This window comes from Denitratisoma sp. DHT3 (genome assembly GCF_007833355.1).
Taxonomy (GTDB): domain Bacteria; phylum Pseudomonadota; class Gammaproteobacteria; order Burkholderiales; family Rhodocyclaceae; genus Denitratisoma.
The window spans coordinates 2,952,455-3,007,429 of the sequence record NZ_CP020914.1 but is presented as its reverse complement, the minus strand read 5'-3'; the positions used below and the strand labels follow the sequence as shown (position 1 = coordinate 3,007,429).

Sequence of the window (54,975 nt, the reverse complement as noted above, 5' to 3'; positions counted from 1 at the left end):
GAAAGTGGAAACCCAGGTGGAAGTCGGCAAGGGTTGATGGCCGGACTGCTGCGGCTTTTCCTCGCCCTGCTGCTGGCCGCCCTGCTGGGGCCGGCCGCGGCGCGGGAAATCCGCGCGATCGCGTACCAGGACTTGCCGCCCGAGGCGCGCCAGACGCTGCGCCTGATCGACGAGGACGGCCCCTTCCCCTACCGCCGCGACGGCATCGTCTTCGGCAACCGTGAGCGGCGCCTGCCCGCGGCGCCGCGCGACTATTACCGGGAGTACACCGTGCCCACTCCTGGCAGCCGCGACCGCGGCGCGCGGCGCATCGTCGCCGGCGGCGATGGCGAGCGTTACTACAGCCCCGATCACTATCGCCATTTCCTGAGCATCCGCCCATGAGCCACACAGATCTGCGGGAACTGCTGCGGCAAGTCGCCCACGCCGGGGTCTATCACCTCCCCGCCGACGGCCGCGCGGCCCTGGTCGAGGCGGCGAAAGCCGACGGCTACGTGGTGTTCCCGGTGGACCTGGCCGCCGTCGCGGACAAGGACGGACTGCTGACGGCGATCGGCCGGGCCATGGCGTTCCCCGAGTGGTTCGGTCGCAATCTGGACGCGCTGCTGGACTGCCTGGCCGACCTGGGCTGGCAGCCGGGCGAGGGCTATCTGGTACTGCTGGATCACTGCGACGGCATCCACGGCCGCGCCGAGGCGGATTTCGTCGCCACCCTCCAGGTCTTCGCCGACGCCGCCGCCGAATGGCGCGAACAGGGCGTCGCCTTCTGGTGCTTCGTCGACCTGCGCGCCGACGGCCTGGCCTGGCTACCGCCAATCCCACGATGACCATGAGCTTCAAGCGCCCGGTGTCGGTGCTGGTGGTGATCCATACCCCGGCCTTGGAGGTGCTGCTGCTGGAACGCGCCAACCATCCGGATTTCTGGCAGTCGGTCACCGGCAGCCAGGAGGGCGACGAAACCCTGGCCGCCACCGCCCTGCGCGAAGTGCGCGAGGAAACCGGCATCGCAGCGCAGGCCATGGACCTGCGCGACTGGCGCATCAGCAACCGCTATGAAATCTTTCTCCAGTGGCGCCATCGCTACGCGCCGGGCGTCAGCCACAACCAGGAGCACGTGTTCAGCCTGTGCCTGCCCAACGCCATCCCGGTCGCCGTGGCGCCCGACGAGCACCGGGATCAGCGCTGGCTGCCCTGGCGCGAGGCGGCGGCGGCCTGCTTCTCCTGGAGCAACCGCGACGCGATCCTGATGTTGCCCGAGATGCTGCCCGTCCTCACCGCCTGCGGCGCAGACGTATAATTCATTCATTCCCCCGCAGTTTTTCGATTCCCCATGACCAAGAAAGTGTTCATCCGTACCTTCGGGTGCCAGATGAACGAATACGATTCCGACAAGATGGCGGACGTGCTCGCCGCCGGCGAAGGCACGGTCAAGACCGACGACCCCGAAGAAGCCGACATCATCCTGTTCAACACCTGCTCGGTGCGCGAGAAGGCGCAGGAGAAGGTGTTCCACGACCTGGGCCGGGTCCGTCACCTGAAACAGAAGAATCCCGGGCTGCTGATCGGCGTCGGCGGCTGCGTGGCGAGCCAGGAAGGTGACGCCATCGTCAAGCGGGCGCCGTATGTCGACCTGGTGTTCGGTCCGCAGACCCTGCACCGCCTGCCCCAACTGATCGCCGCACGGCGCGAGAGCGGCAAGTCGCAGGTGGACATCTCCTTCCCCGAGATCGAGAAGTTCGACCATCTGCCCGCCGCCAAGGTCGAGGGCACGGCGGCCTTCGTCTCCATCATGGAAGGCTGCTCCAAGTTCTGCACCTTCTGCATCGTGCCCTACACCCGCGGCGAGGAAGTCTCCCGGCCGATGGAGGACATCCTGACCGAAGTGGCCGGCCTGGCGCAGCAGGGCGTCAAGGAAGTGACCCTCCTGGGACAGAACGTGAATGCCTACCGCGGCACGATGGAAGGCGGCGACGAGACCGCCGACCTGGCCTTCCTGATCGAGACCATCGCCGAGATGCCCGGCATCGAGCGCATCCGCTACACCACCTCCCATCCCCGCGAGATGAGCCAGCGCCTGATCGACGTCTACGGCCGGGTGCCGAAGCTGGTCTCCCACCTGCACCTGCCGGTGCAGTCCGGCTCGGACCGCGTGCTGGCGGCGATGAAGCGCGGCTACACGGTGCTGGAGTACAAGTCCATCGTCAGGAAGCTGCGGGCGGCGCGGCCGGACATTTCACTCTCGTCCGACTTCATCGTCGGTTTCCCCGGCGAGACGGAAGAGGATTTCGAGAAGACCATGAAGCTGATCGAGGACGTCGGCTTCGACAACAGCTTCTTTTTCATCTACAGCCCCCGCCCCGGCACGCCGGCGGCGGAGATGGCCGACGAGACGCCGGAAGAGGTCAAGACCCGGCGCCTGATCCGCGTCCAGCAGCACATCGAGGCCAAGGCGCTGGAGATCTCCCGTGCCATGGTGGGCACGGTGCAGCGGGTGCTGGTGGAAGGCCACGCGAAGAAGGATGCCAGCGAACTCGCCGCCCGCACCGACAACAACCGGGTGGTGAACTTCCCCGGCCACCCACGACTGATCGGCCAGTTCATCGAACTCACCATCACCGCCGCGCTGCCGCACAGCCTGCGCGGCGAGCTTCGGATCCGGGAATCGTGACCGCGCCGCGCAACAGGACTGTCGACGTGACGCTGCAGCCGGTGGACAACGCCCGGCTGGCCAATCTGTGCGGTCCGCTCGATGAGAACCTGCGCCAGATCGCCACGGCCTTCGACGTCACCATCGCCCGCCGCGGCGAAGTCTGCCGCATCGGCGGCGAGCCCGCCCAGGCGCGGCTGGCGGCCCAGGCCCTGGAGCATTTCTACGAGCTCTGCGGCGAGCCGATCGGCATCGAGGACATCCAACTGGGCCTGGTGGAAATCGCCAACCGCGGCCGGCCGCCGCTGCCGCCGGCGGGCCTGATCACCCGCCGCAACGATCTGCACGGCCGCACCCCCCACCAGGTCGAGTACCTGCGCCAGATCCAGGAACACGACATCACCTTCGGCATCGGCCCGGCCGGTACCGGCAAGACCTACCTGGCGGTGGCCTGCGCGGTGGATGCCTTCGAACGCGACCTGGTGCAGCGCATCGTGCTCACCCGCCCCGCCGTGGAAGCCGGCGAACGCCTGGGCTTTCTGCCCGGCGACTTGGCGCAGAAGGTCGATCCCTACCTGCGCCCGCTCTACGACGCGCTCTACGACCTGATGGGCTTCGACAAGGTGGGACGCCTGTTCGAGAAGGGCCATATCGAGATCGCCCCGCTGGCCTACATGCGCGGGCGCACCCTGAACCACGCCTTCATCATCCTCGACGAGGCGCAGAACACCACGCCGGAACAGATGAAGATGTTCCTCACCCGCATCGGCATCGGCGCCAAGGCCGTGATCACCGGCGACGTGACCCAGGTGGACCTGCCGCGCGGCCACAAGTCCGGCCTGGCGGAGGCGCGCCGCATCCTCAAGGACGTGCGCGGCTTGGCCTTCACCGACTTCGACGCTTCCGACGTGGTGCGCCATCCGCTGGTGGCGCGGATCGTCGCCGCGTACGAGAAGAACATCATGGAGGAAAAGCGCCGCGCGCAGGCCGAGGGGCATGGGACCGGCGGTGAAAAATAGCGCCGGCGCCGCACGCCCCGCCCTTTCCCTCGCCGTGCAGTACGCCTGCGCCGACGACACCCTGTCCGCTCTCCCCGCCCTGCCCTCGCGTCCGCGCATCCGGCGCTGGGCGCAGGCCGCCTGCGAAGGCCCGGCACAAGTCACCGTGCGCTTCGTCGATGCCGGGGAGGGCCGCCAACTGAATCACGATTTTCGCGGCAAGGACTACGCGACCAACGTGCTGTCCTTTCCCTACGAGGCCGACCCGGTCACGATCGGCGACCTGGTGGTGTGCCTGCCCGTGGTGCTGAAGGAAGCCGAAGCGCAGGGCAAGGCCGCCGACGCCCACTTCGCCCACCTGATCGTGCATGGTATGCTGCATTTACAGGGTTACGACCACGAAGCCGGCGATGCGGAAGCGGAATTGATGGAACGGCGCGAACGCGAGATTCTGGCCCGGCTGGGTTACCCCGATCCTTATGTTTAACTGCTCTTGTCATGGACCCTTCCAGTAGCCGCCCGCGACTGATCGAGCGGCTTTCGGCCCTGCTGCTGCGGGAGCCGGAAGACCGCGAACAACTTCTGGAACTGCTGCACCGCGCCTTCGAGCGCAGCCTGGTCGATGCCGACGCCCTGTCGATGATGGAGGGCGCGCTGGCGGTTTCCGAGGCCACGGTACGCGACATCATGGTGCCCCGCTCCCAGATGGACGTGGTGGACGTCAGCGACGCTCCCGTCGCCATCGCCAACTTCATCATCGAAACCAGCCATTCCCGCTTTCCCGTCATCGGTGCCAACAAGGACGACGTGGTGGGCATCCTGCTGGCCAAGGACCTGCTGCGCTACTTCGCCGGCAAGGAGTTCGACCTCAAAAGCGCGCTGCGGCCGGCGGTGTTCATTCCCGAATCGAAACGCCTCAACGTGCTGCTGCGGGAATTCCGCGTCAACCACAACCACATGGCGATCGTCGTCGACGAATACGGCGGCGTGGCGGGCCTGGTCACCATCGAGGACGTGCTGGAACAGATCGTCGGCGACATCGAGGACGAATACGACTTCGACGAGACCGCCGACAACATCGTGCTGGACAACGCCGGCCGCTACCGGGTCAAGGCGATCACCGAAATCGCCGACTTCAACCGCGCCTTCGGCACCACATTCTCCGACGCCGACTGCGACACCGTCGCCGGCCTGATCATCAAGCAACTGGGCCGTCTGCCCAAGCGCAACGAGGTGGTGCAGCTCGACGGCCTCAAGCTGCAAGTGCTGCGCGCCGACAGCCGGCGCGTGCATACCCTGCTGGTGGATGCCCAGCGCGACCTGGCACTGGCATTGTCGAGCAGCGGCGCGACGTGAAGCGCGCCGCACTGACGCCCGGTACCTCTCATTCAATATCTTCCGAAGGGGCCTGAGCCAATTTACTTGGCTTTGAAAAACTCGGATTGCTGGCGGGCGATATCGAGAATGAATTTCCGCTGCGACTCCGACAGGCCCACCAGCACATCATTCAGTTGCGTTACCTGATCCTTGGGATGTGACGAAGCCGCTCCAACGAGGAACGCAAGCGGCACATCGAGAATATCGGCAATCTCCTCCAGTCGCTGTAGCGAGGGCAGATGCGTCCCGCATTCCATACGACTGACGGTGTTCACCTCGACACCCAGCCGGCCGGCAAGATCCTCCTGGGTCCATTGCAGTTGCTGTCGCAGCGCCCGAATCCGCCCGCCCAACATCACAGCCAAAGAAGATTCGCGTTTCTTCGATCTACCCATCGTCAGCGTCCGCTAAAGACAGGGATAGTCGAGTTTCATCATATTTTGTGGAATGATGTTATTTGTATTGCCTATACAAATAAAATATATAAAATTACTTTCCGGCTGTTACAAATGACATTGAATTCAAAGGGAGCGCACATGATCCGACAGTTGACTCACCTTGTGGCACTCGTCGCCATCGCCTTTGCCACCACCGCTTTTGCCGGCAACAACGCCGCGCCCCTGGGCGTCGAAATCGGGGCTGCCACCCTGGATCAAGTTCAGCAGAGCATCGGCAAGCGTACCCGTCTCATTAACAGCGGCATCAACGCCTACTCCGAGGGCCCCATGCTCAAGGGCGATGGTGAAGGACTGGACATCGACGGTCTGTCCAGCATCACCTTCATCTTCGACAAGACCAATCGCCTGGCAGGCGTGCTGATGACCCTGCCCAAGGGCGGCATGGGGTCGGAAAACGTCAAACGCATGGTCGGCATGTTGGGCGAGAAATACAAGACCGTGAAACGGAACATTCCCTTCGTCGGCGACGCCTTCGCCCGCTTCAAACAGGGAACATCCACCATTGACGTGGATGCCCCCCACATGAGCTTCACCATGGAAGTGCGCTATCTCTCCGATGATCTCCTGGCGGCCTTCAATAGCCGCAGCCGGCAAGAGAACGCCGAGAAGCAGAGAAAACAGCAAAGTCAGTTCTGATCCACTGCGACAACCGAGAAAGAGTATTCATGCGATTGATCAAATCCATTGCAAAGCCGATGACATTCGATACATCCGGTTCCGTCCAATGCATTCTGATGCTTTTGGGTATTTCGCTAATAGCGCCGGCTTATGCGCTCCAGGGAAAAGAATGGGACGCACTGAAGCCGGAATTCGTGAAAACCTGCAAGAAGTCTGCCGCAGCCAATATACCGAGCCCCGCGAAGCTTAAGGAATTCTGTTCATGCTATGCCAAAGAAGTGGTGGCAGGTTTTACTGAAGAAGATGTGGTGGTCATCATGACGGATAAAGGCGATGCTACCCATGCAGAGCAAGTGGTAAGTCAGGCAAATGCCGATTGCACGATGCGTCAGGGCAAGAAGAGTTCAACTGAGCAGGATACCGATCGCCTACTTTAGTGGTTACCTCGACTATCTCAACGTAAGCAACATCGAGGCCGGCATATCGCCTCCGCCCATGTTGACCATCGCGATTGCCTTGGCTGGTTATGCGGTCTACTTCACCGTCAATTGGAAGCTTCTACAACAGAAGGGGCAGACGATTGGCAAGAAGGTCATGGGCATCCGGATTGCCAATCTGGATGGCAGCAAGCCAAACTTGAAGTCCCTACTGCTTAAGCGTTACCTGCCACTCGCTTCTCTTCCATATATTCCATATGCAGGCATGGCTCTGATGTATGCAGACACGTTCTGGATTTTTGGCAAGCGGCGCAGATGTCTGCATGACATTATCGCTGGAACGCAAGTTGTAAGGGCTTAATTGCCATCTTCAGAATGGGATTTGACTCGCCAGCCGACACAGCTGAAGGCCTCCCCACATCGCCATACTGGTTATACGGTAAGGTGGCACTTCAAGTTACCAGCCGGATTTTCGTTTACGCGATAGTCCTGGCTGGCACAGCCCATTTGATCTATCCGGTTTGGGTATGGATAGGTGGTTCAGCCAGACCCAACTTTGAGACCTGGCTATCGCCATTCCGAATATTGCTTGGAGTTGGGCAACTACTGTCGGCATGGTATTCGCTACGGGTCATCCAGCAATGGGAGGCCCGCTGGAAACTCAACCCCGGGAAACCTGAATCAATTCCGACACCCAATCAATTTTTCAGTCCCCAGGCCTCTTTATGGCAGCCGACTGCCGATATGAAAGCATCAGGTGAGGGCCGCTTCTGTGGAAGAGTTTCGACTTGGTTAGCGGCCAAACAATATGGTTTTGTCCAAGGAGACGACGGCAACGACTACTTGCTTCGAGCCAGCGACCTACTTTCGCGGAGTCGTTCGGCCACTATTCAGCCGGGCGATCAAATTGAATTCGACTCGGTGGCGACACCCAGGGGTTATCGTGCAAAACGTGCAACCGTCTGCGTGGCTTCATCTGATTGGCTTTATGAGTTGCCGGTAGAGGTCATGACTTCCAAGTATGACAACATCCGTGGATGGGAAATCCTGGAAGAGACGAACTGGACCGTGTGCGGCCATGAGTCCCGCAATTTGGATACAGCAAAAGCCGCCGCACTCGGTCTCGCCGTAACGTTGGGTGCGAATGCCATTCTGGAACTCACTTACCAGAAGGCGACTCGCAGTGAATCCTCCGACAGCGGCAAGGGCACCCATTACTACACCGTGCATTTCTTTTCTGGCCGGCTGGCAACCGTTGGCAGACGCAGCTCGTCCGGATGGTATTCCCATGCTTCACTTCTTGGACTCAATCGCCGAATCGCAGATTACGCTGCCAGGTTGCACGACTACGAGATGCGAGCAAAACCCATTGAACGAGCACAACTCACCATCATTTCTGTCGCTACTCTCTATGTGATGTTCCTGACACCGAGCTGGGGCTGGCGTATCTGCGAGGGTTTACTGGCAGCCTTGTTCTTTTCGTCGATCAAACCTTCTACCCTTGCCTTCTGGCAGAGTCAGGTCAGTGGGCTGGCAAACCAGCGTTGAATTTTCCGGCGCTAGAATCCGGCGTCATCCATCGCTGCGGCGGAATCGCCGCCACCCGCAAGAATGAAACCACATCTGCACTGGCCCCTCGCCGCCGCCCTGGGCGCCGCCACGGTGGCGGGCTTCGCCCCGCTGGAGCTGTTTCCGCTGCCGCTGTTCACCCTGGCGGGCCTGTTCGCGCTCTGGCGCCGCGCCGGCTCCGCCCGGTCCGCCGCACTGCTCGGGCTGGCCTGGGGGCTGGGGTTCTTCCTCGTCGGGGTGTCCTGGGTCTATGTCAGCCTGCATGACGTGGGCGGCATGGCCGCGCCGCTGGCGGCGGTCGCCACCCTGCTCTTTTGTGCGGTGCTGGCCCTGTTCCCGGCCCTGGTCGGCTACGGCTACGGGCGCCTGCGCACTCGGCAGCCCCTTCCCGACGCCCTGCTGCTGACCGGCCTGTGGACGCTCGGCGAATGGCTGCGGGGCTGGATATTCACCGGCTTCCCCTGGCTGGCCCTGGGCTATTCGCAGACGCCGCCCAGCCCCCTGGCCGGCTTCGCACCCATCCTCGGGGTCTATGGCGTCGGCGCCATCGTGGCCCTGATGGCGGCGCTGGCCGCGCCCGGCCTCGACCGCGCGGCCGCGCAGCCGCCGCACCGGCTGACCCTGCCGCTGATGCTGGCGCTGATCGTCGGCGGCGCCGCGCTGCGCCTGGTGCCCTGGAGCCATCCGGTGGGTGCGCCACTGGACGTGGCGCTGCTCCAGGGCAACGTGCCGCAGAGCATCAAGTGGAACCCGGAACAGCTGCCGCTGTCGCTGGAGCGCTACCGGCGCCTGGCCGCGGCGCATCCGGCGCAACTCACGGTGCTGCCGGAAACCGCGATTCCCCTGTTCCTCGACCAGATTCCGCTGGACTACCTGACGGCGCTGGCGGGCAAGGGCGAGCTGCTGCTGGGCACGGCGCTGCGCCAGGCCGGCGGCGGCTACGTGAATGGCGCCGTGGCGCTGACGCCGGGAGGCGGCTTGCAGACCTACGCCAAGCGCCATCTGGTGCCCTTCGGCGAATACGTGCCGCCCGGCTTCGCCTGGTTCTTCGGCCTGGTGCGGATACCGCTTTCCGACTTCAGCGCCGGCCCGCCCCGGCAGCCACCGCTGACCATCGGCGGCCAGCGGGTGGCGCCGAACATCTGCTACGAGGATCTGTTCGGCGAGGAAATCCTGCGCGCCCTGCCGGCCGCCACGCTGCTGATCAATCTCTCCAACACCGCCTGGTTCGGCGACTCGCTGACCCAGCCCCAGCACTTGCAGATCTCCCGCCTGCGCGCCCTGGAGACCGCACGGCCGATGCTGCGCGCCACCAACACCGGGATGACCGCCGCCATCGCCCCCGACGGCCGGGTCACCGCCGTACTGCCCGCCTTCCGCACCGACGCCCTGGTGGTGTCGGTCCAGGGTCACGCCGGCATCACGCCCTACATGCGCCACGGCAACAAGGCGGCCGTCGGCTTGGCGCTGCTGGCCTGCGTGCCGGCCTGGCGCGTGCGCCGCCGGCAGGGGCGCGCCACGCCGGCCACACGGACGGCATGACTCGCCTCCGGTCTCGGGCTTGCCCGTTCGTTCAGGTCACGGCCCAGCGCCGCAAAAGGTTGTGATACACCCCCGTCAATTTCAACAGATGGGGATCGTCATGCCGGCCGGCCGCGGTCAGCCCCTGGATCGCCTGGTCCAGATCGAACAACAGGGTCCTGGCGCCTTCGTCCTGCACCAGGCTCTGAATCCAGAAAAACGCGGCGAATCTCGCCCCCCGCGTGACCGGGGATACCCGATGCAAGCTGCTTGAGGGATACAACACCATGTTGCCCGCCGCCAGCTTGACGGACTGGATGCCGAATGGTCCTTCGATCTCCAGTTCTCCGCCCTCGTATTCGTCAGGCTCGGCAAGGAAAAGCGTCGCCGACAAATCGCTCCTGACCGTCACGGACGTGCCGGGAACCTGCATGATCGCACTATCGACATGGGTTCCGTAGTGGCCGCCGTTCCGGTAGCAATTGAATTTCGGCGGATAAACCTTGCTCGGCAGCGCCGCCGATACGAACAGGCCATGGGCGCTCAGCCGCCGCAGGATGAAATCGCCCAGCTCCGCCGCCGGTTCGGCGCCATCTTCCAGTTGGAGATTCCGTTTCACGGATACCGCCAGGGTTCCCGCGGTATTCGCGCCATCCTGCCATTGGGCGGCTTCGAGAAGCGCTCTGAAGCGCCGCACTTCCTCTTTGTCGAGCACCTTGTCGATTGATATCAGCATGTCGTTCGCCTCTCGTCCAATAGATGGGATTTCCAGGTCACATGCGCACGTCCGATCTCTGCCAAAGTCGCGCAGCCGGCCATGGCCATGCAGGCCTCCAGTTCCTCACGCAGCAGTTTCATCAGATGGGCGACGCCCAAAGCACCGGCAACCGCCAGCGCATAGACCTGCAGGCGGCCGATCAGCACAGCATCCGCCCCCAAGGCCAAGGCTTTGAAGACATCGGTGCCCGACCGGATTCCACCGTCCAAGAGCACCGGAAGCGCCTCCCCCACCGCGGCCCTGATTGCCGGGAGCGCGTACAGGCTCGCAGGCGCGCCATCCAGCCCCCTGCCGCCATGATTGGAGACGATCAGGCCGGCAACCCCCATGTCCTGAAACATCCGCGCATCCTCTGGATGCAGCACCCCCTTCACCAGCACCGGCAAGGTCGTTTGGGCCATGAGCCAGCGGAGATCCGCTTCGATCGGCGCCTCGCGCATCATGCCCTGGAAGATGCGGCTATCGGTCTCCGCGAGCGTTATCCGCGGCGGTTCGGGATAACCGTCCAGATTGACGGGGCGAACGTTTTCCGGCAGGGTGAATCCGGCGCCCACGGCACGGCGGCTGGGGCCTTGAATCGAGGTATCCAGCGTGACCACCAGTGCGCCGTAACCGGTACGCTCGGCGCGCCGCACCAGATCCTCGGTCGTTTCCCGCCGAGGTTGGAAATAAAGCTGGAACCAGCGCTCTCGCCCCGCATGGCGGGCCACTTCCTCCAGGGGGCAGGAAGCCAGGGTGCTCAGCACCATGCAGGTATCGCTGGCCTCGGCAGCCGCCGCAGTCAAGCATTCCCCCTGGGGGCGGACAAGCCCCTGGAATGCGACGGGAGCGAGAAGCATCGGATGCTGCCAGGTTCGCTGCAGGATTTGCAGCCGCGTATGACCGGCAGTGACATTCCGCAGCAGGCGCGGGAGGATCAACAATTCGGCGAAGGCATCCGTATTGGCGCGCAGGGTCGTTTCCCTGGCGCTGCCACCTGCGATGTACGCGTAATCGGCTTCCGCGATGCAGCGCCGTGCCAGATTTTCGTAATCCTCGGCACATTGGATTTCCTGCGGAATCCGCTCCGTCTGCCCCATTCGCTCCCCTCTTGGTATTCCCATCCCGCCCACACCCGGCCGCCACGCCAGAGCGTGCCGGCCGGGTGTGGATGATGTGTCAAAAATCGTAGTTCAGGGTCAGGCGCACATTGCGGGCATCACCCAGGTAGGTGAAGAAGCCGGCCGTGTAGGTCGCCAGGTAGTACTTCTGATTGGTTACGTTGTTGACGTTGAGGCGGGCCCGCCACTGGGCGTTGATGCGGTAGGTGGCGAACAGGTCATAGACCGTATAGCCGGGCACCTTGAAGTTGCCGGCCACCGACTCGGGGCTGCCGGAATACTTCTCTCCGGTGTAGGTGACGCCGCCGCCGAAGCCGATGGCCGGGGTCGCTTGGTAGTTGAGCAGGGCCGTGGCCGAGCGCTTGGGGAAGTTGGCCAGACGCTTGCCCACATTGGCGGACACCTGGGACTCGAGGAACTGGGAGCTCATGATGGTCAGGCCCGCCTGGGTGCTGAGCTTGTCGGTCAGTTGTCCCACCAGGGAGAGCTCGTAGCCCTCGACGCGATACTTGCCGGTGTTGATGCTGCCGGTGGTCGCGTAGTTGTTGCTGGTGGTGTTCTCCATCACGTCCTTCTTGGTGACCTGGAAGGCCGCCGCGGTGGCCAGAAGCTTGCCGTCGAAGAGGTTCCACTTGGTCCCCACTTCGAGGTTCTCGGACAGCTCCGGCTTGCTGCGGGCGAACATGGCCAGGCGGTCGGCGGCCGTGCCGCCGCTGGGCACGCAGACGCCGCCATAGCCGCAGTTGGCGCCGACGTCGGACTCGCCGCCATTGAAGTCGCTGGCGGTGCTGTAGGTGGCATAGACGTTGGCGTAGGGCAGGAACTTGTAGGTCACACCCAGATGGCCGTTCCAGAGGCCATCCTTCAGCTTGTAGTCGGTGGCCGTACCGCCGCTGACCACGGTGTTGTCGTAGTCGAAACGGTCATAGCGCAGGCCGCCGAACAGGGTCCACTTGTCATTGAGGTCCACCGTGTCCATGGCCGCCAGGGAGAGGGTCTTGACCTTCCAGTCGATGTCCCAGGCGCCCTTGGAGATCCGGCGGTTCATCAGGTTGCGGATGTTGCCCACGGTAGCGCCGCTGCCGTTGATCACGCACCAGGCGTTGTTGCTGGCGCCGTTACCGGTAATGCAGTTCTGGCCGCTGTTGGCGACGCTGTAGTTGCCGTTGAGCACCTTGTGATCGGCGTACTCGAGACTGAAGATGAACTGGTGCTTGAGGCCGGCGATGTCCTGGTCGAGGTAAACGTTGGTCTGGTTGGCGAAGTAGTCCACATCCTGCCAGCCCTGGTGGGAACTCAGGGTGATGGTGGACTTGCCGGCGTTGGGGTCGGCGGCGCCGAAGGTGCTCCCCCGCGCGCCGGTGGTGACGTAGCCGTTGTTGCTCTGGCCGTAGCGGGTCAGGTTGCTGATGCGCAGATTGGGCCGGGCCTGGTAGTTCAGACGCAGGGTGTAGGTGTCCGTCCTGGACTCGAGGAAATCCTGGCCCTGCAGATAGACGGGGATGTTCTTCACCGGAGCGCCGTTGGCGAAATAGGTGCCCAGGTCGGGCTTGTCCTTGGCGTCCAGGTGATAGTAGTCGGCCGTCAGCCAGAACTTGTCGGTCGGCGTGTAGTTGAAGGACAGGGCCGCGCCGTCGCGCTTGCGGTTGGCGGGGCCGCGGTCGGGAACGTCCTGGGAGGCGCTGAGCAGATTCACCCGCAGGGCCATCTCATCGTTGAGCGCACGGTTGGCGTCCACGGTGAAGCGCTGATAGGAATCGGTGCCGATGCCCGCCGAGAATTTGGTGAAATCGGTGTCGGTGGTTGCCTGCTTGGTGATCGAGTTGATCGCCCCGCCGGTGGCCCCGCGGCCGGCGAAGGTGGCGCTGGGGCCCTTGGTGATTTCGATCTGGTCCACCACGAAGCTTTCGCGAAGCGTCATGCCAGGATCACGCAGGCCGTCCACGAACACGTCGCTCCTGGCCTCCTGGCCGCGGATGATGTAGCGGTCGCCGAAGGCGTTGCCGTTTTCACCCGTGCCCAAGGTGATGCCGGGTTGGGCGCGAAGGATGTCGCGCAGGTCGCTGCGGCCTGAATCCTGGAGCTGGGTCTGGGTCAGGACCGTGATGGTCTGAGGAGTCTCGGCCAGGGGACGCAGATGGCGCTCGTCGCCCGAAAGCTTGGCCTTGTAGGGCACGCCCGGCTCGGCGTTGGGGTTGGGGTCGATGGCCTTGCCGGTGACCTTCACCGTACCCAGCCGGGTCTCCCCGCTCTCCGCGTGGGCGCCATGGGGAATGAATAGCGCGGTTGTCAATCCGAAAGCCAGGCCGGCGCCCGTCATGGCGAATTTGGGCGCAGTGGGGTTGGCGACAGGTGCCGGCGTCCTGAAACTTCCAGGTTTTCTTTCCATGTTTTTTTTCATCGAGGGTTTTCTCCGTAGGGGGGACATCATTTTTTATTTTTCGTGCCGCCAGAATGAGCCAGTCATCCGGTCAGCGAGAAATCAATGGGCACGACAACCCAGGCGGCCATTTGCAAGTCACCCCGTCGTGCCGGGACGAAGCGCCATAGACGCACGGCTTCGATGGCTGCCTGATCAAGCCGTCCATAGCCGCTGCTGCGGCTGAGTTCGATCTGGGCTACGCTGCCATCCGCATTGACATGCACCCGCAGCAGCGCCGTTCCTTGCTCCTTGAGCCGCCTGGAGAGGTTCGGATAGATCGGCGTCGGGTTGTTCAGATAGGCGGCATCGAATCGGGGCTGTGTCGTCGTCGGCAGCGGTTCGGCGGACGAGTTCTTACTGCTCGCCACCGGGGTCGGAACCGCGGCCTGTTGCGGCACACTCACCGCCTGCTCGGGCACCGGCTCTGCGACAGGCTGCGTCACCTGGACTTTCGAAACCTCGGGCGCGGGGCGCACCTTCTCGGCGGCCCTGACAGTCTCCTGCAATGACTGGGCGACGATCTGCACCATCATCGGCGCCGCGTCATCCACCGAGGTGGGCACAAACCGCTGTCCCAACAGCAAAGACAGGGCCAGCGCCGCATGCACCGCAACCATCACGAGCATCCCGGCCGACCGGGATCGGGCGGGACGCCGAGTCTCCTCCGTTCGCCATTGATGGAGCCCTTCCGTAGTGACCATGACCTTTCATGCAAAGTGATTGCAAAATTCGCGCTTATTATAATGATAATTATTATCAACAATCAACAAGGCCCTCGGAATTTGCGCTCCAAGGCTGAGGACGCAAAACGCTTGTCACAATCGCAGAAACTCGCAACCCGGACTCGGGCCGACGGCTTCAGGCCGCTCTCCCCGCCCCCTCCCTGCCTGCCCGCCATCGCCACCATCCGCGTCGAATCGCGCAGCACCGGTTCGCCACCCTGATCGTGGCCTGAGCGCCGCGCCCGGCCTGGGTCGTGAGCTTCGCCTTCCATCAGGCGGCAACGCGGCGCCGAGCAATCCCGCCGCTTGTGCTTGAATAGGGCTCGCACTCATCGAAAGCCCGACCATGCACATCCTGACCCATATCGACGCCGGCGTCGGCATCATCGAATTCAATCGACCCGAACGGCGCAACGCCATCAACGGCCCGATGTACGCCGCCATGGCCGAATTCCTGGAGGCAGCGGCAGCCGATCCGGCGGTACGGGTGGTGATGTTCACCGGTCAGCCCGGCGTGTTCTGTGCCGGCAACGACCTGGAGGAATTCCTCGGCGCGCCGGCCGATGGCGCGCCGCCGCCGCCGGTCGCGCGCTTCCTCGATCTGCTGCAGAACTACGGCAAGCCGCTGGTCGCGGCGGTGACAGGCAGCGCCGTCGGCATCGGCGCCACCTTGCAGCTGCATTGCGACCTGGTCTACGTGGCCGAGGACGCGCTGCTCTCGATGCCCTTCACCCGCCTCGGCCTGGTGCCGGAACTGGCCTCCAGCCTGCTGCTGCCGCAGCGCGTCGGCCGCGCCCGGGCCGCTCAGGTCCTGTTGCTGGGCGAAAACTACAGCGGCCGCCAGGCGGCGGAATGGGGCCTGGCCAACGAGGCCCTGCCCGTGGCCGAGGTGCGAGAAAAGGCATTCGATGCCGCGCGCCGTCTGGCCGCCCTGCCGCCCGGGGCGGTGCGCGACACCCGTGACCTGATGCGCCGCGCCCAAGCGGCGGCGATCCAGGACGCGTTGGCGGCCGAGGCCGAAGTCTTCATGCGCCGCCTGGGCGGCCCCGAGGTCACCGAGGCCGTGACCGCCTTTTTCGAAAAGCGCGCGCCGGATTTCTCGCGCTTTTCCTGAAATCCGGCAGCGCGGCCGGCGCCGCGGACGCAGCGTAGAATTGATAATTCTGGATCCGTCGAAGGAGATCGATCATGCGTTTCCTCGCCAAGATGTTCGGCCCCAAGTCGAAATACGATTCCAGCCTGCCCTACACCTACGAGGCGCGGGTGCCCCTGTTCGACGACGGCGGCGAATACAAGTCCTATTTCTCCGACACCATCTGCGGCCTGCTCGCGCACTTGCATCGCCAGGGCATCCGGCCCGACGGCGTGAGCCTGCTGGAAATCTATCGGGAGACGGACACCCCGATCGACGCTCGCCTGCTCGTCAGCCCCACCGGCGAGTGGCTGTTCAAGCCGGACTTGTGCCACGCCCTGGCATCCCACTACCCGGGCCACATCCACGACAGCGACTGTTCCTTCAGCGACCGCATCCCCCACCCGGCCGGCCCTTGAGGAATCCCGCGCGACGGTGCTCCGCGGGATGCCGGCGGCCCCCGGCGGCCGCATCCCAAAGTCTGTAAAATCGCGCCTTTCGCCAATTTCCGCGCACGGCCATGTCCGCAAAACCCACCTTCCAGGAGGTCATCCTCCGCCTGCAGAATTTCTGGGACCAGCAAGGCTGCGTCCTGCTTCAGCCCTACGACATCGAGGTCGGTGCCGGCACCTTCCACACCGCCACCTTCCTGCGCGCGATCGGCCCCGAGCCCTGGCGCGCAGCCTACGTGCAGCCTTCGCGCCGGCCCAAGGACGGCCGCTACGGCGAGAACCCCAACCGGCTCCAGCACTACTACCAGTACCAGGTGGTGCTGAAACCCAATCCGCCCAACATCCAGGACCTCTACCTGGATTCGCTGCGCGCGCTGGGCATCGACACCGCCCAGCACGACATCCGCTTCGTCGAGGACGACTGGGAAAGCCCGACCCTGGGCGCCTGGGGCCTGGGCTGGGAAGTGTGGCTGGACGGCATGGAGGTCACCCAGTTCACCTACTTCCAGGAAGTGGGCTCGCTGCCCTGCAAGCCGGTGCTGGGCGAGATCACCTACGGCATCGAGCGCCTGGCGATGTACCTGCAAGGCGTGGAGAACGTCTATGACCTGGTGTGGGCGCCCGGCGTCACCTACGGCGACGTCTATCACCAGAACGAGGTGGAGCAATCCACCTACAACTTCGAGCACTCCGACGTGGATTGGCTGTTCGCCCAGTTCGCCAAGTACGAATCCGAAGCCAAGCGCCTGATGGGCCTGAACCTGCCCCTGCCCGGCTTCGAGATGGTGATGAAGGCTTCCCACACCTTCAACCTGCTGGATGCCCGCGGCGCCATCTCCGTCACCGAGCGCGCCGCCTACATCGGCCGCGTCCGCGCCCTGGCCCGGGAAGTGGCCCAGGCCTACTACGATTCGCGGGAACGTCTCGGCTTCCCCATGTGCGCCCAGGGGAAGTGACATGAAACAGACACTATTGATCGAACTCCTCACCGAGGAACTGCCGCCCAAGTCGCTGGCCCGCCTGGCCCAGGCCTTCCATGAGCAGGTGCAGAAATCCCTGATCGAGGCCGGCTTCGTCGAGGCCGGTAACGAGGGGCGCGAGAGTCGCTGGTTCGCCACGCCGCGCCGTCTGGCGCTTCAATTTTCCGACGTGCTGGCGACGCAACCCGACCGCGTGATCGAGAAGAAGGGCCCGGCCGTGGCTTCCGGCGTCGACGCCGCAGGCAAGCCCACCAAGGCGCTGGAAGGCTTCATGCGCTCGGCCGGCGTCGAGTTCGCCCAACTGGAGAAGCAGAACGACGGCAAGGCCGAGTATTTCGTCGCCCGCATCGCCAGGACCGGCGAGGCGCTGTCGCTGCATCTGGCGGGCTTCGTCGAGGCCGCGCTGAAGAAGCTGCCGGTGGCCAAGCTGATGCGCTGGGGCGATTCCGAAGTGCAGTTCGTGCGTCCGGTGCACGGCCTGGTGATGCTCCATGGCTCGGCCGTCGTCGCCGGCGAGGTGCTGGGTCTGGCGAGCGGCCGCGCCACCCGCGGCCACCGCTTCATGGGCAACGGCGGCGCGATCGAGATCGGCGACGCCGACGAATACGCCCAGACCCTGCTCGACCAGGGCAAGGTGGTGGCCTGCTACCAACAACGACGCGACATGATCCGCGCGCAGCTCGACCAGGCCGCCGCGGGCCGCGACCTGACGTGGCTGCGGGACGAGGCCCTGCTCGACGAAGTCACCGCCCTGGTGGAGCACCCGACGGTGTACGAAGCCGGCTTCGAGGCGGAATTCCTCGCCGTGCCGCAGGAATGCCTGATCCTGACCATGCAGGCCAACCAGAAGTACTTCCCCCTGATGGATGCCGCCGGCAAGCTCACCAACCGCTTCCTGGTGGTCTCCAACATGGCGGTGGCCGACCCGACCAACATCGTCGAGGGCAACGCCCGCGTGGTGCGACCGCGCCTGGCCGACGCCAAGTTCTTCTTTGAAACCGACCGCAAGACGCCGCTCGCCAACCGCGTCGCCAAGCTCGCCAAGGTGGTCTATCACAACAAGCTGGGCAGCCAGGGCGAACGGGTGGAGCGGCTGGTGAAGCTCTCCGGCGCGATCGCCCGCCGCCTCAACGTGGATGCCGCCCAGGCCGAGCGCGCCGCGCTGCTGGCGAAGGCCGACCTGGTCAGCGACATGGTGGGCGAGTTCCCCGAACTGCAAGGCATCATGGGTCGCTACTACGCCGCCCACGACGGCGAAGCCCCGGCCGTGGCCGACGCCATCGAAGCCCACTACAAGCCGCGCTTCAACGGCGACAGCCTGCCGGCCGGCAACGTCGCCGCCGCCGTGGCCCTGGCCGACAAGCTCGACGCGCTGGTGGCCTTCTTCGGCATCGGCCAGATCCCCACCGGCGACAAGGATCCCTTCGGCCTGCGGCGCGCCGCCCTGGGCGTGCTGCGCATCCTGATGGAATCGCCGCTGCCGCTGGATCTGGCGTCGCTGATCAGCGATGCCGCCGCCACCTTCCCCGTCGGCCGCCTGGCGACCGGCTTCGAGGCCCAGCTGCTGGACTTCATGCTGGAGCGCCTGCGCAATCTGCTGAAGGACACCGGCCACGAGCAGCGGCTGGTGGATGCGGTGCTGGCACTGATGCCGACCCGCATCGACGCGGTACCGGCCAAGCTCGCCGCGGTGAAGGCCTTCGTCGCCCTGCCGGAGGCGGAGGCCCTGGCCGCCGCCAACAAGCGCATCGTGAACATCCTGAAGAAGGCCGAGGGCTCGGCCCGCGAAGTGGATGTCGCCCTGTTCCAGGAAAGCGCCGAGAAGGCGCTGTTCACGCAGGTGACGGCGATCGCGCCGCAGGTGCATTCGCAGGTGGCCAACGCCGACTACACCGGTGCGCTGACCGCCCTGGCCGGCCTGCGCGGCGCGGTGGACACGTTCTTCGACGACGTGATGGTCAATGCCGATGAACCGCTGCTGCGCGCCAATCGTCTGGCGCTGCTGCATCAGTTGGCCGGGCTGATGAACCAGGTGGCCGACATTTCGCGCCTCTAGCAGCGGAGCCGCCGCGATGCCGGCAGGAGGGGAGTAAAAGCCGCGCTTCTCTCCTCCTCGCCGTCCGCCGCTCTCCCTCACCATTGATCGACAACCCAGGCTCGTCCGCATCGCCACCCTCGCCATGAAACTCGTCATCCTCGACCGCGACGGCGTCATCAACCACGACTCCGATCAGTTCATCAAGTCGCCCGAAGAATGGCGGCCCATCGCTGGCAGCCTGGCGGCGATCGCCCGGCTCAACCAGTGGGGCTACCGGGTGGTGGTCGCCACCAACCAGTCCGGCGTCGGCCGCGGGCTGTTCGAAATGGACACCCTGAACGCGATCCACGAAAAGATGGTGCGGGCGGTGGCCCAGGTGGGGGGGCGGATCGACGCCATTTTCTTCTGCCCGCACACCAACGTCGACCAATGCGCCTGCCGCAAGCCCAAGCCCGGGATGCTGGAGGAAATCGCCACCCGCTACAGCACCGACCTCACCGGCGTGCCGGCCATCGGTGACTCCCTGCGCGACCTGCAGGCCGCGGCCAGCGTCGGCGCGCAGCCGATGCTGGTGCTCACCGGCAAAGGCCAGAAGACCCGGCTCGACCCGGCGCTGCCGCCCGACACCCTGGTCTTCCCCGATCTCGCCGCCGCCGTCGCGCACATCACCGCCGCATGATGGCCGCCCTGCGCTCCGCTCTGTTCATGGCCGCCCTGGCGCTGCTGACGCCGCCGGTCACGCTGCTGCTGCTGCTCTGCTTCTGGCTGCCGCATCACGCCCGGCTGCGCCTGGCGCAGCCCTGGGTACGCAGCGTCACCTGGCTGATCGACCACTTGCTGGGCATCCGCTGCGTGGTGCGGGGCCGGGAAAACATTCCCGCCGGCGCCGCCGTGGTGCTCGTCAAGCATCAGTCGGCCTGGGAAACCATCGTGTTGCAGACCATCTTCCGCGACCTGATCTTCGTCTGGAAACAGGAGATCAAGTGGCTGCCCTTCTTCGGCTGGGCGCTGGCCCTGACGCCGATGATCAGCATCGACCGCAACGCCGGCCGCGATGCCCTGCGCCAGCTCAAGGAACGCGGCACCGAGCGCATCCGCCAGGGCTATTCGGTCGCCATCTTCCCCGAGGGCACCCGCATGGCGCCCGGCCAGAAGGGGCGCTACCAGGCCGGCGGCGCCTTCCTCGCCCGCGAGGCCGAGGCGCCCGTGGTGCCCGTGGCCCTCAATTCCGGCGAATCCTGGGGCAAGAACGCCTTCCTCAAGCAGCCCGGCACGGTCACCGTCAGCATCGGCCCGGCCTTCGACAGCCGCGGTCTTTCCACCAGCGAGATCAACAGCCGGGCGGAAGCCTGGATCGAAGGCGAAATGCGCCACATCAGCCCCCACCTGTACCGCCATGAAAACCCGTAATCCACAGTTCGCGCTGCGGCTCGAGGCGCCGGCTCCCGACCCCGACGCGGCGTGGCACGAAGGCGCCCGCCTGGCCTATCTGGGGGAGCACATCACGCTCGAATTGGCCACCGACCGCAAGCAGGCGCGGCTGGAAGGCGCGGTGCTGCATCTGCCACTGCCGCCGGAAGCCACCGCGCGGCAGGTGCGCGACAGCGCCGAAGCCTGGCTGCGCGCCGAGGCCAAGCGCATCCTGAATGCCGCCGTCGCCCGCCAATCCGCCGAGCAAGGCCGCCCCCTGCCGCGTTTGCAGCTATCGTTCGCCGCGCGCGGCAACTGGGCGCAAGCCGACCGGAAGGGGCTGCGTTGCCACTGGCGCCTGATCGAGCAGACGCCGCAAGTCATCGAACAGGTGATTGCGCGCGCCGTCGCCCAACTGCCGCAGCCCGCCGCCACCCAGGATCTATTCGCCGCCGCGTGAACCTTCCCGAGCAACTCCCGCTGTTCCAGCAGCTCCCCCCAGCCACGCCCGTTCCCCGACTACGGCACGTGCTGCTGTGCGGGCGGGTCGTCGCCTACGAGCTGCGCCAGGGCAAGCGGCGGCGTCTTGCCATGCACATCGACGAGCGCGGCCTGCGGGTGGGGTCGCCCCGCGCCGTGCCGCTGGCGGAAATCGAGGAATTCATCCGCAGCCACGGCGAATGGGTGATCGCCAAGCTCGACGAATTCTCCAGCCGCCGGGTGCTGCGCCAACTGGCGATCCGCGACGGACAGCGCCTGCCGCTGCTCGGCGGGGAAGTGGACGTGCGGGTGACGAGCGGCGCCAACCGTTTCCATTGGCGCGACGCCCTGCTGGAACTCGCGGCCCGCGACGGCGGCGATCTGGACGAACTGGCGCGGCGCGCCCTCAAGACCCGGGCACTGGCGGTGTTCGGCGAGCGCCTGGCCCATTACGCCGAACGGATGGGTCACGCGCCGCCGCCCCTGAGCCTGAGCTCGGCCCGCGGGCGCTGGGGCAGTTGCAGCCTGGTGAGCGGCATTCGCCTCAACTGGCGCCTGATTCACCTGCCGCTGGAACTGGTGGATTATGTGGTGGTGCATGAACTGGCCCATCTGCGGGAGATGAACCACAGTCCCCGCTTCTGGGCCGAAGTGGCCCGCGGCTGCCCCGACTGGCGCGCGCTGAGGGCCGAGCTCAAACTGCGCGGAGCGGAGATCCCGATCATCTGAGCGCCCCCGAAATCGCCGCTTCGCGCCGACCGCCCCTCAAGGGGCAGGAAAATCCGGAGCGGCCCTTCTTGCAAGGAGCAGCGACATGAGAGTGCTACACACCATGATCCGCGTCGGCGACCTGGAACGTTCGATCGCCTTCTACACCGAAGTGCTGGGCATGCGGCTGCTGCGCCGCCACGATTACCCAGACGGAAAATTCACCTTGGCCTTCGTCGGCTACGGCAGCGAGGCCGCCGGCGCGGTGATCGAACTGACCTACAACTACGGCGTGGACGCGTACGAGCTGGGCAATGCCTTCGGCCACATCGCGATCGCGGTGCCCGACGCCGCCGCGGCCTGCGCGGCGATTCGCCGGCGCGGCGGCAAGGTGGCGCGCGAGGCCGGACCGATGCGGCACGGCAGCACCGTCATCGCCTTCGTCGAGGATCCCGACGGCTACAGGATCGAATTGATCGAGGAAAAACCATGAGCAAGATCCTGCGCCGCCGCATCCTGATCGTCGGCGGCGACCGCTCGGTGCGCGCCGACGTGGAAGACAACCAGCACCGTTTCGGCATCATCGTGCGCCATGACGGCCACCGGGTGGTGGCGGTGGAGGCCGACACCACCCATGTCCGCAGCCCGTGGGCGCAGTGTCCGGGCGCGACCGGCAACCTGCCGCGCCTGGTGGGAATGGCCCTGGCCCCCCACCCCCAGGCCGCCTACCGGCACACCGCCAGCGCCGAGCAATGCACCCACATGTTCGACCTGGCGAACCTGGCCATCGCCCATGCCGCGCGGGGCACCGCGCAGCGCCTCTACGACATGGAAGTCCACATCGACAATTTCCGCGCCGAAGTGGGGCCGCGCGGCCCCGTCCTTTCCGGACGGCGCCGGCTGCTGCTGCATCGCGACGGCGAACTGGCGCTGGACTGGCCCCTGGAGGGCGATGAAATCACCGCGGGGCCTCACGCCGGGCAGAACGTGCGCAGCATGATGCGCTGGGTGGATGCCTCGATCAGCGACCTGGACGAAATCGAGGCGATCACCGTCGCCCGCCGCACCCTGATCGTGTCCCTCTCCCTGCTGTTCGACATGGACAACCTCCCCACGGGGATCAACGAGAGGCTGCAGGCCCGCACCGGCGCCTGTTACGCCTATCAGCCCGCGCTGATTCCCACCCTCACCCGGGCGCAGGGCAACACGCGGGATTTTTCCGATCGCCCCGAGGGCCTGCTGGCGGATCGGAATCCTGCACGCTGAGTGTCTGACACCCTCGCCTGCCAATGAATAAACAACGAGAAAGAGGGAGGCAAGGCGTTTGATCAGCCATCATCCTTGACAAAAACATGCTTTGTTACGATGATCGTCCGCACTGCGAAAGACGCGCGGCGCCGCTTTCAAAACCGATGCATCGACAAGATCGGTAGAGCGCACATCCGAGATCGATCAATACGACAACGACATCGCGGAGGGGAGGCTGAAATGGGTTTGTTGCTGACGACCGATGCAATTGCCGTCGATGACCGCGTCGATTGGTGGCAGGAACGCACAGCCGAAATCTTCGGTGCCGAATACGCGATCACACCCGACCGGCATCAGGCGTTCAGCCTTGACATGGAAGCCGAAACGGCACACGGAGTACCGCTGGTTCTTCTGAAGGGCAGCGGCAGCGCCCACCTCGCCACGCGAAGGGAAGGAGCGGACGGCGCCTGCAATATCGCCGTACACCTTCAGATACAGGGCCACTACACCGCATACAGCGAGGACAGAGAAACCCATGTCAAGCCTGGCGATCTTTTCATACATCGCATCGGCCCACCCAGCACCATACAATTCCATGAGAATTACCAGGAGGTCTGCGTCATTCTGCCGGAGTCGATGCTCGATCCGAGTCGCAGGGACAGAACTCCGTTTTCCGATGTCGCCATTCCCGCCACCTCGGGAACCGCCGCCGTGCTGGCGGATTATCTGCGGTCATTGGCGGCCCATGCCGCGGTTCTCAACGAACCGGATTCCGCAGCGGATCTGTCGTCGTTCACGACCAGCCTGCTGAATGCAACCCTGCGATCATCGAGTGGCGCTTCGACACCGCCCCCATCCGGGCTGCGCTCGTACCATCTGAGCAGCATCAAGCGCTTTGCCATTACGCATCTGAACCTTCCCTCGCTCAACGTCGATTTCATCGCCGCTGGCGTCAATCTGTCGGCTCGTTACATCCATCGTCTGTTCGAGGACGAGCCACAGTCCCTGATGCGTTGGGTGATGAAAGAGCGTCTCGAACGGGCTTACAACCAGCTCAGGCAGGCGGATTGTCGTCTGTCGATCTGCAAGATCGCTTATGCGTGGGGGTTCAGCGATCATGCCCATTTTTCACGCAGCTTTCAGAAATACTTCGGCATCTCCCCCCGTGAGGCGCGCATGGGTGAACCCAGGACGCCATGAATCACCGATGAGGAATGATGACGTGTGCACTTTTGCGCAAAAGATCATTCGTAAAAAAACAAGACCTCGCTAGCAGAAGAACGTTAACCTTCCCTTAAGCAATCGCTCCTTGCAGCGATTCAAATCAACAAGGCGTGGCATGAAAGCCTGCTTAGGAGGATAGGTCACATGAGAAAGATTTCCATCGTCACGGCAATAGCGTGTCTGCCGTTTCTTCCCCTGACATCCCAGGCGCAGAATGCCGATGCAGCGAAGGCATTGCTGAAAAAGAACGATTGTTTCAAATGTCATGCGCTCGACAAAAAGAAGGATGGTCCGTCCTACAAGGAAGTGGCAAGCAAGCGCAAAGGTGATCCCGACGCCATGGAAAAGCTTACCAAGCACATGACCACAGCTCCCAAGGTCAAGATCGACGGCAAGGAAGAGGAACACAAGCAGATCAAGGCCACCAGCGAGGAAATCAAGAATCTGATCAACTGGATTCTTTCGCTCTGACCCCGTGCACATTGGGCATGGCGCTGAATGGGGAGCGGGGGCATGCTGAAAAAACTATCGGATAGATTGCGAAGCTGGTGCGGCAGGCCGTGGGGTCCGTTACTGCTCCTTGCGGGCGGCATTGCCGTCGGCCTGGGCATCGTGGCAACGGGCAGCACCATACTGCTGCTGACCAGTACGGAGGAGTTCTGTGCCAGTTCCTGTCATGAAATGACCTACAACCGGGACGAGTACAAAGGCACAATCCATGACGTCAATCGAAGCGGGGTACGCGCCACCTGTGTCGATTGCCATGTTCCGCGCACCGGCATTCCACTGTATTTCCGCAAGATCAATGCGGCACGCGATCTGTGGGGGCATTTCGTCTCACACTCGATCGACACCAAGGAGAAATTCGAGGCCAAGCGCTACGAAATGGCGGTTCGTGTATGGACCTACATGAAGCAGAGCGATTCGCGGGAATGCAAAGCCTGTCACAACCTGGATAAAGCAGAAACCAGTGAAAAGGCGAAAGTGAGGCACGCACGCGCCAAGACCGAAAAAATGGCCTGCATCGATTGCCATTACGCGATCGCCCATAACGAGCCGGAGGGCGGCCCGGGGCCGCAGGAATTGGACATCAAGAACAAGTAGCCGAAACATGCCGAACGGCCCATGTCGTCCGGCATGTTATTGGATGAAGTCGCTTGACTCATTCGTTGGAAAGCGTTGATTTTGACTGATAGCGCATATCAAGGGGGACCTATGGCTAACTTGCGGCATTCAGTGGTGGCTTGGCTTCTTGGGATATCCCTGGGACTCGGCATCACTTTCGGCGCACAGGCGACGGAAGAAAAAAAACCGGCGGCCGACGTGATTTTCAAGGGCGATGCGAAATGCACCGGCTGTCACGATGAAAATGACAACGCGCCCGTGTTTGCGATCGGCAAGACCAAGCATGGCGTCAGGGCCGACGGCCGCAACATCGGCTGTGTCGGCTGCCATGGTGAAAGCCGCCTGCACTCTGAAAATCCGCAGGGGTTGAAAGATCGGCCAAAGGTTGACCGCGGTTTCAAGAAAGGGTCGACCACCCCCATCGACGTACAGAACGAGGCGTGCCTCAGTTGCCATCAAGGCGGAAACCGGATGCACTGGGCGGGTAGCCAACATGCCGGCGGCGATCTCGCATGCACCTCCTGCCACCAGGTGCACACCCAGCATGACAAGGTGCGCGACAAGAGAACCCAGGGGGAAGTCTGCTACTCCTGCCACAAAGAGCAGCGTGCGCAGTCGTTCCGCGCCTCGCACCATCCGATCAAGGAAGGCAAGGTCGGCTGTTCCGACTGCCACAACCCGCACGGGTCGTCCGGACCGAAGCTGCTGGCAAAAAATACCGTTGTCGAAACCTGCTACACCTGCCACGCCGAAAAACGTGGCCCCTTCCTGTGGGAGCACCCGCCCGCAAGCGACAACTGCCTCAATTGCCACACACCGCACGGATCGAATCATGCGTCCCTGCTGAAGACCAAACCGCCTTATCTGTGTCAGCAGTGTCATGACTTCACCCAGCACCCGGGAACCGCCTACAGCGGACGCGGCCTGTCCGTCGCCTCGGGGGGCGTTGCACCCGCCCAGCAGCAACTGCTGCGCGCCTGCCTCAACTGCCACACGCAGGTTCATGGCACCAATCATCCGTCCGGCTCGCGCTACACCCGTTAATCGCAGGGAGACCCGACATGACACGCAAAATCGATACTCGATTCACACCCAATGTCCTGGCCGTATCCATCGCGTTCATCGGTTTCAATTGCTGCGGCGACGCATGGGCTGACGATGATGCCGACGACGTTCGCAGGATGCTCCGCCCGGAAAGTGAGGTCGAACTGGGCGTCCGCCACGTCACCGCAACCGGCAACGACAAATTTGGCGATTTCATCGACGCCGATACCGGCAACCAGGTGATTGCCAACGTCCGCGTCGTCCAGCGCGGCGAGAACGATGCCTCATACTTCACGATCGATGGACGAAACCTTGGGCTGGACTCCCGCAGCCTGAAAATCGAAGGCGGCCAGCAAGGCAATTTCGGCGTTCGCCTTGAGTACGACCAACTACCCAAGCTGTTTTCTGACAGTTATCAGACGCCCTTCGTGAATCCCGGCGACACGCGTCTGGTTTTGCCTGCCGGTTGGGTCGCCAGCAACGCCACGACGGGCATGACCGCACTGGCCACCGGAATGCGGTCCTACGACGTTGAAACCCTGCGCAAATCGCTGGCCCTGGGTTTGACGAAATCACTGTCCGGCAATTGGGACATCGCCGTCAACTTCAAGCGTGACACCAAGGAAGGAGACCGCTTCATCGGGGCCGTCATTGGCAATTCGGGCGGCAACCCCCGCGCCGTGATTCTTCCCGAACCGGTCGACTACACCACCGACCAGTTCGAGGCCACCGCACGCTACACCACGGCCAAGCTGCAACTGCAATTCGGCTACTACGGTTCCTTTTTCAAAAATGCCAATACGGCACTTTCCTGGCAAAACCCCTACGCCAACATCGCAGGTACGGCATGGGGGAACCCTGCCGTCGGCTATCCATTGGGTTTTGGCCAGATCGGACTGCCGCCGGACAACCAGTTTCATCAGTTCAATGCCTCCGGGGGCTACAACTACTCGAAGGACACCCGGATTTCCGGCAGTTTCAGCTTTGGCCGCATGACCCAGGATGAAAGCTTCCTGCCCTACTCGATCAACTCGGGCTTGCTGGTCACCACGGCGATGCCGCGCAGTTCGCTCGATGGGAAGATCAACACCACCCACGCCGACTTCAAGATCACATCCCGGCTGACACCGAAGTTGCACTTCACCGGCAGCTATCGTTACGACGACCGTGACAACAAGACGCCGCAGTCAGAGTACTGGTATATCGGTGGGGATTCGCAGAATCAGGTTTCCACGGTTCCAGCCATTGCGGACAGGGCGAGGGTTCGCACCAACCTTCCGGGCAGCAGCACCAAACAGCAGATCAAGGCCGATTTCGACTACCGGCTGACGATGCACACCAAGCTGAAGTTCGGCTATGAATACGACTGGGTGAAAAAAACGTTCGAAGCCATCAGCTCAGAACGCGAGCACACTTTCAACGCCAGCGTCGATCATCGGTTCAACGATATGGCCGCGGGCGGCCTGGCCTATGTCTGGTCCGATCGAACGACCTCCGCCTACAACGCCGGCGCGCCTTTCCTGGCGAGCTACAGCGATCCGGCCTACATCGCCAGCATTCTGCCGATCAATGCCGCGGACAATGGCTTGTGGGACAACGTGCCGACCCAGAAGAAATTCTTCCTGGCGCCCAGAAAGCGTGACACGTTGCGGGCCTTTGCCAATCTTTCCCCCATCGATCGCCTGGATCTTCAATTCAGCATCGATCATAAGAATGACGACTATTACAAGTCCGAACTGGGCTTGCGCAACGCCACTGGCTGGGCGGCGAATTTCGACGCCAGCCTTGCCGCGACCGATGCGCTCACCGCCCACATGTTTGCGTCCTGGGAGAAATACGAAAGCAATCAACGCTCAGCGCAACTGGGCGCGGTCAAAGCCAACTATCTCAATCCAGGCTGGCACTGGACGACCGATATCCAGGACAACACCTTCACGATGGGTGCCGGTTTGCGTTACAAGCCTGAAGGCCCCTTCGAATTCGGTGGCGACGTGACCCATTCCGACTCGACCGGCAGAATCCGGGTCGCCGTGGGTTCGCTCATTGCAGCCACGGCACCGGCCCTGCCAATGCCCGACATCACATCGAAACTCAATCGACTCGACCTGTTCGGTCGCTACTGGGTGAAAAAGGACCTATCCATCAATCTGAAGTACGTTTATGAACGCTACACGTCCAACGACTGGGCCTATGACGATGTTTCAGCGGCCACCTTGGCCAACGTCATCGGCACCAACCAGGCAAGCCCGGACTACAAAATGCACATGCTCGGCATTTCGCTGTCCTATCGTTTCTTTTGAACAGGAAATGAACCGCTAGCGCCGCCTCCGCATCGACAGCCGGAGTTTTGGCGACCGTTTCAATCGGCTGTTTCACGCTGACCATCTCGGGGCGACAGGTCTGAAAGACTGTCGCCAATTTTTTGCCGCCGTCGCTGCCGTTCGGCGGTAGAGTTGCCGATTTGGTCGACTAGCCGTCTTCATGCGTGAACTCATACGACTGGCCTGGCCGGTTTTCGTCGCCCAGGTGGCGGTGATGGCCAACGGCCTGATCGACACCCTGATGGCCGGTCGTCTCTCCGCCACGGACCTGGCCGCCGTGGGCGTCGGCTCCGCCATTTACGCCTCGCTGTTCATTTCCATCACCGGCATCCTGCTGGCGCTGTCGCCCACCGTCGCCCATCTGCAGGGCGCCCGCCAGTACGGCGAGATCGGCGAACAGGTGCGCCAGGCCGGCTGGCTGGCCGCCGCCCTGGCGCTGCTGACCGTGCTGCTGCTGGCCTTTCCCGATCCGCTGCTGGCCATTGCCCGGCTCTCCCCGGAAGTGGCCCTCAAGGTGCGCGCCTATCTGGACGCGATGGCCTGGGGGGCGCCGGCCATCCTGGTGTTCCGGGTGTTCTACGGTTTTTCCGCCGGCATCGGCCGGCCGCGCCCGGTGATGGTGCTGAACCTGCTCGGCCTCGCCCTGAAGGTGCCGCTGAACTGGCTGTTCATGAGCGGGCTGTTCGGTCTGCCGGCCCTCGGCGCGGCGGGCTGCGGCGTGGCCTCCAGCCTGATCGCCTGGACCCTGGCCGTGCTGGCCTGGGTCTGGTGCCGGCGGCAGGAGGACTACCGGCGCTACGCCCTGTTCGCCCGCTGGAGCTGGCCCGAGCGCACCCGGCTGGCGGCGCTGGCGCGGCTGGGCCTGCCGATCGGCGCGACCTTTCTGGTGGATGTCACCGCGTTCACCTTCATGGCCCTGTTCATCGCCCGCTTCGGCGCCGTGGCGTCGGCCGCCCACCAGATCGCCGCCAGCCTGGCCGCCTTGTTCTTCATGATGCCCACGGCGATCGGCCACGCCGCCGGGGTGCTGGTGGGGCAGGCGCTGGGGCGGAACCAGGCGGCCGCGGCGCGGCGGGCCGGGTTGACGGGGTTCCGCCTCGGCTTCGGCTGCGCCCTGGTGCTGGCAAGCCTGCTGGCCCTGGGCAGCGGATCGATTGCCGCGCTCTACACCCGCGACGGCGCCGTGCGGGCGCTGGCCAGCCAGTTGCTGCTGCTGGTGGCGCTGTATCACCTGGCCGACGCCATCCAGGCGGTGGCGGTCTATCTGCTGCGCAGCTACCGCAAGGCGCTGGTGCCGATGACGATCTACGCCCTGGCCCTGTGGGGCGTCGGTCTCGGCGGCGGCGTCATGCTGGGCCTGGATGGCATCGGCGGCATGATCGGCCTGGGCTGGGGCCCCGCCGGCTTCTGGTGGGCGGCGATCGGCGGGCTTTGGCTGGCGGGCCTGGCGGTGGCCGCCTATTGGTGGCGCATTGCCCGGAATGCTCAGAACGCCGTCGCGCCCAGCGCCACCAGTCCGTAGCGCAGTCCCTTGCCCAGGGCCATCCACGCCGCGCAAGGCAGGGCCGCCAGACGCAACCAGCCGGCGGCGACGCACAGGGCGTCACCCACCACGGGCGCCCAGGCCATGACCAGGGCCAGCGGGCCCCAGCGCCGCAGCCAGGACAAGTGGCGGCTGGAAAACCGCTCCAGCGCGCGCTCCGGCAAACGCCGCGCCAGCCACCAGGTGCTCATGCCGCCCAGGGTGTTGCCCAGGGTCGCCAGCGCCAACGCCGCACCCAGTGTTTCCGGCCGCAGGCGCAGCCAGGCGTAGAGGGCCAGTTCCGAGCCGCCCGGCAACAGCGTGGCGGCCAGGAAGCTGGCGACGAACAATCCGCCCAGGCCGGTGTCGGGACCGGAAAACGACGCCACCCATTCCGCCGGGCTCACGGGTTCGCGCCGCCCGGAGTCTCGGCCGGGTGCGCCGGGGCATGCGGCGCGACGGAAGCTTCGACGGCGCGGATCTTCGCCGCCAGTTGCTGGCGGCGTTCCGGTTCGAGGCGCTCGATATTGTGCGCCCAGGGATGGGTCCGGTATTTCTTCTGCACGTAGGCCCAGCCCAGAGGACCGTAGGCGTCGACGTCCGCCTTGAGTCTGGGCTCGGACTCCACCACGGCCCGGAATTGCTCCCAGGGCAAGGATTGCAATTGCCGCTCCAGCGCCTGGGGCGAAGCGTCCAGCGCGCGCTCCGCCCCCGGCGCGGCGGCCGTGGCCGCATGGGCATCCGGAACGGCCGCCGTCTCCGGCAGGGCGCCGGCCTGGGTGCCGGTCGCGGGGAGCGCGAGCGCCAGCCAGCACAGCAGGGAAGACAAGAAGGAAGGGGGAACGAAAGTTTTCATGATGGCGGGCGAATGGTGAATCGGGTAAATCGGGTAAATCGAGCGCTAGGCCAATGCGCTCCTATGCTACATTTTCCCCACTTTCCTGCCCGTTTTCCCCCATGTATCCCGATTATCTCGAACGCATCCTGAACGCCCGCGTCTATGACGTCGCCGTCGAATCGCCGCTGGAGCCGGCGGCCAATCTTTCGGCGCGAACGCAGAACCGCATCCTGCTGAAACGCGAAGACATGCAGCCGGTGTTCTCCTTCAAGCTGCGCGGCGCCTACAACAAGATGGCGCACCTGACGCCGGCCCAGCGCAAGCGCGGCGTGATCTGCGCCTCGGCCGGCAACCACGCCCAGGGCGTCGCGCTGGCCGGACAGCGCATGAACTGCCGGGCGGTGATCGTGATGCCCACCACCACGCCGCAGATCAAGGTGGACGCGGTGCGCAAGCGGGGCGGCGAGGTGGTGCTGGCCGGCGAGTCCTTCGACGAAGCCTTCACCCACGCCAAGGTGCTGGAGAAGAAGGCGGGGCTGACTTTCGTCCACCCCTACGACGACCCCGAGGTGATCGCCGGCCAGGGCACGGTCGGCATGGAAATCCTGCGTCAGCATCCGGAGCCGATCGACGCGGTGTTCGTGCCGATCGGCGGCGGCGGGCTGGCCGCCGGCATCGCCGCCTACGTCAAGCGCCTGCGGCCGCAGACCAAGGTGATCGGCGTGGAAACGGTCGACGCCGACGCCATGGCGCGCTCGATCAGGGCCGGGCGGCGGATACGGCTGGACCAGGTGGGCCTGTTCGCCGACGGCACGGCGGTGAAGTTCGTCGGCGAGGAAACGTTCCGCCTCTGCCGCGAATTGCTCGACGGCATCGTCCTGGTGGATACCGACGCCATCTGCGCGGCGATCAAGGACGTGTTCGAGGACACCCGCTCCATCCTGGAGCCGGCCGGCGCGCTGGCCATCGCCGGCGCCAAGGTCTACGCGAAGAAGAACCGGCTCAAGGGCAAGACCCTGGTGGCGATCGCCTCCGGCGCCAACACCAACTTCGACCGCCTGCGCTTCGTCGCCGAACGCGCCGAGGTGGGCGAGCAGCGCGAAGCCGTGCTGGCGGTGACCATCCCGGAACAGCCCGGCAGCTTCAAGCGCTTTTGCAGCCTGATCGGCCGCCATGCCATCACCGAATTCAACTACCGCTATTCCAGCGCCACGGCGGCCCATGTCTTCGTCGGCGTGCAGGTGGCGAGCCGCGCCGAGTCCCTGAAGCTGGTGGACAGCCTGCGCCGCCACAAGCTGCCGGCCCTCGACCTGACCGACGACGAGATGGCCAAGCTGCACGTGCGGCACATGGTGGGCGGCCACGCCCCGGCCCTCGACGACGAACTGCTCTACCGCTTCGAATTCCCCGAACGGCCCGGGGCGCTGCTGAATTTCCTCGACCACATGAGCCGGGGCTGGAACATTTCCCTGTTCCACTACCGCAACCACGGCGCCGACTACGGCCGGGTGCTGGTGGGCATGCAGGTGCCGCGCGCCGAGATGAAGGAGTTCAAGGGCTTTCTCAAGACTCTGGGTTATCAGTACTGGGACGAGAGCCGCAATCCGGCCTACAAACTGTTTCTGGGCTGATCTTTCATGGCTCGCCCCCCTTCGCCCCCTCCGGGGGGTTCGATACGGCTCGCCGCGCTCGGATGTTTGGGGGGAGCTTCGTGGCGGCACCGATGCGTTGCGGCTTCGCCGCGTGCCGCTTTCCCTTGGGACGGCCCGGCGGAAAAGCCCTGTCGAAAGCGGCCAGACGCAATAAACTCCGTAGGAGCGGGCACGCCGTGTCGCCGTGATTTTGGGATACTTCGCGGCGGCGCCGAGGGGTTGCGGCGGAAAAGCGACTGACACACGTTGAGGAGATCGCCATGTCGTTCTACGAGAACCGAATCTTGCCGCGCCTGATCGACTGGGGTTGCAACCAGGGCGTGATTCGCGAGCGGCGTGCCGCCGTCGTGCCCCGCGCGCACGGCCGGGTGCTGGAGATCGGCGTGGGCTCCGGCCACAATCTGCCCTTCTACGATCGCGGACGGATCGAACACCTGACCGGCATCGATCCGGGCGCGGCCCTGCTCAAGCTGGCCCGGCAGCGAGTGAACGATCTGCCCTTCGCCGTGGAGCTGATCCAGACCGGCGCCGAGGATCTGCCCCTGCCGGACGCCAGCGTGGACACCGTGGTGGTGACCTTCGCCCTGTGCACCATCCCCGACGTGGACGCCGCGCTGGCGCAGATGCGGCGCGTCCTCAAGCCCGACGGCCGGCTGCTGTTCGCGGAACACGGGCGCTCGCCGGACCGCTCGGTGCAGCGCTGGCAGGATCGCATCGACCCGCTCTGGCACCGCGTTTTCGGCGGCTGCCATCTGAACCGGGACATACCGCAACTGCTTCAGGCGAGCGGTTTTCGCATCGGCGAGAGCAGTGCCGGCTACGCCGAGCGCACGCCACGCATCGCCGGCTATATGCGCACCGGCATGGCCTTCCCGGTTTGATTGCGCCATTACGCCAGCAATTGTTTCCTAGAAGGAAACAATAAAGCATCTTCATTGAATGCTGAAAATGTAGCATCAGACAGTGACTGGGTCTTCATTCACAACCTGTATTTTTGCGCTCCGATTGTATTCACTCAGGAAACAATAACGTAGCTACCATGAAGTGACTCCGATGCGTCGTCTGACCACCAAAACCTGGCTATTGGCGCTCGGCGCCGCCCTCCTGGCCTGCGTCGCCAGCGAATCGCTGTATCGCAGCAAGATCGTGGCCGGCGCCGAGTCCTTCTACACCGACGTCTGGCATCGCCTCGCCGGCCAGCGCCGCGAGGCCCGGCACGTGGCCCTGGTGATGATCGACGATCCGACGCTGGCGGCCCTGCCCGACGAGCCGCTGGCCTTCTGGACGCCGCATTTCGCCCGCGCGCTGGCAACGTTGCAGGCGGTCGGCGCCAGGACCCTCGTGCTCGACTTTCTGTTCAGCGGCAGCCCCGAGCGCTGGATCGGAAAACTGGGGCTGGCCCCCGATGAGGCCACCCGCAGCTACGACCGGCCTTTCCGGCGCCAGCTCAACCAGGGCAACGTCCTGCTGGCCGCATTCCGCATCGGCGACGGCAGCAAGGAAGGCGACTACGTGCTGCCCAGCCCGGACTATCTGCTCTCCCTGCCGGATTACGCGCTCAGCCCTCATGTCGGCCTGACCAATCTGGAGGCCGACAGCGACGGCGTGGTGCGGCGCTTCGCCATGACGGGGACGCCCCACCGGATCGCCGGGCTGCCCCATCTCACCCTGGCGCTGCTGGCGGCGATCCGCCATACCGGCCAGAATCCGGACGCCGATCGCTGGCGCTTCGGCGGCCGCGACATCGCGGCGGACGGCGCCTGGCCCATCGCCTTTGCCGGCCCCCCCGGCAGCATTGCCGCGCTCTCCTTCCAGCGGCTGCTGGCCCCCGGCGCGGAACGCGACCCGGCCGTGCGCGCCCTGGCCGGCAAGGTCGTGGTCGTCGGCGCCGGCTATGCCGGCATGAACGACGTGCATCCGACGCCCTACTCGACCACGCTGAGCCAGGCCAATGCGCTGATGTCGGGGCCGGAGATCCAGGCGTCCGCGGTCGAGACCCTGCTCGGCGGGCATTTCATCGACCCCTTGCCTTCCGCGCTGCGTCTGCTGGCGTTCGCCGCCACCTTCGGCCTGCTCGCCTTCTGGGGCATGCGCCTGCCGATGACCCGGACCCTGGCATTGGGCGCCGCGCTGGCCCTGGGTCTGGCCGCGATCGCCTACTGGCTTCACGGCCGGATGCTGCTGTTTCCGCTGGCGCATCTCCACATCGGCATCGGCATCGTGCTGGGCGCCCTGTTCCTGCTGCGCCTGACGCGCGAGGAACGCGAGCGCTCCTACCTGAACGCCCTGTTCGGGCGCTACGTGTCGCCGCAGGTGCTGACGGCCTTGCTGGCGTCTCCCGATCTGCCGGAACTGGGCGGCCAGGCGACACGGGTCACCGTGCTGTTCTCCGACATCCGCAACTTCACCACGATGTCGGAAAAGCTGAGCCCGAAGGAAGTGGTGGAGATGCTCAACACCTACTTCGAACGGGCCTGCGCGGTCCTGCTGAAGGAAGGCGCCACCATCGACAAGTTCATCGGCGACGCCATCATGGCCGAATTCGGCGCCCCCCTGCGCCAGGACGACCACGCGGCGCGGGCGCTGCGGGCCGCCGTGGCGCTGCACCAGGTGGCCGTGGACTTCCGCCACTGGATGGAGCGCCGTTTCGCCGGCCGCGATCTGCCTCCATTCGAGATCGGCATCGGCATCCACACCGGAGACGCCGTGGTCGGCAACATCGGCGCCAGCAGCCGCATGGAATACACGGCGATCGGCGACACCGTCAATACCGCGTCGCGCCTGGAAGGCATGACCAAGGAAGTCGGCGCGCCGATCCTCGCCAGCCAGGCGACGGTGGATGCGGCGGGCGGAATCGCGCGGGTGGGTGCGCGCCATTCGCTGCAAGTGAAAGGCCGCGCCCAGACGGTCGCGGCCTGCGCGATCCAGGGATTGGCCTGAAAGACGAACTTTTCCGCCGGACCGCAAACCACGGCGGGCACGGCGAAAATCCTTCTCGTCGCGCAGGAGCGGGCCATGCCCGCCCCCCTCACCCCGGCCCCGACGAAGCTTTTCCGCCGCGCCGCCGCAAGGAAAAGCGGCACGCGGCGAAGCCGCAACGCATCGGTGCCCCCACAGCGCTCCCCCAAACACCCGAGCGCAGCGAGCCATATCGCCCCCCCCGGAGGGGGCGAAGGGGGGCGAGCGTTCTATCAGCGCACCGACGCCAGCATGACGGCGCCGCCGTCCTGGAAGGACACCTTGTAGCTGTTTTCCTTGTAGGTCTTGTTGTTGGCGATCAGGGCCGTCTTCACCGTGTAGTTCTTGCCCTTGGCATTCGCCGGCTTGGTGAACTTGGAGTTGGTCTGGTAGCGGCCGGCGCCGTCGACCGCCGTCAGCTTCTCGATCTTCTCCTCCACCAGCTTGTTGTTCTCGTCGTAGATCGCATATTTCTGCTGGACTTCCGGCACCTTGTCGCCATAGCCGATCAGGTCGGTGCTGGACGTGATCTGCACCTCCTGATCGCCCTTGGCATCCGGCTTGGCCTGGGTGACCTTGCTGGAGAAGGCAACCGGCGTGATCTCCTTCTTGGGGATCGCCACCTTCTGTTTCTGGTACTCGGCGTTGACCTGCTTGGCGTCCGCCACCTTCTTGGATTCGAAATACCAGCCCACCAGGAAACCGACCGCGGCGCCGACCACCGCCCCCTTGGCGCAATCGCTGCCCGACGCGCTGGCCAGCGCGCAGCCGGCCACGGCGCCGATCAGGGCGCCCTTGGCGCGATCGTCCATCTTGATCGAGCCATCCGGGTTGGTTACACAGGCGGAAACCAGCAGGGCGGCCGCAACGGCGGCGGCGATGGGGCGTTGCACGAGCTTGGCGTTCATATTCATCTCCCTTTGCGAGTGGTTAACGTGAAATTGCGAATTGAAACGGCAAGCCAAACATACGAGCGCAGCGAGCCGATACCATCACCTCCCCCGGAGAGGGGGAGGCTGGGAGGGGGCGGGCCTTTCCTGTCCTGCGCGTATTCATGTTCAGGGGCAGAAAATTTGTTTCCATGAGCGCTATTTGATGACAATGGCGATGGGTTCGTCGATCCCGTGGTCGCTGATGAAGGGCCGTTGCTGATTCTCGGACAGTTCCTTGACCCGCCGCGTGACATAGCGTTTGAGCAGCGTGGGATAGACGAGGTTGTCCTTCTTGTCGACGGCTTCGCCGCGCAAACCTTCGATCAGTGCCTTGGTGAAAAAACCGTTTTCGTCATCCTCGCCGGACTTCTCCTTGCCGGTGGAGGAGGCGAAGATGATCACGCCGCGTTCGTCGTCGATCTTGTTGATGATGTCGGTGGCGCTGGACGCCTGGTTGGTGAGCGCCCCCGCGTAGCAGGTGTCGAGGAAGAACATCGCGCGGCCGGGCAGGCTCTGCAAGGTGTTGACGATCTGGTCGCCCGGCAGCCATTCCGCCACCTTGCTGGCCATGCCGCCCGGCTTGAAGGGGATGTAGTAGTAGGACTTGTCCTGGGCGATGCCGTGGCCGGAAAGGAACAGGACACCGGCATCCTTTTCCTTCATGTTGGACTTGAGCCAGTTCATGCCTTCGAGGATGTTTTCGCGGGTCGCGGTCTCGTCGGTGAGCAGCTTGAATTCGAGGCGGTTGTAGATTCTGCGGACGCCGGCCGGGGGATTGGCGATCCGCGCCATCTGCGCCTTGAAGGCGTTCGCATCCTTGACCGGGCTCACCAGCTCGTTGGGGCCGGGATACTTGTTGACCGCCACCACCAGCATGTACAGGGTGTCGTAGTCGGCCTTGTCGCGCGCCACGGGCAGCGGCGGCGCCGTGCTGCGCGTCACCTTGATGCTGACCGGGTCGGACTTGGCGTTGCGGTTCTCGGCGATCAGCAGGATTTCGGCGTCCTTGCCGGGAGGCACCCGCACCTGGACCTCCTGCACGGGCGCCTCCCCCTGCACGGCACGCTGCGCCACGGGCTTGATGCTGCGGTCCAGGCGGCCATTGACGCGCACCTTGACATCCTTGAGCGGCGCCTCCTGCGGCGTGCGCACGGCGTAGCGCACCGTCACCACGTCGCCGCTGGTCTCCACCTGGCTGTCGGAATGCAGTTCGATGACCGGCGGCACGATTTCGACGATTTTCGCCGGCGCCGCGGCCGCCGGCTCGGGCGCCCTGCGGTCCTTGCCTTCGCTGCGGGATTTGATCGGCGCCGACGGCGCAACCGGCGGCTCGGCGTTCATCGCGGCGACGGCGGCGAGTTCCAGCCGCGTCTGCCGCTCCGCTTCCGCCTCGTCGGCCAGGGCGAGGATCTTCTGGATCGTGCCGGGTTGATAGAAGCGTTCGCGGAAGCGCCCGACCGAGAAGAAGTCGGCGCGCTGGTTGGGGGCGCGGTTCAGATGCCAGCCCACCAGGTTTTCCCCGCCGATCGAGGTGTCGTAATAGCCTTTGGGCGACCAGACGATCCAACGCTCCTGGTCCGCGTGGACGAACAGCGCCAGTTGCTCCTGGCCGTCGCTCAGGCGATACCAGCGCACGGTTCCATCGCCCAGGCCCGCCACCACCCAGCGATTGTCGGCGCTGATGTTGACGGCCCAGGCCGCGGCGGGCGTGCGCCGTTCCCAGAGCGGATTGCCGCCGCCATCGTAGGCGCGCAGGTTCCAGTCGGTGCCGAGGACGAAACGGCTGTCGGCCGCCAGCGCCGCGCTGCGCGACATTTCGTTGGGACGCAAGGCCAGGACGCGGCCGTCGAGTCTGGGCGCGGCGGAGTTCTTCCAGTCCGTCGGGCCGCCGCCGCGTTTGGGCAGCCGTGGCGGCAACAGGTCCGCCGGCGCGGGACGCGACTTGAGGCTGCCCTGCTCCAGATCGAACACCAGGGGCTGTGCGTTGGCCGTCATCGGGAAAACCAGCGCATGGCCGTCGGCGGCGATGCGGAAGTTCTCCCCCAGATCGCGGAAATCCGCGGTCTGCGCGCGGACGCCGAGCCGCGACAGGCCATTCGCGTCGAAGGCGGCCCAGGACGGCTCGGCGCTGGCGGCCATCACTCCGCTGCCCAGCGTCGCCAGACCGGTGACGGTGTTGGCGAAGCTGCCGATCTCGCGGCCGCGCCCGCGGCCGGCGTCGGCGAAGGCATAGAGCGGAAACCGGCCGCCGCTGCTGGCGCTGCCGGCGGCGTAGAGCACCTGGCCGTCGGCGGACCAGGCCACCCGCCCCAGGTTGCCGCCGCCACGGACCTCGGCGCTGTACAGCAGGTCCAGGCTGGTCGCGTCCAGCACGTCGACGCGCGGCGCATTCTGGTAGCCCACCGCGATCAGGTTGCCGGCGGGGGAAAACGCCACGGCATAAGGCCGGCCGCCCGGCGCCGCGCGGCGGGCCTGCCGTTCCAGCCCGCCCTTGCCGATCGCGTAGAGACGCAACGCGCCATCCAGGCTGGCGGTCAGCAGCCGCCCGTCCCGCGAGAAATCGGCGCCGAAGATGGCCTCGTTGTATTCGGGGTCCGCGCCGACGAAACCCAGATTGCGGCGAAATACGCGCAGCCCTTCCTGGCGCAGTCCGATCGCCAGCAGTTGGCTGTCCGGCGACCAGGCGATCTGGGTCAGGGGCGCTTCCAGGCCCGACAGGGTGCTCTTGGGCGGCAGGTTGCCGGTCGCCCGGTCGAACAGATACAGGGCATGCGCGTTACGGCCGTCGAGATTGGCATTCCCCCCCAGGGCGACCTGGCGGCCATCGGGTGAAATGGCGGCGGCGTAGAGGGCGCCGGCGGCTTCCGCGCCGATCGGCGGCCGCAATATCGCCAGCGGGCGGCCCGTGGCGGCCTCCCAAATGCGCGCCGTCTTGTCCTCCGACGCGGTGACGATCCAGCGCCCCGCCGCATCGGCGCCGATCTTGGTGATCAGTGCCTGGTGGGCGCCGGTCTCGATGCGCAGCACCGGCTCCCCCGCCGTTCCGGACGACGATGGCGTCGACGGCGGTTTGGGCGCGGCAACGGCTGCCGCGCCGAGGCCCAACAGAAGAGAGACGAAAATGCAGCCGAGCCAGTGACCGGGACGACCGGGGCGCTGCATGCCTGCCATGAGCATCTCCAGGGATCGGGTCAGGGAGTCAATGGAAATCGCAGGGAAAGGATTCAGCGCACATAAATCTCGACCCGCCGGTTGCGCGCCTCCGGCACCTCGTCATCGGTCGCCACCAGCGGCTCGCGCTCCCCGCGTCCGCTGGCCACGACGTTCTCGGCATCCAGTCCCTGGCTGATCAGGTCGCCACGAATTTTTTCCGCGCGCCTCAGCGCGAGGCGGTCGTTTTCCGCGACCGCCCCGACCCGGTCGGTATGGCCGACGACCTGGACGTCGGGCGCCGGGCGGCGCTTGATTTCACTGAAAATCTGGGCGATCTGCTGCTCCGAGTCGGCGGTCAGCCTGTCGCTCCCCTCGATGAAATACAGGCGGAAGCGCGCCGGTTGCAGCGGCTGCGCGTCGATCGCGGCGGAAAATTTCTCCGCCACCTCCTGCGGCGTGACCCGGCCGGCCCGGATGCTGCCGCCCCGCACGTCGGCGGCGGCGTATGCGTCGCTCAGCCTGACGGCTTCGCCGCCGTCCCTGCTCTTCACGCTCAGGGCACCCGTCTTGCCCGTAGCGCCAGGCAGTACCGCCACCGTTTCGCGATGGGCGCATCCGGCCGCCACACATGCCATCAAGGCGATCAGTGACCATTTCATGTTACTTCTCCACGCTAACCAGATAGGACTGCGCATCGCCCCGGATTTCGGTCTTCGGCGTGTTGATCCGCATGGCATCGGGGGTCTGGCGCGCGATGTTGCCGGATTGGACGGAGACCGTGCCACGTTTGACGAAGGCATCGAAAGCCCCCATATAGGTCGCCGGATCGTAGGAGAACCGCTGCAGCGACACTTCGGAATCCGGACCGAGGGACAGCATCGAGTTGTCGAGGAACATCACTCCGACCGAACCGTTGCCGGCGGTCGACACGATGTCGTCCTGCTTGAGGCGCACCCCCACCAATCCCGGATATGACTGGCCGCCGCGCACGACATGGACGATGCCACGGGAAACCTTGATCTGCGCCACCCAGGGCGACGGCGCTTCGGCATGCGTGAGTCCCGGCAGGAAAAGCAGCAGGGCGGCGAACGGCAGGAGCTGTGGCAATCTCATCTCGACTCATCCCAAGACGCGTTTCTGGGAACCATGAAACCATGGAACCAGGGGGCGCGGAACGGTAAACGGCAAAACCCCCGGAGGCGAACCTCCGGGGGAAAGGGGCACGAGGCCGATTATTTGCCGCCGATCTGACCGGCTTCGTTGGCGGCGGTGTTGTTCTTGCCGACGGCCACGGCAGCCGTGTTCTTCTGGCTGGCGTTGATCTTGGTGTTGCCCTGGATCTGGGTGCCGCCCTTGATCGCGCCGGCAGTGTTCTTGGCCACGTTGCCCTCGCCCACGGCGACGGCGGCGGTGTTCTCCTGCTTGGCCTTGATTTCGGTGTTGCCCTGGATCTGCACGCCCTGGGCGTTGGGCGAGGACATGGCGCCGCGCGGACCGGCCTGGGAAGCCTGGCCGAAAGCGGTGGAGGCGAACGCGGAAACCAGTGCGAGAACGAGAAGACGATTCATGATGATGGACTCCCTAATGGATGGATGATGTCGTTGCTTACTTGCCGCCGATCACGCCGGCTTCGTTGGCGGCGGTGTTGTTCTTGCCGACGGCCACGGCAGCCGTGTTCTTCTGGCTGGCGTTGATCTTGGTGTTGCCCTGGATCTGGGTGCCGCCCTTGATCGCGCCGGCGGTGTTCTTGGCCACGTTGCCTTCGCCCACGGCGACGGCGGCGGTGTTCTCCTGCTTGGCCTTGATCTCGGTGTTGCCCTGGATCTGCACGCCCTGGGGATTGCTGGAACGCTGGGCCTGCTGCGCAAAAGCCGGGGCAGCGATGATGGCGGAAGCGGCGAGAAGAGCGATAACGCGCATGGTCAATCTCCTTAAGTAACAGTGATGTGAAATGTCAGCCGTCAGCCGGTGACAACCTTGAACACCACGCGTCGATTCTTGGGATCGCGCGGATCGAGGTTCTTGAGCGGGTCGGAGGACCCTTTGCCGATCGGGACCAGACGCTTGCGGTCGACGCCACCATGATCGGAGATGAATTTGACGACGCTCGCCGCCCGCTCGCGGGACAGGACCAGGTTTTTCTCGGCATTGCCGGACACGTCCGTATGCCCTTCCACCAGGACGCAACGCTCGGGCGACAGCGCCAGAATCTTGCCGATTTCGATCAGGGTGTTTTCCGACACGGGCGACAGCTCGGCACGACCGACCCTGAACTGGATCGCAAAGTCCACCGCATTGGCCTTCACGTCGGGCGAGATCGAGGCGCAATCGACGGGCGCACCACCACGCGGCGCCGGCGTCTCCTCGGGCTGTGGATCGCTGTCCATCACGATCGCCCGGGTGCGCATTTTCTTTTTCGCCGGAGCGCCTTCGCCGCCAGGGACGGACATGGCCCGCTTCAGTTCCTCCAGCTTGGCAAGATCATCACTGGCGAGCACGGGCTTCGTCGCGCCCAACGCCGCCATCACGGCGAATGCGACAAACGACAGATGGAAACGGGAATTCACGCGCATGGGGCTCTCACTTGCAAACGTTGATGACTTCTTTGGTGGTGACGACGATTTCCTTCGGCGCCTTCTCGCCCGGTTTTGCCGTGCCGACGTTGACGTTGCAGGTGTTGTTGCGGCGGCTGCCGATGTTCACCACCTGCTTTTGCAGGGCTGGGTCGTTTTGCGAATTGCCGCCCTTTTGCCAGGCCTTGGCCATCGCATTGTTCACCTTGGTCTGGGATCTGGAGTCCAGCCCCTGCGTCGCCCAGGCCGCAGTCGCGACTGCGCACAGCGTCAGGGAAAGGGTGATGCCGGTTGCGAACTTATTTGCATTCATCGCTGACGATTCCTCCAATGTTGGTACAAGCCTTCTTGTCGCGTCCGCCCACCACCGTGGTGACGTTGGCGGCATTGACGCTGATTCTGGTGTTGCCCTTCTTGCTGCCCTGGATCACACCAATCCGATTCTTGGCGACGTTGTTCTCGCCGGTCGCCACCGCCACGGTGTTCTGCGTGGATACGTTGATCTCGGTATTGCCCTGGATCTTGGTCCGCTGGCTGACCTGGGCCGCGGCTCCGGTGACGAGCAAGACCAGCGTCATCAGCGCGAGGATTTTTTTCACAACAACTCTCCCTTCAATACGTTCAGCGGCAATTCGGTGGGCGGCTTGCCTTTACGGAAGGCGTCGCGCATGGCGTCCAGTTCCGCCTCGCTCACGCCCAGTTTCCGGGCGCTGAACGATGCCTGGTCCGGCGTGAACATCAGGTATGCCTGCATCTCATTGACCAGCAGCTCGTCCCCGTAAGTCGAATAGCCGTAGTTGGCGAGGAATTTCTTGAAGGCCTCGCGCTGGTTGTCGCTCAGCGACTCGCTCCAGAAACGCTGGCAATAAGCCTTGTAATAAGGATTGGTGTAGTACTCCCCGTGCGCCATCTCATGCAGCAGGATCGCATACCGGGCCGCGAGGGTGATCCGCGGCTCGTCCGCCTTGCGTTCCTGCGGCTGGGGAATCGACAGGATCACCACATTCGGTTGCAGCGCTTGATAGAAGCCGCGCCAACTGCGGATCATGCCCTGCTCCAGCAGAAAGTCGCGAATCCGGATTTCCTCGGGATTGAGCGCCACCTTGTCCCGATCGGACATGTTGAAGAACTGCACGAACTCCGACACCATGATGTCATGGCCGAAGGCGAAATCCGCCTGGGTCCGGCGTGCCGCCTTGATGTACTTGGTCAATTCCTCCGTGGTCAGGGGGCGCGGATACGGCTCGCTGGTCTGTTGCTCGGTGAGCTGCATGACGCGGTTGAAGCTCAGCCCCTGCAGCGTCAGGCCGGGAAAGTCGAAGATGAACACATTCGGGTTGCCGCTGTAGCGCCAGACCGTGGTCGCATCCGAACGGGAGTGGAGGATGGAGCGGAAATCCCCATTCACCACGTCGAACGCCCAAGCCGGACCGGCCAGCCACAACGCGGTTCCAACCCATCCCACCAGCGCGAAGCGCAATAGATTTTTTACGACCGAGGCGAACATCGCGCCACTCCCTCCAGGCAACTATCTGTCGAAATACCGCAGGCGATAGGCATTCGCCCGGCCCACATGGCTGCGCGCCCGCAATTGACGCTCAGTCACGTCATCCGAGACGCCCGTCATCGGCACCACCACCAGAGGTGCCGCCGCTCCCCCACGGCCATAGCGATACCAGGCGCGGCTACGGTTCATCAAATAACCGGCCTGCGAGTCCGCCACGGGTGGAACCACGACGATCGAAGGCATCCCGCGCCTGCCGACCGTCAATCCCTGTCCGTATCCCGCGACGTCGTACTCGATGACGACCGTGGCGCCCGCGGGAGCCGCCGCCAGGCCCGCCAGCAAGGCATACATCAAGGACGACGCCTTATTTCTCGGAGACGCTGACATTGCCGCCCTTGCTCCTCCGAATCAAATAGGTCTTGCCGCTTTTCCGGGACGTGTAGGAGGTCTTGCCCTTGGGCACCTTCTCGCCATCGATGAACACCTCGCCATTGATGACCGCGACGCCCTCCATCTCGACATCCGGCCCCAGGCTGCCCGATTGCGCGTCGTTGCCGGCATTGGAACCGCCTCCGGTCTGGACCTTGACGCCGTAGGCGGAAACATCGACGGCAACCTGAGCCGATGCCATCCCCGCCGTCAGCATCAAAACCACCATTGCGCCGAATTTCATCGCCCCTCCTCATGCATCCATAGCCAATATAACGCTTAGTTACAGAATGGGGTTGACACCATCATCACTTTTATCAGCGGCAACGGGCTTTGATCGATTTACCGTCCCGGATGATGTAGATCAGACCGCCCGATCGCGCATCATCGCCAATCCGGCCGGCCACGTTGTCGGTACTCGGGCACAACACCAGCGGAATTCCATCGGGCCCCACCTTGTCCGTCGCCGACTGGCCATGCTCGCGATATGCCCGGGCCTTGAGTCGGCTCTCTTGCGCGCGCTCATGGGCCGAAGCGTCATCGCCGCCCGCGCCGGGCATGATGATCGCGGGTAGGCCATGCCCATCCTCCGACTGCCGCAACTGCTTCGCCCGCAAGCGATTTTCCGCGGCCCGGGACGATTCCACGCCGCCGCGGGGCGACAACATCCCCTCCTCCTCTTCCTCGGGCACCAGAATGATGGACGTTCCGGCGTCCGGCGACTGGTTCTTGCGATAGCCTCTCGCCCGATCCCGCTGTTCGCCGGCTGTCGCGGCGCTCACCGCGCCGCCGTCCTGCGACGGCGACAGGATGATTTCACCCGCCACCGCCGCACTCGCGCCGCCGATGGCGACGGCGGCACTGGCGCCGCACAGGAGGGCAAACCGCTGCAGGGGACGACGCATGGACGCTCGCCTCAGGGCGTTACCGTGATATCGATGAAGCTCGTCACAGCCGCCGGATTGCTCTGCTTGAACTGACTGACCACCTCGTCCAGGGAACGCACCGGCAGCGGCGTCAGGTCACGGGCACCCCTCAGGGAGGAAGGCACCACCAGCTCCCGGTCGGCGCCGATGCAGGCCACCCGCTCCCGTCCGGCCCGGTCGAACCTGATCTTGAAACCGCCGGAAGGCAAGCGGGTGATCGCACCCGCATTCACACTCGCATCGGGGTGGAACTGGTTCGGGAAGATGCGGGCCGTATTGCGCGTCGCATCCTCGTAATAGCAGTACGCCGTACCGTGACCGTTCAAAGACAACACCATGTTCAGGTATTCCCCGACCCGATAGGCGGGCCGAGCGCCGCGGTCGCTTTCGAAGCTCATCCGGAACGGTACCGACGCGCTCGCGAACTGCGATTGGACAGCGCCGGCGACGGCCGGCGGCGGCGCCTTCACGGCGGAAGAGACGCCGGGAATGGAGGCCGCCTGCGGCGCCGTGGGCGGCACGGCGGCGAGCACGTTCTGGGTGTCGTCGAGCAGGCTGGCGTAGAGATCGAAATTGATCGCGCCATCGGCCACCAGACCGGCCTGGGCCTGGTATTCCGCAACGGTATTGCGCAAGCCCTCATTGACGAATCCGTCCAGCGGACCACCGTAGCGGTTCATCCCGGCCAGCTTGCGCTGGATGAACAGGACGCGGTCCTTGTCCTTGGCCGTGTCATACCACTCGCGGGCCTGCTCCCGAATCAGGGGATTGGTGATCGAGGTGTCCAGGCAGCGCCAGTAGGGCACCTGGGTGAATTTTCCCATGGTCTCGATCAAGCCGAGTTCGATCAGGGTGCGCGTTGCGGCGCCGACCCCTTCGGAACGGCTCAGGTCCACGTTGAAACTCAGGCCCAGCTTGCCCAACCGGCCGCCACCCTCGCCGGCACGGCCGCCCTTGACCAGCACCATGGTATTGGAGGTGCTGGTGATGGGCAGGATCTTGCGGGTCGCCGCGTCGCCGACGCTCATGTCCATGCTGATCACATCGTAGGACTCGTCCTTCGAATAGCCGAAATCGAGGAAAGGCAGCGAAATGCCCGCGCCCTTGTTCTTGCGCACCGAGTTGTCGTCCATCTGCGTGATCGAGCCGCGGACGTAGTAGTCGGGCAGCTTGCGCGCCATGTCGCCCTTGGCGGCGAACAGATTGGCCAGGTCGTCACCGCCGGCATGGAAGTCGATGAACTCCAGGGCGTTGCTCTTGGTCGTCATCTTGGCGATCGCCGTGATCACCATTTCCTTGGTGCCGGTCCGCACCTTGCCGGTCTCATCCGGAATGCCGGCCGAGGTGATGACGATCCCCTGCTTGCCGAAGGCGAGGAAAAGATCGTCCATGCAGCGCAGTGCCTGAGAAAAGTTGGTCACCGTCTTGATGGCCGGCGTCTTGGGCGAGGCCGAGGCGGCCGCCTCGGCTCCGACATCGCCGCCGTAGGCAATGCTCGCCGGCAAGAACGGGGCCGCAAGCAGGAAGCCATAAAATGTTTTCTTGCTGGACATTGCAGAACCTCTCAACGAGAAAAACCGCCGACCGCTGTTGAAGACAATCCAAGCGCGCAGAATATGCGTCGCAAGCTCATTCAGGTTGCGTATCGCGGAATTCATTAACCATTAATCTACCGGTATATTAATCATGAATCAACTATGGAAACCATGATGAAGATTAAACTCCGATGGAATTCCTGCGTCCGCCGCTGGCTTGCAGCCTGCATCCTCGCCGGCGGCGCGTTCCCGGCATTGGCGGTCGAGGCCGGTACCCTGATCACCGCCCTGGAAGGTTCCGCCAGCCGGGGCTCGGCGAACGGCCCGCAGACGCTGCAATCCTTCGTTCGGCTCAAGGAAGGGGATCTGGTGGCGCTGGAGCGGGGGGCCCGGCTGAAGCTGGTGTATCTCGCCAATGGCCGTCAGGAAAACTGGGAAGGAAACGGCCGCCTGGAAATCGGCGCGACGGAGAGCAAGTCCTGGGGCCTCAAGGAGCCACGGGTCGCGCAACTGCCCGCCGTCCTGGTGGCCCAGATCGCCAAGACCCCCACCATCGACAGCCAAGGACGCGCAGGCATGACGCGGCTGAGGGCCATTGCCTCCGCAGACGCGGTTGCCAGGATCGAGAAGACCTACCGCCGGTTGCGGGCCGAAGCCGAACAGGACGACCTCAACCCGGAGATGTACCTGCTCTCCGGAATGCTCGAAATCCGCGCGCTGGATCGGGTCGAGCAAGCCATCGAAGACTTGCGCGCCAGCAGGCCGGCGGACCCCCAGGCCAAGCTGCTTGTTGCGCTTTACCAACACTCGCTGCGCAATGCGAAGGAAATATCTTCACGCCCATGACGGAAGCGTGTCTAATCCGCCCCGGTCAAGATGATTTCGTCGCCGATTCTTTGCTTAACCACTAACAGGAGATGCACTAATGAAAGCCATTCGCAACCTCGCCCTTCCCGCCGCACTGATGATGCTGGGCGGTTCCGCTTTTGCTTCCGCTCCCTACTGCCTGCTGAATTATTGCGGCTACGGCAGCAGCACCGCCAACCCCGGCGTGAACAATGCCTTGATCCAGGGCACCAGCATCCAGACCATGGTCACCATTTCCAACGCGGTGACCTCCCGCATGACCTTCACCGGCGGACCGCGCCCCACCGCATCGCTTCAGCGCACCAGCATGGCCGCGGGCAGCGCCGGTCAGGGCTACAACGTGTGGGGCAACTTCGGTGCCTCGTCCCAGGAAGACACCCGCAGCGGCCAGCAGTCCAAGGTCGACACCGACAACACCGTGATCGGTTTCGACTATGCGATGACCCCCAATCTGGTGCTCGGCGTGACCGGTTCCTACGATGACGCCGACGGCAACATTCGCGGCGCCGGCGCCAAGCTCGACAACAAGGGCTATTCCGTGGCCCCCTATCTCGGCTGGCAGATCACCCAGAACCTGGCCCTGGACGCTTCCGCGGGCTGGGGCGAGGGCAAGTTCAAGATCGGCTCCGGCTCCGCGGACTCCGACCGCACCTTCGCCGGCGTCAACTTGAGCTACACCCAGTGGATGGGCAACTGGCAGATCGTCGGCAAGGGCGGCTACCTGTATGCCGAGGAAAAGTACAAGAACTCCAAGAATGCCGGCGTCACCGTCCCCGGCAGCGGCTTCACCAACAAGCTCGACCAGATCCGAGTCGGCGTGCAGGGCGCCTACTGGATGGGCAACGGCGTGCAGCCCTACGTCGGCGTGACCTACGTCAGCGACCAGGATCAGTCGCCCAAGCCCGCCGCCGGCAAGAAGTTCGAGAAGGACGGCTGGGTCGGCGTGATCGGCGTCAACTTCTTCAATGCCAGCAACACCATCTACGGCGGCCTCTCGTACAGCAACGAGTCGCGCGACGACATGAAGAACGACACCTGGACGGCCAGCATCAACTTCCGCTTCTGATGCCTCCATCCGGATCCGCCGGAATCAAGGCCGCGCTTCTGAGCGCGGCCTTTTTGCTTCTGGTCCAGGGTTGCGGCGGTGGAGCGGCCTTGCGCCAGGCCGCCATGAACGACGCCAGGAGCCAGGGCTTCGAACCGCAGCAGCTGCGCTACGCGAACTTCCCGCTGCTCGCCCTGGTTCGCCAGCGGGCCGCAACACCGAAAGGCGCACTGTCGGTCTACATCGAGGGCGACGGCGCGCCCTGGCCCTCGTCCGCCCTGCCGCCGCGCGACCCGACACCGACCCAGGCCACGGTTCTGACGATGGCGCAGGCCGATCGCGCGGCGGCGGTGGCCTACCTCGGACGACCCTGCCAATACCTGGATGCGTCCGACCTCGCGCGCTGCGATCCGGCCTACTGGGACGAGGCGCGCTTTGCGCCGGAGGTCATCGCTGAATACGAATACGCCCTGGATCAGCTCAAGGCCGGGACCGGCGCCGGCACGCTGCGCCTGACCGGATATTCCGGCGGCGGCGTGATCGCCGCCCTGCTGGCCGCGCGGCGGCCGGATGTGGAACAATGGACCACGGTCGGCGCCCCCCTGGACCTTGCCGGATGGACCGCGGCCCAGGGCATCTCCCCCTTGACCCGCTCCCTGGACCCCGCGCAATTGCCGCCGGACGCCGGGCCGCCGCCGGGCAGGCACTGGGTCGGCAAGCTCGATCGCATCGTGCCGGCAGCGGTCGTGCGGAACTTCACCCGTCGGCATGGCGGCACGCTGACGGTCGTGCCGGACTTCGACCACGTCTGCTGCTGGGCCGAACACTGGCCGCGCTTATTGGAGGAGCAAACCAAATGATTGGCAGGAAATTCCTGGTTCTGGCCGCCTTCGTCGCGGCGGCCGCGGCCCATGCGCAAATGCCCATGCGCCCCCCCGCCTTCATCGGCGGCATCCCCGGCCTCGCCCAGATGCAGGCGATGTTCAACCAGCGCCACCAAAGCCGGACCGCGCTGTACCGCGAGGCCCTCGAAGAACTGCGCAAAAACCCGCAGGCGGCCGACGTGGCCGAATGCCCCGCCGGTCCCCGTCCCGCCGGCCTGGTATGCCTCCAGCGCCCCCCGGAGCAAAGCGCCGCCGCCTCGCCGGTGGCTGCGCAAATGCCGGCCCCGGCCCCGGCAGCGGCGGCCGGCGCGGCGCAGCCGGCGCCCGCGGTGCCGCGCGTTCCGCCCGACAGACCGGCGCGGCGCCTGGCGCTGCTGGTCGGCAACAACACCTACCAGACGCCCATCCCGCCGCTGGAGACGCCGGTGGCGGACGTCGACGAGGTCGCCCGCGTGCTGCGCGCGCGCCTGGGCTTCGAAGTGCGGGTGCTGCACAACGCCGGCAAGCCGCAGATCATCGAAGCCATCAACGACATCGCCCGCGAGGTCGGCCCCGAGGACAGCGTGCTGCTGCTGTATGCCGGTCACGGCTACCTGATGGACGACACCCGGATGGGGTTCTGGATTCCGATCGACGGGTCCGTCAAGTCCCCCGCCAACTGGATCTCGAACACCGACATCTCCAAGCTGCTGAAAGCCATTCCCGCCCGGCAGGTGATCCTGATTTCCGACAGCTGCTTCTCGGGCTCGCTGACCAAGGAGCAGAAACCGGCGACGCGCTCCGGCAAGCTCGATCCGGCGCAGATTCGCAAGCAGCGCTCGGTGCTGGCCTTCTCCTCGGGTGACGAGGAGCCGGTATCGGACGAAGGCAAGGATGGCCACTCCATCTTCGCCTACAACCTGATCAAGACCCTGGAGACCACGCAAGGGGTGTCCACCGGCTACGATATCTACCGCATCGTCCATGACGGCGTCACCAAGGACTACCCCCAGCAACCCCAATATGGCGTCGTCGTCTCCGCCGGCCACGTCGCCGGGGGAGAGTTCCTGTTCGAAACGGCCCGGCCTTGAACGCCTCGCCATTCGACTTCGACGCACCGCCCGACCGGCGCCAGGGCGACTCCCTCAAATGGGGCCGCTATGCCGATCGGGATGTCCTTCCCATGTGGGTGGCCGACATGGACTTCGCCGCGCCGCCGCCGGTGCTGGCGGCGCTGCACGCGCGGATCGATCACGGTGTGCTGGGCTACGGCCAGCCCTGGCCGTCACTGACCCAGGCGGTGCTGACACACCTGCAGCGGCAGTATGACTGGAACGTCGAGCCGGACTGGCTGGTCTGGCTGCCCGGTCTCGTCTCCGGCCTCAACGTCGCCTGCCGCGCGGTCGGCGCCGAAAACGACGGCGTGTTCACCGCCACCCCGATCTACCCGCCGTTCCTCAGCGCGCCGCGCCATTCGGGGCGGCGTCCGGTCACCGCGCCGCTGACGCTCGACGAGGGCGTCTGGTGCTGGGATTTCGCGGCCGCCGAGGCGGTATTGCGGCACGAGCCGGCCCGCCTGCTGCTGCTTTGCCATCCCCACAATCCGGTGGGACGCGCCTGGCGCGACGAGGAGCTACGACAGGTCGCCCAACTGGCGGAACGGCATGACCTGATCGTCTGCTCCGACGAGATCCACTGCGACCTGATCCTCGACCCCGGCCGCCGCCACCGTCCGTTCGCGACGCTGGGTCCGGCCCTGGCGGAACGCACCATCACCCTGATGGCGCCCTCCAAGACCTTCAACATCCCCGGCCTGGGCTGCGCCTTCGCCGTGATTCCGGGCGCCCGGCTGCGGCGCTCGTTCCACGCGGCGATGCAAGGCATCGTGCCCCACGTCAACACGCTCGGCCTGGTCGGCTGCGAAGCGGCCCTGCGCCATGGCGGTCCCTGGCGCACGGCCCTGCTCGACTACCTGCGGGGCAACGCGGCGCGGGTCGCCGCCGCCGTCGCGAACATGCCCGGCCTGGCCATGACGCCGGTGGAAGCCACCTACCTAGCGTGGATCGACTGCCGCGCGGCGGGCATCGCCCAGCCCGGGCAGTTCTTCGAAGCCGCCGGAGTGGGGCTTTCGGACGGCGCCGAATTCGGCGCGCCGGGCTTCGTGCGCATGAATTTCGGCTGTTCGCGCGCCACCCTGGACGCCGCCCTTGCGCGCATGGCGCACGCCCTGCGGGTTTGACCGAGAACCGCACTGCAAGCCACGGAGGACGCAGAGATCACAGAGAAAATCATGGATTTGTCAACGCTGGATCGCGCACCCGCAAGGCGGTGTGGCAATTCACGGCACATCCGCTCCAACTCTGTGGCCTCTGTGCCCTCTGTGGCCAACCAGGGTTTCAAGGTTCAAGCCTGTTCAGACCAGGGCCGCCGATGCCCGCTTCGGTAACGCATAGATCGAGCGGTACGTCGTGCGGCTCCGGCCGGATGCTGTCCACCCGCCCCAATTCGTAGCCGACGCCGATGGTCCAGGGTCGCGGCCGCAGCGCCGCCAGGGTGCGGTCGAAATAGCCGCCGCCGTAGCCCAGGCGATAACCCTGGCGATCGAAGGCCACCAGGGGCAGCAGGATCACGTCCGGCCGGCACGGCTCGCCGTCGGCGGGAATCGGAATGCCATGCCGATCCGTGCCCATCGCCGCGCCCGGAACCCAGGCGCGGAACACCATCGGCGACGCGGACTGCTCCACCACCGGCAGGCAGGCGCGCCAGCCTTGCGCCAGCAGACGCGCCATCAGCGGCCGGGCATCGAACTCGGAACGCACCGGCCAGCAGAACGCGATCAAGCCCGGCGCGCGCGCGCCGAGCAACTCGAACAGGCGGGACTCGATCGCGGCATCGGCCCGCGCCCGCGCCTCCGCCGCCATGCCGTCCCGCGAGGCGATGCGCTCCCGGCGCAGACGAGCCCGAAATGAGACGTTTTGCGATGAATTTTCAGAGCGGATGACCATGGGTCCGTATGCTAGATTTCGTCCATGACTCGACACTATACGTTGCCGCGAACCTGGCGCCCGATGCACCCGATACGCTTGGCGCGCCTGCTGTTGCTGCCCCTGTTCCTGCTTCCCCTCGCCGCCGCGGCCCACGAAAGCGACGAGCGCTTTCTGGCGGCCCGGGAAGCGTTCCGCGTCGGCGACCTGGCCCATCTGGAACGCGCCGCCGACGCCCTGCAAGGCCAGGAGCTGGCGCCCTGGGCCGAATACTGGCGCCTCAAGCTGCGGCTCGATAACGACAGCGACGGCAACGATGACGGCGCCGTCGCCGATTTCCTGCAGCAGCAGGCCGGCACCTACTTGGCCGAGCGCCTGCGCGGCGACTGGCTCAAGCAGTTGGGCAAGAAGCGGCGCTGGGATCGTTTCGAACAGGTCTTCCCCCTCCTGCTCCAGGCCGACCAGGAGGTGCAGTGCTACGCCTGGCAGGCCCGGCTGGAAAACGCACGCGACACCACCGCCCTGGACGAAGCCCGCGCGCTCTGGTTCGGCAGCGGCGAACTGGCCGCCGCCTGCGTGCCGCTGATGGATCAGTTGGCGCAAAACCAGCGCCTGTCGATCGACGACGTCTGGCTGCGCATCCGGCGCCAACTGGAAGCCAACCGGCCCAGGGCGGCCCTGGCGGCAGCGCGCTATCTGCCCGCCGGGCAGGCGCCGGGCGCCAAGGCGCTGGAATCGATCGCCAAGAATCCGGCGCGCAGCCTGAAGACGCTGCCCGCCACCTTCGAGCAGACCCGCCTGGGCCGCGAACTGGCCCTGTACGCGGTCACCGCGCTGGGGCGCCAGGAGCCGCGGGAGGCGGCCGAGCAATTGCGCCGCATCGAAAGCCGGCTTGCCGACGCCGAACGTTCCTACGCCTGGGGCCAGCTCGCGCTTCAGGCCGCGCGCCGCCACCAGGCCGAGGCCCTGGACTGGTATCAGCTCGCCCGCGGCGCCGCGCTCTCCGACGAGCAGCAGACCTGGTGGGTGCGGGCCGCGTTGCGGGTGCAGAACTGGGACGCGGTGCGCCAGGCGATCGAGCGCATGCCGCCGGCGCTGGCGGCGCAGCCGGACTGGATCTATTGGCAGGGCCGGGCGCTGGCCGCCCAGGGCAGGAGCGACGCGGCCCGGCTGCTGTACCAGAAGATCGCCGGCCTGGCCAATTTCTACGGCAATCTCGCCGCCGAGGAACTGGGCCAGACCATCATCGTGCCGCCGCGCGCGGCCCCCGCCAGCGGCGAGGAACTGGCGCGCGTCGCCGCCCTGCCGGGGTTGCGCCGGGCGCTCGCCCTGCTGCGGCTCGACCTGCGCGTCGAAGGCGTGCGGGAATGGAACTGGAGCCTGCGCGACATGGACGATCGACAACTGCTGGCGGCGGCCGAGCTGGCGCGCCGCAACAACGTCTACGACCGGGCCATCTACGCCGCCGAGCGCACCCGCAGCCAGCACGACTTCGAACTGCGCTACCTGGCGCCGTTCCGCGAGCAGGTCTCGCCTCAGGCGCGCCTGCTGGCGCTCGACGACGGCTGGGTGTATGGCCTGATGCGCCAGGAAAGCCGCTTCATCACCAGCGCCAGGTCGGGCGTCGGCGCCAAGGGTCTGATGCAGCTGATGCCGGCCACGGCCAAATGGGTGGCGCGCAAAATCGGCCTGAGCGACTACCATCCGAGCAAGGTGGAGGAAACCGAGACCAACGTCAAACTGGGCACCAGCTACCTGAAGATGGTCCTCGACCGTCTCGACAACCAGCCCGTGCTGGCATGCGCCGCCTACAACGCCGGGCCCGGACGGGCTCAGCGCTGGCGCGGCGAGGCGCCCCTGGAAGGGGCGATCTACGCCGAGACCATCCCCTTCAGCGAAACCCGGGACTACGTCAAGAAGGTGATGAGCAATTCGGTCTATTACTCCGCCCTGTTCCAGGACAAGCCCCAGTCCCTCAAGCAGCGCCTGGGAACCGTCCTGCCCCGCAACGGCGCCGGGGGCGACGATCTGCCCTGACGCCGCATTCAGGAGACGGCCATGAAAAACATCCTGATCATCGGCGGTTCCGGCTTCATCGGCGGCTATCTGATCGAACGCCTGACCCAGCGCGGCTACAACCTGCGGGTACCAACCCGCAACCGGGAACGGGCGCGCCACCTGCTGGTGTTCCCGACCCTCGAAATCATCCAGGCGAACGTCCATGATCCTGACCAACTGGTCCGGCTGATGGACGGCCAGGACGCGGTGGTCAATCTGGTGGGCATCCTCCACGGCGGCAACGGCACACCCTACGGGCGCGGCTTCGCCCGCGCCCACGTGGAACTGCCACGGAAAATCGTCGCCGCCGCCGGCCAGGCCGGC

General features: G+C 65.1%; 61 protein-coding genes (2 of these 61 only partly in view). 39 read left to right on the top strand and 22 right to left on the bottom strand.

The features are described from left to right. The 8 genes in view from aspS to B9N43_RS13850 are tightly spaced (at most 33 nt apart) and all read left to right on the top strand, a layout consistent with a single transcriptional unit that may run on beyond the window. Positions 1-37 carry the final stretch of an aspartate--tRNA ligase gene (gene aspS, locus B9N43_RS13885; RefSeq protein ID WP_145842784.1) on the top strand. The gene continues 1,763 nt to the left of window position 1, outside the view, so 37 of the gene's 1,800 nt are visible here — the last part of the coding sequence; the start codon falls outside the window, past its left edge; its stop codon occupies positions 35-37. Next, positions 37-384 (top strand): ribonuclease domain-containing protein, encoded by a 348-nt coding sequence (locus B9N43_RS13880; RefSeq protein ID WP_145842783.1) that lies wholly within the window; start codon positions 37-39, stop codon positions 382-384. The genes aspS and B9N43_RS13880 overlap by 1 nt, the downstream gene beginning before the upstream one ends. Next, positions 381-827 carry a barstar family protein gene (locus tag B9N43_RS13875; RefSeq protein ID WP_145842782.1) on the top strand — a complete coding sequence of 149 codons (447 nt, stop codon included), beginning with the start codon at positions 381-383 and terminating at the stop codon, positions 825-827. Before B9N43_RS13880 ends, B9N43_RS13875 begins: the two co-directional genes overlap by 4 nt. Next, on the top strand, positions 824-1,297 hold the full coding sequence (gene nudB, locus B9N43_RS13870) for a dihydroneopterin triphosphate diphosphatase (RefSeq protein ID WP_145842781.1): 474 nt from the start codon (positions 824-826) through the stop codon (positions 1,295-1,297). The genes B9N43_RS13875 and nudB overlap by 4 nt, the downstream gene beginning before the upstream one ends. 33 nt (positions 1,298-1,330) lie before the next feature. After that, the gene (gene miaB, locus B9N43_RS13865) at positions 1,331-2,668 is read left to right on the top strand and encodes a tRNA (N6-isopentenyl adenosine(37)-C2)-methylthiotransferase MiaB (RefSeq protein WP_145842780.1); all 1,338 of its coding nucleotides are present in this window, start codon (positions 1,331-1,333) and stop codon (positions 2,666-2,668) included. Further along, the gene (locus B9N43_RS13860) at positions 2,665-3,666 is read left to right on the top strand and encodes a PhoH family protein (protein WP_145842779.1); all 1,002 of its coding nucleotides are present in this window, start codon (positions 2,665-2,667) and stop codon (positions 3,664-3,666) included. Before miaB ends, B9N43_RS13860 begins: the two co-directional genes overlap by 4 nt. Continuing rightward, entirely contained in the window at positions 3,656-4,132 is a 477-nt protein-coding gene (gene ybeY, locus B9N43_RS13855) for an rRNA maturation RNase YbeY (RefSeq protein WP_261379336.1), read from the top strand. Before B9N43_RS13860 ends, ybeY begins: the two co-directional genes overlap by 11 nt. 11 nt (positions 4,133-4,143) lie before the next feature. Beyond that, positions 4,144-5,001 (top strand): HlyC/CorC family transporter, encoded by an 858-nt coding sequence (locus B9N43_RS13850; protein ID WP_145842776.1) that lies wholly within the window; start codon positions 4,144-4,146, stop codon positions 4,999-5,001. A 62-nt stretch (positions 5,002-5,063) separates the two neighbouring features. Here the strand turns inward: B9N43_RS13850 and B9N43_RS13845 are convergent, their stop codons facing one another. Further along, on the bottom strand, positions 5,064-5,417 hold the full coding sequence (locus tag B9N43_RS13845; RefSeq protein ID WP_145842775.1) for a helix-turn-helix domain-containing protein: 354 nt from the start codon (positions 5,415-5,417) through the stop codon (positions 5,064-5,066). Between the two features lie 165 nt (positions 5,418-5,582). On the opposite strand from B9N43_RS13845, the gene B9N43_RS13840 reads away from it, so the two are divergent. From B9N43_RS13840 to lnt, 5 genes are all read left to right on the top strand, one after another. Next, positions 5,583-6,116 carry a hypothetical protein gene (locus tag B9N43_RS13840; protein ID WP_186453838.1) on the top strand — a complete coding sequence of 178 codons (534 nt, stop codon included), beginning with the start codon at positions 5,583-5,585 and terminating at the stop codon, positions 6,114-6,116. A gap of 29 nt (positions 6,117-6,145) precedes the next feature. Further along, positions 6,146-6,535: a hypothetical protein gene (locus B9N43_RS13835; protein ID WP_145842773.1), complete on the top strand. Its 390-nt coding sequence runs from the start codon at positions 6,146-6,148 to the stop codon at positions 6,533-6,535. Beyond that, positions 6,468-6,896, top strand: coding sequence for an RDD family protein (locus tag B9N43_RS13830; RefSeq protein WP_145842772.1), 429 nt, complete (start codon positions 6,468-6,470; stop codon positions 6,894-6,896). Before B9N43_RS13835 ends, B9N43_RS13830 begins: the two co-directional genes overlap by 68 nt. A gap of 83 nt (positions 6,897-6,979) precedes the next feature. Further along, entirely contained in the window at positions 6,980-8,083 is a 1,104-nt protein-coding gene (locus B9N43_RS13825) for a cold-shock protein (protein WP_186453836.1), read from the top strand. Between the two features lie 63 nt (positions 8,084-8,146). Further along, the gene (gene lnt / locus B9N43_RS13820; protein WP_186453835.1) at positions 8,147-9,646 is read left to right on the top strand and encodes an apolipoprotein N-acyltransferase; all 1,500 of its coding nucleotides are present in this window, start codon (positions 8,147-8,149) and stop codon (positions 9,644-9,646) included. 31 nt (positions 9,647-9,677) lie between these two features. On the opposite strand, the gene B9N43_RS13815 is transcribed toward lnt, so the two are convergent. From B9N43_RS13815 to B9N43_RS13800, 4 genes are all read right to left on the bottom strand, one after another. Beyond that, the gene (locus tag B9N43_RS13815; protein ID WP_145842769.1) at positions 9,678-10,361 is read right to left on the bottom strand and encodes a Fe2+-dependent dioxygenase; all 684 of its coding nucleotides are present in this window, start codon (positions 10,359-10,361) and stop codon (positions 9,678-9,680) included. Continuing rightward, positions 10,355-11,482, bottom strand: a complete 1,128-nt coding sequence (locus B9N43_RS13810; protein ID WP_145842768.1) for an alpha-hydroxy acid oxidase — start codon at positions 11,480-11,482, stop codon at positions 10,355-10,357. Before B9N43_RS13810 ends, B9N43_RS13815 begins: the two co-directional genes overlap by 7 nt. 79 nt (positions 11,483-11,561) lie before the next feature. Continuing rightward, positions 11,562-13,904: a TonB-dependent receptor gene (locus tag B9N43_RS13805; RefSeq protein ID WP_222428744.1), complete on the bottom strand. Its 2,343-nt coding sequence runs from the start codon at positions 13,902-13,904 to the stop codon at positions 11,562-11,564. 62 nt (positions 13,905-13,966) lie between these two features. Beyond that, entirely contained in the window at positions 13,967-14,551 is a 585-nt protein-coding gene (locus B9N43_RS13800; protein WP_222428743.1) for an energy transducer TonB, read from the bottom strand. A 442-nt stretch (positions 14,552-14,993) separates the two neighbouring features. On the opposite strand from B9N43_RS13800, the gene B9N43_RS13795 reads away from it, so the two are divergent. The 16 genes from B9N43_RS13795 (at position 14,994) to B9N43_RS13720 (ending at position 30,331) form a co-directional block, all read left to right on the top strand. Then, the gene (locus B9N43_RS13795; protein ID WP_145842766.1) at positions 14,994-15,761 is read left to right on the top strand and encodes an enoyl-CoA hydratase; all 768 of its coding nucleotides are present in this window, start codon (positions 14,994-14,996) and stop codon (positions 15,759-15,761) included. A gap of 74 nt (positions 15,762-15,835) precedes the next feature. Next, positions 15,836-16,198: a hypothetical protein gene (locus B9N43_RS13790; protein WP_145842765.1), complete on the top strand. Its 363-nt coding sequence runs from the start codon at positions 15,836-15,838 to the stop codon at positions 16,196-16,198. Between the two features lie 101 nt (positions 16,199-16,299). Then, positions 16,300-17,187 carry a glycine--tRNA ligase subunit alpha gene (glyQ, locus tag B9N43_RS13785; RefSeq protein WP_145842764.1) on the top strand — a complete coding sequence of 296 codons (888 nt, stop codon included), beginning with the start codon at positions 16,300-16,302 and terminating at the stop codon, positions 17,185-17,187. Between the two features lies 1 nt (position 17,188). Further along, positions 17,189-19,267, top strand: coding sequence for a glycine--tRNA ligase subunit beta (glyS, locus tag B9N43_RS13780; protein WP_145842763.1), 2,079 nt, complete (start codon positions 17,189-17,191; stop codon positions 19,265-19,267). A 124-nt stretch (positions 19,268-19,391) separates the two neighbouring features. Then, positions 19,392-19,928, top strand: a complete 537-nt coding sequence (gene gmhB / locus B9N43_RS13775) for a D-glycero-beta-D-manno-heptose 1,7-bisphosphate 7-phosphatase (protein ID WP_145842761.1) — start codon at positions 19,392-19,394, stop codon at positions 19,926-19,928. Next, the gene (locus tag B9N43_RS13770) at positions 19,925-20,659 is read left to right on the top strand and encodes a lysophospholipid acyltransferase family protein (protein WP_315904547.1); all 735 of its coding nucleotides are present in this window, start codon (positions 19,925-19,927) and stop codon (positions 20,657-20,659) included. The genes gmhB and B9N43_RS13770 overlap by 4 nt, the downstream gene beginning before the upstream one ends. Beyond that, a complete protein-coding gene (locus tag B9N43_RS13765; RefSeq protein ID WP_145842760.1) occupies positions 20,646-21,119 on the top strand; it encodes a YgjP-like metallopeptidase domain-containing protein in 474 nt (157 codons plus the stop codon). The genes B9N43_RS13770 and B9N43_RS13765 overlap by 14 nt, the downstream gene beginning before the upstream one ends. Beyond that, positions 21,116-21,868, top strand: coding sequence for a M48 family metallopeptidase (locus B9N43_RS13760; protein ID WP_222428742.1), 753 nt, complete (start codon positions 21,116-21,118; stop codon positions 21,866-21,868). Before B9N43_RS13765 ends, B9N43_RS13760 begins: the two co-directional genes overlap by 4 nt. Before the next feature lie 85 nt (positions 21,869-21,953). Then, positions 21,954-22,340 carry a lactoylglutathione lyase gene (gene gloA / locus B9N43_RS13755; RefSeq protein WP_145842759.1) on the top strand — a complete coding sequence of 129 codons (387 nt, stop codon included), beginning with the start codon at positions 21,954-21,956 and terminating at the stop codon, positions 22,338-22,340. After that, positions 22,337-23,113, top strand: a complete 777-nt coding sequence (locus tag B9N43_RS13750; protein WP_145842758.1) for a DUF2889 domain-containing protein — start codon at positions 22,337-22,339, stop codon at positions 23,111-23,113. Before gloA ends, B9N43_RS13750 begins: the two co-directional genes overlap by 4 nt. A gap of 222 nt (positions 23,114-23,335) precedes the next feature. After that, positions 23,336-24,295 (top strand): helix-turn-helix domain-containing protein, encoded by a 960-nt coding sequence (locus tag B9N43_RS13745; RefSeq protein WP_186453834.1) that lies wholly within the window; start codon positions 23,336-23,338, stop codon positions 24,293-24,295. Positions 24,296-24,463: 168 nt separating this feature from the next. Continuing rightward, positions 24,464-24,790 (top strand): c-type cytochrome, encoded by a 327-nt coding sequence (locus B9N43_RS13740; RefSeq protein WP_145842756.1) that lies wholly within the window; start codon positions 24,464-24,466, stop codon positions 24,788-24,790. Between the two features lie 42 nt (positions 24,791-24,832). Beyond that, positions 24,833-25,423, top strand: a complete 591-nt coding sequence (locus tag B9N43_RS13735) for a NapC/NirT family cytochrome c (protein ID WP_145842755.1) — start codon at positions 24,833-24,835, stop codon at positions 25,421-25,423. Positions 25,424-25,534: 111 nt separating this feature from the next. After that, a complete protein-coding gene (locus tag B9N43_RS13730) occupies positions 25,535-26,488 on the top strand; it encodes a DmsE family decaheme c-type cytochrome (RefSeq protein WP_145842754.1) in 954 nt (317 codons plus the stop codon). Between the two features lie 17 nt (positions 26,489-26,505). Next, positions 26,506-28,788, top strand: coding sequence for an MtrB/PioB family decaheme-associated outer membrane protein (locus tag B9N43_RS13725; protein WP_145842753.1), 2,283 nt, complete (start codon positions 26,506-26,508; stop codon positions 28,786-28,788). 181 nt (positions 28,789-28,969) lie between these two features. Then, a complete protein-coding gene (locus B9N43_RS13720) occupies positions 28,970-30,331 on the top strand; it encodes an MATE family efflux transporter (protein ID WP_145842752.1) in 1,362 nt (453 codons plus the stop codon). Here B9N43_RS13720 and B9N43_RS13715 read toward each other — a convergent pair. Continuing rightward, complete coding sequence (locus B9N43_RS13715; protein ID WP_261379335.1) at positions 30,295-30,738, bottom strand: YqaA family protein; 444 nt, start codon at positions 30,736-30,738, stop codon at positions 30,295-30,297. The two genes, B9N43_RS13720 and B9N43_RS13715, sit on opposite strands and share 37 nt — an antisense overlap. Beyond that, complete coding sequence (locus B9N43_RS13710; RefSeq protein ID WP_145842750.1) at positions 30,735-31,187, bottom strand: hypothetical protein; 453 nt, start codon at positions 31,185-31,187, stop codon at positions 30,735-30,737. Before B9N43_RS13710 ends, B9N43_RS13715 begins: the two co-directional genes overlap by 4 nt. A gap of 101 nt (positions 31,188-31,288) precedes the next feature. Between B9N43_RS13710 and ilvA the strand changes: the two genes are divergently transcribed. From ilvA to B9N43_RS13695, 3 genes are all read left to right on the top strand, one after another. Next, positions 31,289-32,800 (top strand): threonine ammonia-lyase, biosynthetic, encoded by a 1,512-nt coding sequence (gene ilvA, locus B9N43_RS13705; protein ID WP_145842749.1) that lies wholly within the window; start codon positions 31,289-31,291, stop codon positions 32,798-32,800. A gap of 281 nt (positions 32,801-33,081) precedes the next feature. Further along, a complete protein-coding gene (locus B9N43_RS13700) occupies positions 33,082-33,702 on the top strand; it encodes a class I SAM-dependent methyltransferase (RefSeq protein ID WP_145842748.1) in 621 nt (206 codons plus the stop codon). A 172-nt stretch (positions 33,703-33,874) separates the two neighbouring features. Next, complete coding sequence (locus B9N43_RS13695; RefSeq protein WP_145842747.1) at positions 33,875-35,761, top strand: adenylate/guanylate cyclase domain-containing protein; 1,887 nt, start codon at positions 33,875-33,877, stop codon at positions 35,759-35,761. 251 nt (positions 35,762-36,012) lie between these two features. Here the strand turns inward: B9N43_RS13695 and B9N43_RS13690 are convergent, their stop codons facing one another. From B9N43_RS13690 to B9N43_RS13625, 14 genes are all read right to left on the bottom strand, one after another. Then, complete coding sequence (locus B9N43_RS13690) at positions 36,013-36,687, bottom strand: glycine zipper family protein (protein ID WP_186453833.1); 675 nt, start codon at positions 36,685-36,687, stop codon at positions 36,013-36,015. Positions 36,688-36,867: 180 nt separating this feature from the next. Next, on the bottom strand, positions 36,868-39,882 hold the full coding sequence (locus B9N43_RS13685; RefSeq protein ID WP_186453832.1) for a caspase family protein: 3,015 nt from the start codon (positions 39,880-39,882) through the stop codon (positions 36,868-36,870). Positions 39,883-39,935: 53 nt separating this feature from the next. Then, the gene (locus tag B9N43_RS13680; RefSeq protein ID WP_186453831.1) at positions 39,936-40,523 is read right to left on the bottom strand and encodes an OmpA family protein; all 588 of its coding nucleotides are present in this window, start codon (positions 40,521-40,523) and stop codon (positions 39,936-39,938) included. A 1-nt stretch (position 40,524) separates the two neighbouring features. After that, positions 40,525-40,977 (bottom strand): FecR domain-containing protein, encoded by a 453-nt coding sequence (locus tag B9N43_RS13675; RefSeq protein ID WP_145842743.1) that lies wholly within the window; start codon positions 40,975-40,977, stop codon positions 40,525-40,527. Between the two features lie 119 nt (positions 40,978-41,096). Then, the gene (locus B9N43_RS13670) at positions 41,097-41,432 is read right to left on the bottom strand and encodes a hypothetical protein (RefSeq protein ID WP_222428741.1); all 336 of its coding nucleotides are present in this window, start codon (positions 41,430-41,432) and stop codon (positions 41,097-41,099) included. A gap of 37 nt (positions 41,433-41,469) precedes the next feature. Then, positions 41,470-41,784: a hypothetical protein gene (locus B9N43_RS13665; RefSeq protein ID WP_145842741.1), complete on the bottom strand. Its 315-nt coding sequence runs from the start codon at positions 41,782-41,784 to the stop codon at positions 41,470-41,472. A gap of 41 nt (positions 41,785-41,825) precedes the next feature. After that, on the bottom strand, positions 41,826-42,437 hold the full coding sequence (locus B9N43_RS13660) for an OmpA family protein (protein ID WP_145842740.1): 612 nt from the start codon (positions 42,435-42,437) through the stop codon (positions 41,826-41,828). Positions 42,438-42,444: 7 nt separating this feature from the next. Beyond that, positions 42,445-42,750 (bottom strand): hypothetical protein, encoded by a 306-nt coding sequence (locus B9N43_RS13655; protein ID WP_145842739.1) that lies wholly within the window; start codon positions 42,748-42,750, stop codon positions 42,445-42,447. Next, the gene (locus tag B9N43_RS13650; protein ID WP_145842738.1) at positions 42,737-43,036 is read right to left on the bottom strand and encodes a hypothetical protein; all 300 of its coding nucleotides are present in this window, start codon (positions 43,034-43,036) and stop codon (positions 42,737-42,739) included. The genes B9N43_RS13655 and B9N43_RS13650 overlap by 14 nt, the downstream gene beginning before the upstream one ends. Beyond that, the gene (locus B9N43_RS13645) at positions 43,033-43,944 is read right to left on the bottom strand and encodes a hypothetical protein (protein WP_145842737.1); all 912 of its coding nucleotides are present in this window, start codon (positions 43,942-43,944) and stop codon (positions 43,033-43,035) included. Before B9N43_RS13645 ends, B9N43_RS13650 begins: the two co-directional genes overlap by 4 nt. A 21-nt stretch (positions 43,945-43,965) precedes the next feature. Further along, positions 43,966-44,295 (bottom strand): hypothetical protein, encoded by a 330-nt coding sequence (locus B9N43_RS13640; RefSeq protein ID WP_222428740.1) that lies wholly within the window; start codon positions 44,293-44,295, stop codon positions 43,966-43,968. Between the two features lie 13 nt (positions 44,296-44,308). Next, positions 44,309-44,617, bottom strand: coding sequence for a hypothetical protein (locus tag B9N43_RS13635; RefSeq protein WP_145842735.1), 309 nt, complete (start codon positions 44,615-44,617; stop codon positions 44,309-44,311). A 73-nt stretch (positions 44,618-44,690) separates the two neighbouring features. Continuing rightward, complete coding sequence (locus tag B9N43_RS13630) at positions 44,691-45,278, bottom strand: hypothetical protein (RefSeq protein WP_145842734.1); 588 nt, start codon at positions 45,276-45,278, stop codon at positions 44,691-44,693. An 11-nt stretch (positions 45,279-45,289) separates the two neighbouring features. Continuing rightward, on the bottom strand, positions 45,290-46,852 hold the full coding sequence (locus tag B9N43_RS13625) for a DUF4384 domain-containing protein (RefSeq protein WP_186453829.1): 1,563 nt from the start codon (positions 46,850-46,852) through the stop codon (positions 45,290-45,292). Between the two features lie 153 nt (positions 46,853-47,005). Between B9N43_RS13625 and B9N43_RS13620 the strand changes: the two genes are divergently transcribed. The 5 genes from B9N43_RS13620 (at position 47,006) to B9N43_RS13605 (ending at position 51,848) form a co-directional block, all read left to right on the top strand. Continuing rightward, positions 47,006-47,680 (top strand): hypothetical protein, encoded by a 675-nt coding sequence (locus B9N43_RS13620; protein ID WP_145842731.1) that lies wholly within the window; start codon positions 47,006-47,008, stop codon positions 47,678-47,680. Positions 47,681-47,759: 79 nt separating this feature from the next. Next, a complete protein-coding gene (locus B9N43_RS13615) occupies positions 47,760-48,767 on the top strand; it encodes an autotransporter outer membrane beta-barrel domain-containing protein (RefSeq protein ID WP_145842730.1) in 1,008 nt (335 codons plus the stop codon). Continuing rightward, positions 48,767-49,606 carry an alpha/beta hydrolase gene (locus B9N43_RS17230; RefSeq protein ID WP_186453828.1) on the top strand — a complete coding sequence of 280 codons (840 nt, stop codon included), beginning with the start codon at positions 48,767-48,769 and terminating at the stop codon, positions 49,604-49,606. Before B9N43_RS13615 ends, B9N43_RS17230 begins: the two co-directional genes overlap by 1 nt. Beyond that, positions 49,603-50,700, top strand: a complete 1,098-nt coding sequence (locus B9N43_RS13610; RefSeq protein ID WP_186453827.1) for a caspase domain-containing protein — start codon at positions 49,603-49,605, stop codon at positions 50,698-50,700. The genes B9N43_RS17230 and B9N43_RS13610 overlap by 4 nt, the downstream gene beginning before the upstream one ends. Continuing rightward, positions 50,697-51,848: a MalY/PatB family protein gene (locus B9N43_RS13605; RefSeq protein ID WP_145842728.1), complete on the top strand. Its 1,152-nt coding sequence runs from the start codon at positions 50,697-50,699 to the stop codon at positions 51,846-51,848. The genes B9N43_RS13610 and B9N43_RS13605 overlap by 4 nt, the downstream gene beginning before the upstream one ends. Positions 51,849-52,005: 157 nt before the next feature. On the opposite strand, the gene B9N43_RS13600 is transcribed toward B9N43_RS13605, so the two are convergent. Beyond that, entirely contained in the window at positions 52,006-52,614 is a 609-nt protein-coding gene (locus B9N43_RS13600; RefSeq protein ID WP_145842727.1) for a 5-formyltetrahydrofolate cyclo-ligase, read from the bottom strand. A 24-nt stretch (positions 52,615-52,638) separates the two neighbouring features. Between B9N43_RS13600 and B9N43_RS13595 the strand changes: the two genes are divergently transcribed. Together B9N43_RS13595 and B9N43_RS13590 are read left to right on the top strand one after the other, a co-directional pair. Beyond that, positions 52,639-54,630: a lytic transglycosylase domain-containing protein gene (locus B9N43_RS13595; RefSeq protein WP_145842726.1), complete on the top strand. Its 1,992-nt coding sequence runs from the start codon at positions 52,639-52,641 to the stop codon at positions 54,628-54,630. Between the two features lie 21 nt (positions 54,631-54,651). After that, positions 54,652-54,975 carry the start of a complex I NDUFA9 subunit family protein gene (locus B9N43_RS13590; RefSeq protein WP_145842725.1) on the top strand. The gene runs 612 nt beyond the window's last position, so 324 of the gene's 936 nt are visible here — the first part of the coding sequence; it begins with the start codon at positions 54,652-54,654; the stop codon falls past the right edge of the window.

Excerpts from the sequence above, each read along its gene's own strand:
- B9N43_RS13880 (WP_145842783.1), top strand. The coding sequence starts at position 37 with ATGGCCGGACTGCTGCGGCTTTTCCTCGCCCTGCTGCTGGCCGCCCTG.
- B9N43_RS13875 (WP_145842782.1), top strand. The coding sequence starts at position 381 with ATGAGCCACACAGATCTGCGGGAACTGCTGCGGCAAGTCGCCCACGCC.
- nudB (WP_145842781.1), top strand. The coding sequence starts at position 824 with ATGACCATGAGCTTCAAGCGCCCGGTGTCGGTGCTGGTGGTGATCCAT.
- miaB (WP_145842780.1), top strand. The coding sequence starts at position 1,331 with ATGACCAAGAAAGTGTTCATCCGTACCTTCGGGTGCCAGATGAACGAA.
- B9N43_RS13850 (WP_145842776.1), top strand. The coding sequence starts at position 4,144 with ATGGACCCTTCCAGTAGCCGCCCGCGACTGATCGAGCGGCTTTCGGCC.
- B9N43_RS13845 (WP_145842775.1), bottom strand. The coding sequence starts at position 5,417 with ATGGGTAGATCGAAGAAACGCGAATCTTCTTTGGCTGTGATGTTGGGC.
- B9N43_RS13835 (WP_145842773.1), top strand. The coding sequence starts at position 6,146 with ATGCGATTGATCAAATCCATTGCAAAGCCGATGACATTCGATACATCC.
- B9N43_RS13830 (WP_145842772.1), top strand. The coding sequence starts at position 6,468 with ATGCCGATTGCACGATGCGTCAGGGCAAGAAGAGTTCAACTGAGCAGG.
- lnt (WP_186453835.1), top strand. The coding sequence starts at position 8,147 with ATGAAACCACATCTGCACTGGCCCCTCGCCGCCGCCCTGGGCGCCGCC.
- B9N43_RS13815 (WP_145842769.1), bottom strand. The coding sequence starts at position 10,361 with ATGCTGATATCAATCGACAAGGTGCTCGACAAAGAGGAAGTGCGGCGC.
- B9N43_RS13810 (WP_145842768.1), bottom strand. The coding sequence starts at position 11,482 with ATGGGGCAGACGGAGCGGATTCCGCAGGAAATCCAATGTGCCGAGGAT.
- B9N43_RS13805 (WP_222428744.1), bottom strand. The coding sequence starts at position 13,904 with ATGAAAAAAAACATGGAAAGAAAACCTGGAAGTTTCAGGACGCCGGCA.
- B9N43_RS13800 (WP_222428743.1), bottom strand. The coding sequence starts at position 14,551 with ATGCTCGTGATGGTTGCGGTGCATGCGGCGCTGGCCCTGTCTTTGCTG.
- B9N43_RS13795 (WP_145842766.1), top strand. The coding sequence starts at position 14,994 with ATGCACATCCTGACCCATATCGACGCCGGCGTCGGCATCATCGAATTC.
- B9N43_RS13790 (WP_145842765.1), top strand. The coding sequence starts at position 15,836 with ATGCGTTTCCTCGCCAAGATGTTCGGCCCCAAGTCGAAATACGATTCC.
- glyQ (WP_145842764.1), top strand. The coding sequence starts at position 16,300 with ATGTCCGCAAAACCCACCTTCCAGGAGGTCATCCTCCGCCTGCAGAAT.
- glyS (WP_145842763.1), top strand. The coding sequence starts at position 17,189 with ATGAAACAGACACTATTGATCGAACTCCTCACCGAGGAACTGCCGCCC.
- gmhB (WP_145842761.1), top strand. The coding sequence starts at position 19,392 with ATGAAACTCGTCATCCTCGACCGCGACGGCGTCATCAACCACGACTCC.
- B9N43_RS13770 (WP_315904547.1), top strand. The coding sequence starts at position 19,925 with ATGATGGCCGCCCTGCGCTCCGCTCTGTTCATGGCCGCCCTGGCGCTG.
- B9N43_RS13765 (WP_145842760.1), top strand. The coding sequence starts at position 20,646 with ATGAAAACCCGTAATCCACAGTTCGCGCTGCGGCTCGAGGCGCCGGCT.
- gloA (WP_145842759.1), top strand. The coding sequence starts at position 21,954 with ATGAGAGTGCTACACACCATGATCCGCGTCGGCGACCTGGAACGTTCG.
- B9N43_RS13750 (WP_145842758.1), top strand. The coding sequence starts at position 22,337 with ATGAGCAAGATCCTGCGCCGCCGCATCCTGATCGTCGGCGGCGACCGC.
- B9N43_RS13745 (WP_186453834.1), top strand. The coding sequence starts at position 23,336 with ATGGGTTTGTTGCTGACGACCGATGCAATTGCCGTCGATGACCGCGTC.
- B9N43_RS13740 (WP_145842756.1), top strand. The coding sequence starts at position 24,464 with ATGAGAAAGATTTCCATCGTCACGGCAATAGCGTGTCTGCCGTTTCTT.
- B9N43_RS13735 (WP_145842755.1), top strand. The coding sequence starts at position 24,833 with ATGCTGAAAAAACTATCGGATAGATTGCGAAGCTGGTGCGGCAGGCCG.
- B9N43_RS13730 (WP_145842754.1), top strand. The coding sequence starts at position 25,535 with ATGGCTAACTTGCGGCATTCAGTGGTGGCTTGGCTTCTTGGGATATCC.
- B9N43_RS13725 (WP_145842753.1), top strand. The coding sequence starts at position 26,506 with ATGACACGCAAAATCGATACTCGATTCACACCCAATGTCCTGGCCGTA.
- B9N43_RS13720 (WP_145842752.1), top strand. The coding sequence starts at position 28,970 with ATGCGTGAACTCATACGACTGGCCTGGCCGGTTTTCGTCGCCCAGGTG.
- B9N43_RS13710 (WP_145842750.1), bottom strand. The coding sequence starts at position 31,187 with ATGAAAACTTTCGTTCCCCCTTCCTTCTTGTCTTCCCTGCTGTGCTGG.
- ilvA (WP_145842749.1), top strand. The coding sequence starts at position 31,289 with ATGTATCCCGATTATCTCGAACGCATCCTGAACGCCCGCGTCTATGAC.
- B9N43_RS13700 (WP_145842748.1), top strand. The coding sequence starts at position 33,082 with ATGTCGTTCTACGAGAACCGAATCTTGCCGCGCCTGATCGACTGGGGT.
- B9N43_RS13695 (WP_145842747.1), top strand. The coding sequence starts at position 33,875 with ATGCGTCGTCTGACCACCAAAACCTGGCTATTGGCGCTCGGCGCCGCC.
- B9N43_RS13690 (WP_186453833.1), bottom strand. The coding sequence starts at position 36,687 with ATGAACGCCAAGCTCGTGCAACGCCCCATCGCCGCCGCCGTTGCGGCC.
- B9N43_RS13685 (WP_186453832.1), bottom strand. The coding sequence starts at position 39,882 with ATGGCAGGCATGCAGCGCCCCGGTCGTCCCGGTCACTGGCTCGGCTGC.
- B9N43_RS13680 (WP_186453831.1), bottom strand. The coding sequence starts at position 40,523 with ATGAAATGGTCACTGATCGCCTTGATGGCATGTGTGGCGGCCGGATGC.
- B9N43_RS13675 (WP_145842743.1), bottom strand. The coding sequence starts at position 40,977 with ATGAGATTGCCACAGCTCCTGCCGTTCGCCGCCCTGCTGCTTTTCCTG.
- B9N43_RS13670 (WP_222428741.1), bottom strand. The coding sequence starts at position 41,432 with ATGAATCGTCTTCTCGTTCTCGCACTGGTTTCCGCGTTCGCCTCCACC.
- B9N43_RS13665 (WP_145842741.1), bottom strand. The coding sequence starts at position 41,784 with ATGCGCGTTATCGCTCTTCTCGCCGCTTCCGCCATCATCGCTGCCCCG.
- B9N43_RS13660 (WP_145842740.1), bottom strand. The coding sequence starts at position 42,437 with ATGCGCGTGAATTCCCGTTTCCATCTGTCGTTTGTCGCATTCGCCGTG.
- B9N43_RS13655 (WP_145842739.1), bottom strand. The coding sequence starts at position 42,750 with ATGAATGCAAATAAGTTCGCAACCGGCATCACCCTTTCCCTGACGCTG.
- B9N43_RS13645 (WP_145842737.1), bottom strand. The coding sequence starts at position 43,944 with ATGTTCGCCTCGGTCGTAAAAAATCTATTGCGCTTCGCGCTGGTGGGA.
- B9N43_RS13640 (WP_222428740.1), bottom strand. The coding sequence starts at position 44,295 with ATGTATGCCTTGCTGGCGGGCCTGGCGGCGGCTCCCGCGGGCGCCACG.
- B9N43_RS13635 (WP_145842735.1), bottom strand. The coding sequence starts at position 44,617 with ATGAAATTCGGCGCAATGGTGGTTTTGATGCTGACGGCGGGGATGGCA.
- B9N43_RS13630 (WP_145842734.1), bottom strand. The coding sequence starts at position 45,278 with ATGCGTCGTCCCCTGCAGCGGTTTGCCCTCCTGTGCGGCGCCAGTGCC.
- B9N43_RS13625 (WP_186453829.1), bottom strand. The coding sequence starts at position 46,852 with ATGTCCAGCAAGAAAACATTTTATGGCTTCCTGCTTGCGGCCCCGTTC.
- B9N43_RS13620 (WP_145842731.1), top strand. The coding sequence starts at position 47,006 with ATGATGAAGATTAAACTCCGATGGAATTCCTGCGTCCGCCGCTGGCTT.
- B9N43_RS13615 (WP_145842730.1), top strand. The coding sequence starts at position 47,760 with ATGAAAGCCATTCGCAACCTCGCCCTTCCCGCCGCACTGATGATGCTG.
- B9N43_RS17230 (WP_186453828.1), top strand. The coding sequence starts at position 48,767 with ATGCCTCCATCCGGATCCGCCGGAATCAAGGCCGCGCTTCTGAGCGCG.
- B9N43_RS13610 (WP_186453827.1), top strand. The coding sequence starts at position 49,603 with ATGATTGGCAGGAAATTCCTGGTTCTGGCCGCCTTCGTCGCGGCGGCC.
- B9N43_RS13600 (WP_145842727.1), bottom strand. The coding sequence starts at position 52,614 with ATGGTCATCCGCTCTGAAAATTCATCGCAAAACGTCTCATTTCGGGCT.
- B9N43_RS13595 (WP_145842726.1), top strand. The coding sequence starts at position 52,639 with ATGACTCGACACTATACGTTGCCGCGAACCTGGCGCCCGATGCACCCG.